Source organism: Knoellia locipacati (assembly GCF_044791685.1).
GTDB classification, from domain to species: Bacteria; Actinomycetota; Actinomycetes; order Actinomycetales; family Dermatophilaceae; genus Knoellia; species Knoellia locipacati_A.
Genome location: NZ_CP087730.1, coordinates 1,083,501 through 1,138,115 on the forward strand (window position 1 = coordinate 1,083,501; position 54,615 = coordinate 1,138,115).

Sequence of the window (54,615 nt, forward strand, 5' to 3'; positions counted from 1 at the left end):
CCTGCGCGATTCCGGCGCTCCCGAAGCGGTCGAACGTGTCGACGAGCGCGGCGATCTCGACGCCGTAGCCGACGGGCACGGCATACGACGCGAAGGCCTCGCGCCGGATCGCCCACTCACCCGACAGCGGCTGGACGATGCCGGCCAAGCCTGGCCTGTGCAGGGCGAGCCAAGGTCGGGCGACGAGCTCGGTGACCCGTCCGCCGGTCTCCTCCTCGCGGCCCGTCGCGTCGATCATCGGCCGGTCGTAGACCGCCTTGACGAGCTGGACGTCGTCGTCGACGAGCAGGGGCGCGAGCAGACCGGTGACGAAGTGGGTGCCCCAGTCGACGAGGTCGGCGTCGACGAAGACGAGGAGGTCGCCGGTGGTGACGAGCTGGGACTTCCACAGCGCCTCACCCTTGCCGGCCACGGACCCGAGCTCGGCCCGTATCTCCTTCGCGGAGAACACCTGCGCCCCCGCGGCGCGGGCGACCCGGGCCGTGTCGTCGGTCGAGTCGGAGTCGATGACGACGACCTCGTCGACGAGCCCGCCACCGTCGGGCCGCACGAAGTCGGCCCGGATCCGCTCGACGACGGCTGCGACGGTCGCCTCCTCGTCCCGGGCCGGGATGACGACGGAGACCGTGCGGTCACCCTTGCGCTTGAGCAGCCGCTCCGCGGTCCACTCCGACGCCCGGTATGCCGGCCCACGCAGAGCGTGGGACCCGCGCCCTGCCATCCCACTCACGCCCCGAAGGTCGGGCGTCGCTTCTCGCGGAAGGCCGTGAGCCCCTCGACGAAGTCGGCGGTGCGCAGGAGGGTGTGCTGCCCGGACTCCTCGCGGTCGAGGGTGGCGTCGAGGTCGAGCGCGGCCGCGGTGATGGCAGCGGTCGTGAGCGCCGTCCCCTCGGGGGCCAGCGCCGCGAGGTGCGCCGCCAGCTCCTCCGCGCGAGCACCGAACCGCTCCTGGGCCACCGACTCGGAGACCAGCCCCCACTCGGCGGCTTCGGCGCCGCTGAGCTTCTCACCGGTGAGGGCGAGGCGCAGGGCCCGAGCCCGACCGATGTTCGCGACGACGAGCGTCGTCGCGCCGCCATCGGGCATGAGGCCGAGGGCACCGAAGGCGAGGACGAGCTTCGCGTCGTCGGCGACGAGGACGTAGTCGGCGGCGAGCGCCATCGACAGCCCGGCACCGGCCGCGACTCCGGGGACGAGGGCGAGGACCGGCGTCCCCGACTCGATGACCGCGCGGCTCACGGCACCTACGCCGTGCAGTGTCCCGTCGAGGTCGCCCTCGTCGAGGTGGACGGACAGGTCGGCCCCGGCGCTGAAGGCGCGGCCCTCGCCGGACAGGACGATGACGCGGACGGCCGGGTCGGCGTCGTGCGAGCGCACCCCCTCGGCGGCCGCCTCCAACATCGCCACGTCGACGGCGTTGAGCCGGTCAGGGGCGGCCAGGGTGACGTGACCGACGGCGCCCACGTTCCGGATGACCACCGACGCGCCCGAGCTCCTCGCGCTCTTCGCGGCGTCGCTCACGCCGAGGCCTTCGTCGCGTCCGGTCGGTACGACGTCGCGAGCATGGCGCCGGCTGCCAGGACCCCTCCGACGAGGGCCACGGCACCCCAGCCGATCCCGGCGAGGTCGAGCCCGAACGCGTGGTCGAGGGACCAGCGACCCGGACCCAAAACCGCGAGCCCCACGGCGACGATCGCGACGAGCACGACGTACTCCCAGCCACCCTTGAAGATGAAGTACCCCTTGCCGCGGTGGTCGGTGAGGGCGGCAACGGTCATGAGACCGACGAACGCCATCGCGCCCAGCGCGTTGAGCAGGCCGAGGGTGACGATGACCCCGGCGCCGATCTCGGTGGCTGCGGCGACCCGGGCGTGCAGCCAGCCGGGCCGCAGCCCGAGCGACTCGAACCAGCCGGCGGTCCCGTCCAGCCCGCCGCGCACCTTGTTGAGGCCGTGGAGGATGAGCATCGGCCCGAGGGCGAGGCGGATGACGAGGGCGGCGACGTCGAGCTCGGTCGAGCTGATCGCGGTGGTGTCCATCAGGCGGGGTCCTCGGTGTGGGGCGTGGTGGGCGTGGTGGGCGTGGCGGGGACGAGCTCCCGAAGGCCGGGCACGACCTGCTCGGTGAAGGAGCGCAGGAACCGCTCCTGGTCGCCGCCGGGCCCGTGGAAGACGAGGTGGTCGAAGCCGAGGTCGGTGTACTCGCGCACGGCGTCGACGACGTCCTCGGGACGTGACGTGACGATCCAGCGCTTGGCGACCTGCTCGATGGGCAGCTCGTCGGCGGCCCTCTCCATCTCGGCGGGGCTGTGGATCGAGTGCTTCTGCTCGGCGGTGAGCGACAGCGGCGCCCAGAATCGGGTGTTCTCGAGGGCGCGGTCGGCGTCCGGGTCCCAGGACAGCTTGATCTCGATCATGCGGTCCACCGAGCCCGGCTCCTTGCCGGCCTTGGCCATGCCCTCGGCGACGGCCGGCAGCAGCTGGTCGGCGTAGAGCTCGCGACCCTTGCCCGAGGTGCAGATGAAGCCGTCACCGGACCGGCCGGCATACCGGGCGACGAGCGGGCCACCGGCGGCGACGTAGACGGGCACCGGCTGGTCCGGGCGGTCGAAGATGCGCGCGTCCTCGGTGCGGTAGTAGTCGCCCTCGAACGTCACGGACTCCTCCGTCCACAGCGCGCGCATGAGCCGCACCGACTCGCGCAGGCGCGCGAACCGCTCCTTGAACTCCGGCCAGCCGCTCTCGGGCACGGACCCCACGGCCACCTCGTTGAGCGCCTCGCCGGTCCCGACGCCGAGCATGATCCGCCCCGGCGCGAGGCAGCCCAACGTCGCGAACGTCTGCGCCACGACCGCGGGGTTGTAGCGGTAGGTCGGGGTCATCACCGACGTGCCGAGCAGGACCCGCTCGGTGCGTGCCGCGACCCACGAGAGCCACGCGATGGAGTTCGGCGCGTGCCCGCCCTCGAGCCGCCAGGGCTGGAAGTGGTCCGAGATCGTCACCGAGTCCAGTCCGAGCTCCTCGGCGAGGACGGCGTATGCCGCGAGCTCGGCGGGGGCGAACTGCTCGGCCGAAGCCTTGTAGCCGATGCGCATGCGGCCATCCTCTCCCATGCCGGTGCCATAGTTGAGACGTGCCCTCTCACCTGCACAGATGCCGTATGCCGGCCCGTTCCCTCGTCGGATCGGTGGCCGTGACGCTCCTGCTCACCGGATGCGGAGCGCGCGGATCCGTCGAGGAGGACCGGGTGGGCGACACCGCGACGGAGTTCCTCGCTGGAGTCGCCTTCGCGCCCGAGGCCGGCTGTGACCTGCTGGCTCCCGCCACCCTCGAGGAGCTGGAGTCCGACGGAGAAGAGTGCGCCGAGGTCCTGTCAGAGGCGGCTGACGTCAGAGGGACGGCGCGCCCCTCCCGCCCCGGCGAGGTCCGGATCGACGTCTTCGGACGCGACGCGATGGTGCGGTGGGTGGACCAGACCCTCTTCCTCGCCCGCTTCGACGACGGGTGGCGCGTCACCGCCGCCGGCTGCCAGCCCCGGGGCAAGGACCTGCCCTACGACTGCGCGGTCGAGGGGCGGTGAGTGGGATGCGGTGGTCCTTCCTCGGCTGGCTGCTCTTCATCGTCTTCGGTCTCGCCTGGTGCCTCACCATCGGGGTGATGGCGCGATGAGGCGCCTGCGCGACCACGGTCTGGCCCTCGTCTTCGGGGCACTCCTGTTGTTCGCACTCGTCGGGCAGGCCATCTCCGGGCTGGCCGGGGTCAACGGGGACGCCCGCGACCACGGGCTCCCCACCATCGGCATGGGCGAGTACCTCACCTCGTCCAGCTTCGCGGTCGACGTCGCCGAGAACTGGCAGTCCGAGTACCTCCAGTTCCTCCTCTTCATCCTGCTCACGGTGTGGTTCGTCCAGAAGGGCTCACCGGAGTCCAAGCCGCTGGACAGCGCCGGGAGGGAGAGCGACGAGGACCAGAAGGTCGGTCGCTGGGCTCGTCCGGACTCACCACGGTGGGCGGTCGCCGGAGGCTGGCGCCGGCGGCTCTACTCGCACTCACTGGGGGTGACCATGGCGGCGATCTTCGTGGGCTCGTGGAGCGCCCAGTTCATCGCGGGACGGGCGGCACACAACGCCGAGCTCATCCGCGACCTCGAGGAGCCGCAGGGGTGGGGTGACTACCTCGTCGCTCCCGACTTCTGGAGTCGCACCCTGCAGAACTGGCAGTCGGAGTTCCTCGCCGTGGCGAGCATGGTGGTCTTCTCGATCTACCTGCGCGAGCGCGGTTCACCGGAGTCCAAGCCCGTGGGTGAGCCGCACGGCACGACGGGGGTCGAGGGCTGACCGACGCGGCGAGAGCACCGACCCATTGACCCGGCCGACCGACCGGCGGACGCTGGGAGCAGGAGGTGGCGGCCATGGCGATGTCGCACTCGATGTTGGCGCGGGGCAACGCCATGGGCGTGTGGATGCACCGGTTCTTCAAGGGCCGGCTCGACGGCGGCGGCAAGGTCGGTGGCGTCCTCATGATCACCTCCCCCGGCCGCCGGACCGGGCTCCCGCGATCGACGATGGTGCGCTACCTCGAGGACGGCGACGACTACCTCGTGTGGGGCACGGGCAGCGGTCGGCCATCGGAGCCGGACTGGTTCCGCAACCTGCGCCGAACGAGGGAGTCGACGATCGAGATCGGCACCCGCTCACGGCAGGTGCGACCGGAGGTCCTCGAGGGCTCGGACCGCGACACCGTGTGGCTGACCACGGTCCTCGCCCAGATCCCGGGTGTCGAGAAGTATGAACGCAAGTCAGGGCGGACCATCCCGGTCGCTCGGCTGCACCCCCTCTGACCGGCCGCACGCGGAGCGGCTGCGACAGCCCTACGCGGAGCGGCGGCGGCAGCACGACGTGGAGCGGCGGCGACAGCCCTACGCGGAGCGGCGGCGGCAGCACGACGTGGAGCGGCGGCGGCAGCCCGACGCGCAGTGGACGGGGCCGCCACCCCTGCGCGGCGCGACTAGCCTGTAGGCGTGCGTGAGACCCACGCCGAGCACCCTGCTGCACCATCTCGCAGCCCTCACTGACAAAGGAGTCACCACCGTGACCGCGTCGTCCGTCACCGCCCCGGCCCCCGCGCCCACGTCCGAGCACACCCCCGTGCCGGCACCCGCCGCCCACGACCCGCTCGACACGTCCGGCCACGAGCAGGTCGTCCTCTGCTCCGACCCGCAGTCCGGTCTGCGCGCGATCATCTCGATCCACGACACCTCGCTCGGTCCGGCGCTCGGCGGGACGCGGTTCTACCCCTACGCGACCCACGACGAGGCCCTCGCCGACGTGCTCCGCCTCTCGCGCGGCATGTCCTACAAGAACGCCGTCGCGGGCATCCCGCACGGCGGCGGCAAGGCCGTGATCATCGGCGACCCCACCACGGACAAGACCCCCGAGCTGCTCCGCGCCTTCGGCCGGTTCGTCGAGAGCCTCGGCGGTCGCTACGTCACCGCCTGCGACGTCGGCACCTACGTGCAGGACATGGACGTCGTCGCCGAGACGACGCGCTTCGCGACCGGCCGCTCGCCCGAGAAGGGCGGCGCCGGCGACTCGTCGGTCCTCACCGCGTTCGGCGTCTTCCAGGGCATGCGCGCCGCTGCGCAGCACCTCTGGGGCGAGCCCACGCTCCGCGGCCGCCGCGTCGGCATCGCCGGCGTCGGCAAGGTCGGGCGCATCCTCGCCGGCCACCTCGTCGAGGACGGCGCCCAGGTCGTCGTCACCGACGTCAACACCGCCGCCGTCGAGGCGCTCACGGACACCCACCCCGGCATCGAGACGCTGAGCGACGTCGCCGCCCTCGTCCGCAGCGACCTCGACGTCTACGCCCCCTGCGCGCTCGGTGGTGCGCTCGACGACGACACCGTCGACGTGCTCAAGGCTCGTGTCGTCTGTGGCGGCGCCAACAACCAGCTCGTCACCGAGGGTGAGGGCGGCACCGCCGACCGGCTCGTCGCGCGCGGCATCACCTACTGCCCCGACTTCCTCGTCAACGCCGGCGGCGTCATCCAGGTGAGCGACGAGCTCCGTGGCTTCGACTTCGACCGCGCCAAGCGCGGCGCGACCGCGATCTTCGAGCACACCCTCGAGGTCCTCGAGACCGCCGACGAGCGCGGCGAGAGCCCCGCAGCAGCGGCGGACCACATCGCCGAGAAGCGGATGGCCGCCGGGTCCTCGACGATCTGGCTCCCCCAGCGCTGAGCCTGCCGTCCGCAGCCCGAAACGCTCGTATGCCGGGTGCCCACCGTCATCAGGTGAGCACCCGGCATACGCCGGTCTGAGGTCGTTGAGCCGGGCCCGGACGGCACCTCGGAAGGGACACGGTCTCAACAACTCGACCCGTGCGCGGAAACACCTCGGCCTGATGTAGCGTTGACCCCACGACATACACACGATTCCCGGGACCACAGCTCGACTTGGGATGACCCCTTCGGGGCCGTCCCTTCGGGTATGTCGCCCGGCAGACGCACAAGGGGGTCTCGCCATGGGGCGCGGCCGGGCAAAAGCCAAGCAGACCAAGGTGGCACGGGAGCTGAAGTACTACAGCCCCGACACCGATTTGAGCTCGCTTGAGCGAGAACTCCACGGGCACTCGCCCTCGTCTCTGCCGACTCGGGTCGCCGAGTCCGACGGTGATGAGGACGACGACTACGACAAGTGGGCCAGCGGGCGTCGTTGACGCCCGACTGATCGCTCGTCCCTTTCCTCGCACGTCCTTGTGCGGCATGCGTGTTCTGCTGCCCACGATCTGACATGCTCACGAGCATGACTGACGTGCGCACAGCCGACGCCGCCAAGCGGCTCGGCGTCGAGACCACCGGCATCGAGATCATCGACGAGTCGGCCCGTACAGCGACCCCTCGTGACCTCTTCTGGCCCTGGTTCGCCGCCAACGTGTCGGTGTTCGGCATCTCCTACGCCGCCTTCGTCCTCGGCTTCGGCATCTCCTTCTGGCAGGCCGTCCTCGTGACGATCGTCGGCGTGGTCGTGTCGTTCGCGCTGTGCGGGATCATCGCCCTCGCCGGCAAGCGTGGGTCGGCGCCGACGATGGTGCTCTCGCGCGCCGCGTTCGGCGTCAAGGGCCAGAAGGTGCCGGGCGTCATCTCGTGGCTGGTCTCGATCGGCTGGGAGACCTTCCTCGCGATCCTCGCCGTCCTGGCGACCGCGACGATCTTCGAGCGGCTGGGCTGGGGCGGCGGCACCGCGACCAAGGTCATCGCCGCCGTCGTCGTCGCCGCGATGATCGTCGTCGCGGCGGTCGCGGGCTACCACATCATCATGCGGATGCAGTCGGTGCTCACGTGGATCACCGGGGCCATCACGATCCTCTACGTCGCCATGACCGTCCAGCACGTCGACTGGTCCGCCGTCTCCGGCCTGGAGTCCGGTGGCATCGGTCAGGTGATCGGCGCCCTCGTCCTCGTCATGACCGGCTTCGGCCTCGGCTGGATCAACATCGCCGCCGACTGGTCCCGCTACCAGCACCGGGACGCCAGCGGCGCCGCCATCGTCGGCTGGAACACCTTCGGCGGAGCCCTCGCCCCGGCCCTCCTCGTCTGCTACGGCCTCGCCCTCGCCGGCTCTGACGAGGAGGTCCTCGCGGGCATCGGCGCCGACCCCATCGGCACCCTCGCCACGCTGCTCCCGACGTGGGTGCTGGTGCCCTTCCTGCTCGCCGCGATCCTCTCGCTCGTGTCCGGTGCCGTGCTCGGCATCTACTCGTCCGGCCTCACGCTGCTGTCTCTGGGCGTGCGCATCCCCCGCCCCATGGCCGCGCTCATCGACGGCATCATCCTCACGCTCGGCACCTTTTACGTCGTCTTCGTCGCCGAGAGCTTCATCAACCCGTTCCAGTCCTTCCTCATCACGCTCGGGGTGCCGCTCGCCTCGTGGGCGGGGATCATGATCGCCGACATCGCGCTGCGCAAGCGCGACTACGACGACGACGCCCTCTTCGACTCCGCTGGCCGCTACGGCGCGTTCGACTGGGTGTCGATCGGCACCATGGTCGCGGCCTCGGTCCTGGGCTGGGGCCTGGTCGTCAACAACTTCGCCGACGACGCCACGTGGAACAACTGGCAGGGCTTCCTCCTCGACCCGCTCGGCCTCGGCACCTTCGTCGAGGACCCTGCAGGCTCGTACTGGGAAGGCACGTTCGCCTACGCCAACCTCGGCGTGCTGCTCGCCCTCGTGCTCTCCTTCGTGGTCACCTACGTCGCCCGCCGTGGGAAGGTCGCCCGCCAGGAGCAGGTCGCGTGAGCACGGCCTCCCCCGGCGGCGGCCGGTCCCTCCCGGTCGAGCAGGTGGAGCCGCTCGAGGACGAGTGGCTCGTCGTCATCGACCCGCAGGCGGTCTTCGCCGACCCCGGCACCAGCCCGTGGGGCTCACCCATGTGGGCTCAGACGATGCCCCGCATCGCCCGTCTCGCGACGGCATACGCAGGTCGGGTCGTCGTGACCCGCTTCGTCGCGGACCCGGGCCTCGGCGGGTCGTGGGCCGACTACTACGACGACTGGCAGTTCGCGCTCGTCCCGGACGGCGACCCCCTGTATGCCGTGGTGCCGGAGCTCGCCCACCTCACCGACCATGTCGTCACCGAACCGACGTTCGGGAAGTGGACGGCCGGCCTGCGTGCGGTCATCGGGGACCAGCCGAGGTTCGCCCTCGCCGGTGTCGCCACCGACTGCTGCGTCATCTCGACCGCGCTGCCGGCCGCCGACGCCGGAGCGAGCGTACGGGTCGTCGCCGAGGCCTGCGCCGGGTCGAGCATCGCGATGCACGAGCAGGCGCTCGGGGCGATGAGCATGTTCGCGCCCCAGGTCACGATCCTCTGACCTGGGCTCTCATCGCGCCTGTGCACTGCTGCGCTGGAGCACAGCAGTGCACATCCCGAGGCACCGACGCTGTGCACTGCTGCGCCGGGGCACAGCAGTGCACAGCGTCGCGAGGGGGCGTACGCGGCGCGCCCCTCAGAGGACGCCGGTCGCGGCGAGCACCGCAGCGCCACCCAGGACGCCCACCGCTCCGGAGGTGAGACCCGCGGCCCGCGCACCCAGCGCCTCCCCGCGGGCGAGCACCCACGTTGCACCCAACCCGACGCACCAGCCGACGAGCAGGCCGGGGACCGCCGTCACGAACAGGCCCGCGACGTCGAGCGATCCGACGTCCTGCGACGAGAGGACGTCGATCGCCGCCCCCACGAGCCAGACAGCCACGAGGACCAGGGCGAGGTAGGCGACCAGCAGCAGCGTGGCGACGGCCAGGACACCGACGGCCCAGCGTCGCGCGGTCCGCACCCGGTCGGCCCCGGTGGGTTGCGGGAGGCCCGCCTGCTCCGGCGGGAGCGACAGGCTCGGGTGGTCGGCACCGGTCATGGTCCGAGGATGGCGGTCCGCAGCCCCCGTGTCATGCGATCGGGTACTCAGGCTTCCGGCCGACGCGCGAGGCGCGGGGTGTCAGCCGGACTCGTCACCGGAAGATGCGTCCTCGGCCCACGTGGCCTCGCCCGTGGGTGCCGCGGGGGTCTCGAGCGCTGCCTCGGCCTCGATGATCTCCGCCTCGCTCGAGTGCGGCCCTTCGCTCTCGCCCTCGGTGGGGAGTTCCTGCTCGACGTCACTCACGGCTGTCTCCGATCACTGGACCGAGACCAGTGTGGCCCCGCGGACGTCAGGCCGGGTGTGAACCGACGACCTGGACCGAACCACCGTCGACGCCCTTGGCGCCCCGGACGACCTCGACACCGTCCTCGACGACGGCGTCCTCGAGCCCGGTGACCTCACCCATCGGCCAGGCAGCCACGCCCAGATCGGCCAGCGTCCGCACGGCGAGGTCGACCTGGTCCGCCGGCAGCATCGCCACGAAGCCCACGCCCATGTTGAGCGTGCGCTCGATGTCAGCCTGCGGCACCTGCCCCAGGCGCTGCACGGTCGAGAACACCGCCGGAGGCGTCCACGTGGACCGGTCGACCCGGGCGAAGACGTCACTCGGGAGAACCCGCGCGAGGTTGGCCGCCAAGCCGCCACCGGTGACGTGGGAGAGCGCGTGGACGTCGAGGCCGTCGGTGCCGATGAGCTCGAGCAGGTCCTTGGAGTAGACGCGGGTCGGCTCGAGCAGCTCCTCGCCGAGGGTGCGGCCGAACTCGTCGACGTGGCGGTCGAGCTGCCAGCCGGCGTGCGCGACGACCTTGCGGACGAGCGAGTAGCCGTTGGAGTGCAGTCCCGAGCTGGCGATGCCGAGCACCACGTCGCCGGTCCGGACCCGCTGCGGACCCAGCACTGCGGCATACTCGACGACTCCCGTGGCGGCGCCCGCGACGTCGTACTCGTCCGGCTCGAGCAGGCCCGGGTGCTCGGCGGTCTCGCCACCGACGAGGGCCACGCCCGCCTGCTCGCAGGCCCGCGCGATGCCGCCGACGATGGCGGCGATGCGCTCGGGGACGACCTTGCCGGTCGCGATGTAGTCGGTCATGAAGAGGGGCTCGGCGCCGCACACGACGATGTCGTCGACGACCATGCCGACCAGGTCGAAGCCGATGGTGTCGTGCTTGTCGAGCGCCTGGGCGATGGCGACCTTGGTGCCGACACCGTCGGTGCTCGTCGCGAGGACGGGACGGTCCATCCGGGCCAGGGCGCTGGCGTCGAACATCCCCGCGAAGCCACCGAGCCCACCGAGGACCTCGGGGCGGGTCGCGCGACGGACGTCGGCCTTCATCAGCTCGACGGCCTTGTCACCCGCCTCGACGTCGACTCCGGCCGCGGCATAGGTGATCTGTTCGCCCTGGTCACTCACGTCGGCCAGCCTAGGGTCAGGGACGACGGACGGCCTCGGCCGCCCCGCCCGATGCGGTGACCGAGACGCGGTCCACGTCGAGGGTGCCCGTCTGCGTCGCGTCGGTGACGCCCTCGTCGACGGGGAACTCGAGCTCGAGCAGCCCCTTGCCCAGACGGTCCGACGTCGGCAGCTCGATCGGGTAGCTGCCGGTGAAGCACGCCGAGCAGAGCTGCTCGGGCTCCTGCTCGGTCGCGGCGATCATGCCCTCCTCGGAGATGTAGCCGAGGGAGTCGGCGCCGATGGAGTTGCAGACCTCCTCGACCCCGATGCCGGTGGCGATGAGCTCGGCGCGGGTGGCGAAGTCGATGCCGTAGAAGCAGGGCCAGCGGACCGGCGGCGACGAGATGCGCACGTGCACCTCGGCCGCTCCTGCCTCGCGCAGCATCCGCACGAGCGCGCGCTGGGTGTTGCCCCGCACGATCGAGTCGTCGACGACGATGAGGCGCTTGCCCTTGATGACCTCGCGCAGCGGGTTGAGCTTGAGCCGGATGCCGAGCTGGCGGATGGTCTGGGACGGCGCGATGAAGGTGCGACCGACATAGGCGTTCTTGACCAGGCCCTGGCCGTAGGGGATGCCCGACTCCTGGGCGTAGCCGATCGCGGCGGGCGTGCCGGACTCCGGCGTCGGCATGACGAGGTCGGCCTCTACGGGGTGCTCGCGCGCCAGCGTGCGGCCCATCTCGACCCGGGCCTCGTGCACGACGCGGCCGTTGATCGTCGTGTCGGGACGGGCGAGGTAGACGTACTCGAAGACGCAGCCCTTGCGGTCGGTCTCGGCGAAGCGCTGCGAGCGCAGGCCGTCCTCGTCGATGGCGATGATCTCGCCGGGCTCGACCTCACGGATGAACGAGGCGCCGACGATGTCGAGCGCCGCCGTCTCGGACGCGACGACCCAGCCCCGCTCGAGGCGACCCAGGACGAGGGGACGGATCCCCTGGGGGTCGCGGGCGGCATACAGGGTGTGCTCGTTCATGAAGACGAAGCAGAAGGCGCCGCGCAGCTTCGGGAGCACCTCGAGCGCCGCGGCCTCGACGGTGCGGTCCGGGTCGGCGGTGAGCAGCGCGGTGACGAGGGCGGTGTCGGTCGTGTTGCCGCGCCCGATCTCACCGCGGTGGCGGCTGTCGCCGGTCGCCTCGTCGACGAGGTCACGCAGCTCGGCCGAGTTGATGAGGTTGCCGTTGTGGGCCAGGGCGAGGGTGCCGCCGTCGTGACCGCCGAGGGTGGGCTGGGCGTTCTCCCAGGTCGAGGCGCCGGTGGTCGAGTAGCGGCAGTGGCCGATCGCGAGGTGCCCGGTGAGCGAGCCCAGGGAGCGCTCGTCGAAGACCTGCGACACCAGCCCCATGTCCTTGTAGACGAGGAGGCGCCGGCCGTCGCTCGCGGCGATGCCCGCGGACTCCTGCCCGCGGTGCTGCAGCGCGTAGAGCCCGTAGTAGGTCAGCTTGGCGACGTCCTCGCCGGGAGCCCAGACCCCGAAGACGCCACAGGCGTCCTGCGGACCCTTCTCACCGGGCAGGAGGTCGTGGGTCAGTCGTCCGTCTCCGCGTGCCACACTCCCAGTGTCCCACGAACGCGCGGGACCCCGACGCCGGTGCCGTCCCCCGACCCATCCACGCCGGGCTCGGCTCCGAATGGCTTGCCATGGACGCTCCTGACCCGTCGCCGCAACCGCGCTGGCCGTATGCCGTGAGCGGGGTTCTCGCCGCGGCCGCCGGAGCCGCTGCCGGTCACCTCGCGGCCGCTCTGGTCTCCCCGGAGGCCTCACCCGTGCTCGCCGTGGGCTCGCAGGTCATCGACGCCACCCCCACCCCGGTCAAGGAGTGGGCGGTGCGGACGATGGGCACGGCGGACAAGCCGGTCCTCATCGGCAGCGTCGCCGTCGTCACCCTCCTGCTCGCTGCCGTCGCCGGGCTGGTGTCACGCACCCGCCCGCTCGCCGGACGGCTCGTCATCGTCGGTCTCGCCGCGCTGGCCGCGGCGGCCGCCGTCCTGCGACCCACCGCCGGACAGCTCGACATCGTGCCGGGGCTCGTCACCGGTCTGGTGGGGGTCGGCGTCCTGGCCCTGCTGCTCTCCCGGATCCCGCGCGCTGGGGGCGCGGGGCCCGAGAGCCCCACCGACCACAACGCCCGCGAGACCGGCGAGCCCGTCGCGGCCGGTCGGCGCAGCTTCCTGCTGGGCGCCGGCGGCACGGCCGTCGGCGCCGCCGCCGTGGGCGCCTTCGGCCAGAAGCTCACAGCCGACGCCATCGCCCCCTCGACGATGACCCTTCCCGCGCCGGCGCAGTCACTCGCGCCGCTGCCCGCCGGCATCGAGGGACGGGTCAAGGGGGTCGTGCCGTGGCGCACCCCCAACAAGGACTTCTACCGGATCGACACCGCGCTGGTCATCCCGCGCGTCGACGCGGACTCCTGGGAGCTCACCATCGACGGAGACGTCGACGAGCCGTTCACCATCGACTTCGCCGAGCTCTCCTCGATGCCGCTCATCGAGAAGGACATCACGATGTGCTGCGTCAGCAACGAGGTCGGTGGCGGCTACATCGGTGGCGCCCGCTGGCTGGGCGTGCCCGTCCGAGAGCTGCTCGCGCGCGCCGGCGTCCGGTCGAGCGCGGACCAGATCCTCAGCACCTCCGTCGACGGCATGACCATCTCGACGCCGGTCCAGGCACTCACCGACGACCGCGACGCCCTCGTCGCCATCGGCATGAACGGTGAGCCGCTCCCCCGACGCCACGGCTACCCGGTGCGGCTCGTCACCCCCGGGCTCTACGGCTTCGTCGGATCCACCAAGTGGCTCGAGCGCCTCACGGCCACGACGTACGCCGCCAAGAAGGCGTACTGGACCGAGCGCGACTGGGCCGTCGACGGCCGCGTTCTCACCCAGTCGCGGATCGACACCCCGCGTGGCCTCGCCAACCTCAAGCCCGGACGGGTCGTCATCGGTGGCGTCGCCTGGGCCCAGGGCCGGGGCATCGCCAAGGTCGAGCTCCGCATCGACGAGAACCCGTGGCAGGAGGCCACCCTCGGCCCCGACGCCAACATCGACTACTGGCGCCAGTGGTTCTTCCCCTGGGACGCCACCCCCGGTCGCCACGAGCTGACCGTCCGCGCCACCGACCTCACCGGTGCCGTCCAGACCGAGCGTCGCGCCGAGCCCTTCCCGCGTGGAGCCACCGGGTGGCACTCCATCCCGGTCCTCGTCGACTGACCCACGCTCCCTTGCGTCCGCCACTTCGGTGGCCAGGTCGCCACCTTGGCGGACGCAACGCAGGGGTGAGCGGACGGCATACGGAAAGAAGTCCAAAAAGCTTGGGGCAGAACCAATCCGACTCGTGAGCGGCATCGAACCACGGGTGTCATCCACCCCCTCACAGGAGACGATCATGAAGCTCACGCACCGCCCCGCAGTCCTTGCCCTCGCTCTCGCCCTGCCCCTCGGTCTGGCCGCGTGCGGCAGCTCCGACGCCGACACCGACGCGGGTGGCACCACCTCGTCCTCCACCGAGTCGATGTCCCCGTCGGCCAGCGCCTCGCCCTCCGAGAGCATGATGGGCGACAAGCCGTTCGGCGCGGCCTGCAGCCAGGTGCCTGCCTCGGGCGCCGGCTCGTTCGACGGCATGTCGACCGCCCCGGTGGCCACGGCCGCCAGCGCCAACCCGCTGCTCTCGACCCTCGTCTCCGCCGTCAAGGAGGCCGGACTCGTCGACACCCTCAACGGCGCCCCGGAGCTCACCGTGTTCGCGCCGGTCAACGACGCCTTCGCCGCGGTCCCCAAGGCGACGATGGACGCCGCGATGGCCGACCCCAAGGGCCTGCTCACCAAGGTGCTCACCAACCACGTCGTCGAGGGCAAGATCGCTCCCGACGAGATCGCCGGTGACCACAAGACCCTCGGCGGTGGCACCATCACCGTCGCCGGCAGCGGTGAGGAGTTCACCGTCGGCGAGGCCAACGTGATCTGCGGCAACGTCCAGACCGCCAACGCCACCGTCTACATCATCGACGGCGTCCTGCTCCCGGCTTCCTGACCGGCGCACCACCCGAAGAAGGCATAGGCAATCATGGTCGTCATGGCAGTGGTCGGCAACGAGGACGAGTCCTCGCCGACCGCTGCCGTGGGGCCGGACCTCGTCGGCCTGCTGACCCGGTCGGCGCGCGGTGACGAAGCCGCCTTCGCAGAGCTCTACGACGCCACCGCTTCCCGGCTCCACGGCCTGGTCGTCCGGGTCGTGCGCGACCGGGCGCAGAGCGAGGAGGTCACCCAGGAGGCCTTCCTCGACATCTGGCGGCACTGCACCCGCTTCGACCCCTCCAAGGGGTCACCCCTCTCGTGGATGCTCACCATCGCCCATCGCAAGGCCGTCGACCGGGTCCGCTCGGCGGAGGCCGCGAAGGCGCGTGAGGTGACCTACGAGACCACCACCACCGGGCGCGAGCACGACTCGACGCTCGAGCAGGTCGAGGTCCGTCTCGACCAGCAACGCGTCCGCCGGGCGCTGTCCACCCTCACCGACACCCAGCGTGGCGCGGTGGAGCTGGCCTACCTCGGAGGACACACGCACAGCGAGGTCGCGGCACTCCTCGACATCCCGCTCGGAACGGCCAAGACCCGGATCCGAGACGGACTCATCCGACTGCGAGACATTTTGGAGGTGACGGCATGAACCCAGACACTCACGCCCTGGCCGGCGCGTATGCCGTCAATGCCGTGACCGACGAGGAGCGTCGCTCCTTCGAGGTACACCTCGACGAGTGCGCCGACTGCCGGGCCGAGGTCGCGGAGCTGCGGGCGGCTGCTGCCACCCTCGCCGCCGACGTCGAGCTCGCGCCGCCGCCGGCGCTGCGGGCCTCTGTCCTCTCCGCCGTGTCGCAGACCCGTCAGCTGTCCCCGCTCGACGTCGCCCCCACGTCCGGATCCGCGGTCGCGGAAGCCCCGGGCAGCGCGGTCGCGTCCATCTCCTCGCTCCCGTCGGACGGGGGCACCCAGGTCTCCTCGGCGCCCGCTGCTCGGCACCGGTCGTCCACGTCCGGGACCGACGAGCTCGCGGCCCGCCGCAGCCGCCGGCTTCGTCCGTGGCTCGCCGCGGCGGTCGCGGCTGCCGTCCTCACCGTCGGTGGCCTCGTGTGGCAGCCGTGGGAGGACGCCCCCGCCCAGCTCACGGCCACCGAGCAGGTGCTCCGGGCCGACGACGCGCAGCGCCTCGAGCTCCCCATGGGCGCGTCCGAGATCACCCTCGTCCGGAGCCCGTCGGTCGGCCGTGCCGTCTTCCTCGCCGACGCCATGCCCACCCCGCCGTCCGGCAAGGCCTACCAGCTCTGGTTCGACATGCCGGGCCGAGGGATGGTGAGCGCCGGGCTCATCCCGACCTCCGGCCAGTCCGTCACCGTGCCGCTCGAGGGGGACGCCAGGACCGCGACCGGTGCGGGCATCACGCTCGAGCCGGAGTCCGGCTCGCAGCACCCCACGTCCGACCCCGTCGCCCTCTTCACCTTCACCTGAGCCGACGCGCCCGTCGCGGTGGACAATGAGCGCCATGCGCTACGCACTCACCGGTGCCACCGGCTTCGTCGGTGGCGAGATCGCCCGCCAGCTCGTCGAAGCGGGGCACGCCGTCGTCGCGCTCGTCCGCAGCCCTCGTCGGGCCTCCGACCTGGCCGAGCTCGGTGTCGAGCTCGTCGAGGGTGACCTCGACTCCGACGCCGCCCTCGACCGTCTCCTCGAGGGCGCCGACGGACTGTTCCACGTCGCCGGCTGGTACAAGCTCGGCGAGCGCGACCGGTCCGTCGGCGAGCGCGTCAACGTCGAGGGCACGCGCAACGTCCTCGAGGCCGCGCTGCGTGCGGGGACGCCCAAGGTCGTCTACACGAGCACCCTCGCGGTGAACTCCGACACCGGCGGCGCGGTCCGCGACGAGACCCACCGGCACACGGGGGCCCACATCACCGAGTACGACCGCACCAAGGCACGAGCCCACGACATCGCCCACGAGCTCTGCGCGCGCGGCCTCCCCCTCGTCACGGTCATGCCGGGTGCCGTCTACGGGCCCGGCGACACCTCCCAGGTCGGCGACCTCGTCGCGCAGGTCGTGGCGGGGCGGAGACCGCAGGTCCCCCTGGGCGGCGGGACCCTCATGTGGGCCCACGTCGGCGACGTGGCGCACGGTCACGTCCTCGCCATGGAGCGCGGCACCCCGGGCGAGGACTACATGCTCGCCGGCGAGCCCGCGACCCTGGCGGGCGTGCTCCAGCAGGTGGCTGCTCTCGCCGGGACCAAGCGGCCCCGGCTCGTGCCACGAGTCCTCATCCGCGTCACCGAGAAGGCCTTGACCCCGGTGGCCAGGCTCCTTCCGGTACCCGCGAGCTACCACCCCGAGTCGCTGCGTGCGTCGCTCGCGAGCTATGTGGGGACGCGGGCCAAGGCCGAGCGCGACCTCGGGTGGGAGTGCCGGCCCCTGTCGGATGGACTCGCCGAGACCGTGGCCGCCGTTCGCGCCGGCTAGGGACAGCTGGGCCCGGACCCGCCCCCGAGGTCAGGAGCGGCGACGTCCGCTCAGCGCGAGGGCCAGCCCGAGCACGGCGACGACGGGGCCGATGACCGCCCACAGGGTCACGCCCGACATCACGCTGCCACCGACGAGACCGAGTCCCTGCAGGGTCCAGAGGAGCCCGACGCCGACGAGCAGGCCGCCGAGGACCAGGCGGAGGCGACGGGTCATCGCCGCCCCGTGGCGTTCATGTCTGCCGTCACCGGTTGCGGCGCTCGGAGAGCGTCTCGATGAGCACCGAGACGCCCGCGGCGAGCAGCCCGACGACGATCGCCCCGAGCAGCCCGAGGTAGCCGACGGCAGTGGACGTGGAGTACTCACCCGCGGTGGTGCGGGCCGACGACTCGAGGCCGCGGTAGACCCCGAGGAAGGCGCCGATCCCGAAGCCCACGATCGCCCCGATGATGAGGACGCGGAGGTGGTTGGGGCGGCGGATGTCGCTGTTCACGCCTCCACGCTACTTCCCGTGGGCGACAGCCACGACACCGGAGGCGACGGCTTCGAGTGTGGCCAGCGAACCGGCATACGGGGCCTCGCTGCGGGGCCAGTGGGTGATCGTGTCGGTGAAGCCGAGCTCGGCGGCCCGCCCGGTCATCTCCTCGTAGACGCCGACCGACTCGAGGGAGAACTGCGGCGCCGCGTCGAGCAGGAGGTAGCGGTCGAGCCGGTCGGTCCCGTCGAGCGCGGCGAAGCGCTCGGCCAGCCCCGCCACACCGGTCCACCACGCGTCGAGGGTCTCGGCGCCGCCGGGGCCGGTCGTCACCCAGCCCTGGCCGTGGGCCGCCGCCAGGCGCAGGGAGCGGGGCCCGTTGGCGGCGACGACGAAGGGCACCCGGTCGCGGACGGGACCGGGCAGCGTGCGGGCGTCGCGGACGGCATACCAGTCGCCCTCGTGGTCGACGTGGTCCTCACGCAGGAGCCGGTCGAGCAGCGGGACGTACTCGTGGAAGCGGTCGACCCGCTCCTTGACCGTGTGCGACTCCCCCAGCACGGCCGAGTCGAGGTCGCCGCCGGTCCCGAGCCCACACAGGAAGCGACCGCCGGACAGGTCGTCGAGGGCGAGGACGTCACGGGCGAAGACGTAGGGGTGGCGGAAGTTCGGGGACGTGACGAAGGTGCCGAGACCGATCGTCGACGTCACGACGGCCGCCGCCGCCAGCGTCGGCACCGCCGGGAACCACGTGCTGTCCGGCAGCCCGCCCCACACGAGGTGGTCGTAGACCCACGCGTGCGCGAAGCCCATCTCCTCGACGGCTCGCCACCGCGGCCCGGCCTCGCGCCAGGGCAGGTCGGGCAGGATCGAGATCCCGTGTCGCACGTCAGGTCACCTTCCGGAGGTCGTCGAAGAGGGGCAGGTATGCCGTGAGGTCGGCTCGCGTGCCGCTCACCCGGAGGCGACCGTCACCCGCCGCCGTCGCCGGGTCGAGGGTGCCGACGGCGAGAGCGAGCCAGGTGTCGGCGTCGGTCTCGATGACGTTGGGCGGCGTCCCCCGTCGGTGCTGGAGCCCCTCGACGCACTGCACGACGCCGAACGGCGGCACCCGCACCTCGACACTGCGCCCGGGCGCCCGGATGCCGAGCTCCTCGAGGGTGAATCGCACCGCCGTGGCCGTCGTGGGCCGGTCCACGGCGCCCCCGCCGGCTCGGGCATCGGCCCACGTCAGGAGGGCTGCGCGACCCTCGGCGACGGGCACTCGGCGACGGGGCGGCATACCGACGATCCTAGGTCGCCCCTCCGACGGGCGCCCCCCACCGAAGGTCTTCACGCGGATTTCACAAATAGTTATGCAGACCCGGTGACTCCGCGGCAAATGTGGGGCAGCATGAGCGAGTTGCCGGGGCCCCTGCCCGGCGTGAACGGCTCCCCGGAGGACCCATGAAGCACGGCAAGACCCTCGCCACGGCCACGGTCGGCCTCATCCTGGCCGGTTCGGCAGCGATGACCGGCACGACGGCGTCGGCGGCGACCAACATGAAGGGCGGACCGCTCCCCGCGGGGACGACGCCGATCAACATCCTCAACCTCAACGACTTCCACGGTCGCATCGACACCGACGGCAAGGGGACGCTGGGCAAGAACTTCGCCTGCACGATCCTCACCCAGCGTGAAGCCCTCGGCGCCGCGAACACCCTCACCCTCGGCGCCGGCGACCTCATCGGCGCCTCGCCCTTCACGTCCTCGATCCAGAACGACGAGCCGACGCTCGACTTCCTCGACGCGATCGGCATGAACGCCTCCGCGGTCGGCAACCACGAGTTCGACCAGGGCTACGAGGACCTCACCCAGCGCGTCGAGCCGCGCGCCGACTTCGAGTACGTCGGCGCCAACGTCTTCCTCAAGGGCACCCAGACCCCGGCGCTCAAGCAGTACGAGTCGTACGACGTCGCCGGTGTGCGCGTCGCCGTCGTCGGTGGCGTCACGCAGGACACCCCCAACCTCGTCGAGGGTGCGGGGGTCGCGAACCTCGACTTCATCGACCCGGTCGTGGGCGTCAACCGCGTCGCGGACCAGCTGACCGACGGCAACGCCGCCAACGGTGAGGCCGACGTCATCATCGCCGAGTACCACGAGGGCGGGCCCTACTCCTCGACGTCGGGCACGCTCGAGGACCAGCTCAAGGTCCCCGTCTTCGCGCACCTCGTCAACGACACGTCGCCCAAGGTCGCCGCGATCATGCAGGGCCACACCCACCAGGCCTACGTCTACGACGTGCAGGTCCCCGGCGAGGCCGCCGGCTCGACCCGCCCGGTGCTCCAGACCGGTCAGTACGCCGCCACCGTCGGCAAGGTCCAGCTCGGCTGGGACGCGACCGCCAAGAAGGTCACGGCCTACAACGCCGCCCTCGTCCCGGCCACCGCCCCCACCGCCGGCTGCCTCGCGAACCCGACGTTCCAGGCTGCCTCGAAGATCATCGACGACGCCATCGCGTACGCCGCACCCATCGCCAACCAGAAGGTCGGCGAGGTCACGGCCGACATCACCCGCGCCGGCACGGCGGGCTCGGACCGTGGTCGCGAGTCGGCCCTGTCCAACCTCATCGCCCAGCAGTACGTCGAGTCGGTCAACGCCCCCGGGCGTGAGCTCGGCGCCGACATCGGTGTCATGAATCCGGGCGGCGTGCGCGCCGACCTGCTCTACGGCACCGACGGCACCGTGACGTTCGCCCAGGCGGCCACCGTGCTCTCGTTCGGCAACGCCCTCAAGGTCGCCGACTACACCGGCGCGCAGTTCAAGCAGATCCTCGAGGAGCAGTGGCAGCCCGGCTCCTCGCGGCCGTTCCTCGCCCTCGGCCTGTCGGAGGGTGTCACCTACACCTACGACCCGGCGCGGGCCCTGGGTGACCGGATCACCGGCGTCTTCCTCGACGGTGCGCCCATCGACCCGGCGAAGGTCTACACGATCACGTCCTCGTCCTTCCTCATCACCAACGTCGGCGCGGCCCCGGACAACTTCGGGACCTTCCTCAAGGGCACGAACTACCGCGAGGCAGGTCTGGTCGACCAGAACGCCTTCGTCGACTGGCTCAAGGCCAACAGCCCGGTCTCGCCTCCTGAGGTCCAGCACGGTGTCGGAGTCCTCGGCGCCCCGCAGGCGGTCAACTACGGCAAGACCACGTCGTTCCGCGTCGAGGGCCTCGACCTGGCCTCGGCCAACCCTGTCAGGAACACCTCGGTGACGGTCACCCTCGACGGACGGACCGTGGGCACCTTCCCGGTCGTCCAGGGTCGCATCACCACCCCGATCCCGACGCGCGACGGTGCCGCGACCGTGTCGTTCAAGCTCACCGGTCAGATCCTGCCGGACGACTCGCCGCGCACGGCATACCTCAAGGTCGTCGCCCAGCCAACGGGCACGACCGCCTACATCCCGGTGCAGGTCAAGGGCTGACCGCCCACCTCGCCGGACCCGAGCACCCCCTGCGCCACGACGGCGCGGGGGGTGCTTGGCTGTGCGGGTGAGTGAGGCCGAGTTCGTCGAGGACGGCGACGTCACGTGGATCACCGTGGGCGGTCACGCGCAGTCGGCGGTCTCGCTCACGGACCCCTCACTGCTCGTCTTCGAGTACGTCCAGCAGCTGGCCCTCTGCATCGACGCGGTCTTCGCCCGGCCGACTCCCGTGCGGGTCACCCATGTCGGCGGTGCCGGCCTGACGCTCGCGCGCTGGGTCCACCACACCCGGCCGGGTTCGCCGCAGATCGTGCTCGAGCCCGACGTGCCGCTGACCGAGGCGGTGCGCCGTGAGCTCCCGCTGCCGCGCGGGCACCGCATCCGGGTCCGGCCGCAGAGTGGCGAGGAGGGCGTCGCCGGGCTCGCCTCCGCCAGTGCGGACCTCGTCATCCTCGACGCGTATGCCGGCGGGCAGGTCCCCGCGTCCCTCACCACGGTCGAGTGGCTGGGTGAGGTGGCGCGCGTCCTCGCGCCGGGCGGACTCCTCCTCGCGAACCTCGGCGACCGACCCGGGCTCCGGTATGCCGCACGCGTCGCCTCGGGTGCCCGGGCCGCGCTGGGACCGGGTGCGCAGACGGCATACGTGGGGTTGCACCACGTCCTCAAGGCGAAGGGGTTCGGCAACGTCGTCCTCGCCGCGTCCCGCGAGGCGCTGCCGATCGACGCGATGCGGCGGGCGGCGGCCCGACAGCCGCTGCCCACGGGTGTGGTGGCGCCGGGAGAGGTGCTGTCACGTGCGGCGGGCGCCTACCCGTTCAGCGCCGCCCGCGACGACACGGCCCAGTCCCCCGCCCCACCCGACTGACCGCCGGCTGTCGGGACCACCTCGCGCTGTCGGGGGTGAAGGTGTCGGCGACGACGCAGCCTGCCCCCGACAAACGGGGGTGCCGTGCATGTCGTCGACACGTAACCTCGCGCCATGGATGAGGACGTCGAGGACACGCAGTGGACCGAAGCCGCCCGTGAGCGCTACGCCGCGAGCGCCGAACAGCTCATCGCGCAGATCCGGCGACACGTCGAGCTCACCACGGGGCGCGAGGGCCGTCAGCGCGAGCTCGGTCCGTACTTCGAGTCCACGGACGAGGTCCACGAGGCCGCTGTGGCCTTCACCGACGCCGAGTTCGACTGGTGCGGATCGACGTCGATCAGAGTGCACACCCACAAAGACGACGAGGACGACGACAACTGGAACGACGAGGAGGACGAGGAGGGCGACGTCCTGTCGGTCCTGGGTCGGTGGGACTTCCGGATCACCGACCCCGAGGCATTCCTCGCGGCCGGCCGTCGGGCCTACGCCAAGACCTGGCCGGGCGACACCGCCGAGGACGCCGAGATCGCCGTGCAGACACCCCACAACGTGGTGAGCGAGCTGCTCCACGGTCGTGGGCTGGGCCGCGTCGAGAAGGCACCCGGGGTCGAGGTCCGCCAGTACTGGACGACCACTTTCGTGCACGACGGCACCGAGGTCGACGAGGACGACCCATTCGGCATCGCCGTGGGGTGACGCGCTGGCAGGCCCCGCAGGCTGTCGGGACCACCTCGCGCGGTCGGGGCCGAAGGTGTCGGCGACGACGCAGCCTGCCCCCGACAACCCTCGGCGGGGTCAGGCCGCGTCGGCCTCGCGGGCGACCCGGGCCTCACGGGCCGCTTCGACCTTGGCCCGGCGGCGACGCCTGAGCCTCATCTGGGGGTCGTCACCCTCGCCGAGCTGGGCCGGCCCGAAGACCTCGAACATCGCCATCTGGATGCGGTAGCCGAGCCGGTAGCCCAGCGACAGCCCCTCGTTCTCCGGCTTGCTCATCGACGCCTTCCTTCGAGCACAAATGGTTTGTGCACTCACGATATCACCGAAGCATCGTAGGATCGGACCCGTGACGACGTCGAAGACCAGCCCCGCCGCGGCGGGTACCGACCTGCTCGCCCTCGACCGCCAGGTCTGCTACGCCCTGGCGGTCGCGTCACGCAACGTCATCGCGCTCTACAGGCCGCTGCTCGAGCCGATGGGGCTGACGCACCCGCAGTACCTCGTGATGCTCGCGCTCTGGGAGGAGACGCCACTAACCGTGAGCGAGCTGGGGCGTCGGGTGAGCCTCGAGCCGGGCACGCTGTCACCGCTGCTCAAGCGCCTCGAGTCCAGCGGCCTCGTCACCCGGGCACGTGACCCGCGCGACGAGCGAGCCCTCGCGGTCTCGCTCACCCCCAGCGGCGCACGACTCCGTCGCCGGGCCGAGAAGGTGCCCCCGGCGATCCTCGAGCGCCTCGGCATGGAGCTCAGCGAGCTCGAGGACCTGCGTGACGGCCTCACCCGCCTCATCACCGCCGCCCGCTCGGCCCCCTGACCGCCTGACGATCAGCCGACGAAGGTGCGAGCGTTGCGGAACATCCGCATCCACGGCGAGACGTCGTCGACGCGGCCGCTCGTCCACGACATCTGCGCGTTGCGCTGGACCCGCTCGGGGTGCGGCATCATCGCCGTGAACCGGCCGTCCGGCGTGGTCACCGCGGTGAGCCCGTCCGGTGAGCCGTTGGGGTTGAACGGGTATGCCGGTGAGAGACCGCCGTCGTTGGCGACGAACCGCGCCACCCGGTGCACGGACGCCGCGTCGCCACGCGCGGTGAAGTTCGCGAAGCCCTCGCCGTGTGCGACCGCGATCGGGAGGTGCGACCCCGCCATGCCGGACGTGAAGATCGACGGGGACTCGAGCACCTCGACGAGCGAGAGACGGGCCTCGTACTGCTCGGACCGGTTGCGGGTGAAGCGAGGCCACGCCTCGGCGCCCGGGATGAGGTCGGCGAGGGCGGCGAACATCTGGCATCCGTTGCAGATGCCGAGGCCGAAGGTGTCGCCGCGGTGGAAGAAGTCGTGGAACTGCTCCGTGAGCGCGTCGTTGAACAGCACCGAGCGCGCCCAGCCCTCGCCGGCGCCGAGCGTGTCGCCGTAGGAGAAGCCGCCACAGGCGACGAGGCCGACGACGTCGGACAGCGACGCCCGGCCGCTCTGGAGGTCGGTCATGTGGACGTCGAGGGTCTCGAACCCGGCGCGGTGGAACGCGTAGGCCGTCTCGACGTGGCTGTTGACGCCCTGCTCTCGCAGGATCGCCACCCGCGGGCGAGCCCCGACGTTGAGGTAGGGGGCGGCCACGTCGTCGGCCGGGTCGAACGTGGGCGACACCCGCAGGCCCGGGTCGTCGTCGGCGCCGAACGCCGCGTGCTCCTCGTCGGCGCACTCGGGGTTGTCGCGCAGGGCGGAGATCCGCCACGATACCTCGTCCCACGCCTGCGCCAGGTCCGTCAGTGGCTCGTCCAGCGGCACCTCGCCGTCGACGGACACGGTGACCCGGCGCTCCGGGTGGGTGCCGCCGATGACCGTCGCGAGCTCACCGACTCCCGCCCGGATGAGCACCTCGCGCACCTCACCGACAGAGTCGGAGCGCACGCCGAGCACCGCACCGAGCTCCTCGGTGAACAGCGCCGCCACCGAGTCGACGGCGATCTCGAGACCGAAGCCACTCGCGAACGCCATCTCGCACACGGTCGCCCACAGACCACCGTCAGAACGGTCGTGGTAGGCGAGCAGCAGCCCACGAGAACGCAGCTCGCGCACGGCATCGGCGAGGGCCACGAGGCGCGACGGGTCGTCGAGGTCGGGGACCTCACCACCGAACACGCCGGACACCTGCGCCAGCATCGACCCGCCGAGACGGTTCGCGCCCGCGCCGAGGTCGATGAGCACCAGCGCCGACTCGGGCTCGAGCTGCGGCGTCAGCGTGCCGCGCACGTCCGGCAGCGCGGCGAACGCCGACACGACGAGCGACACGGGCGACGTGACCTGCCTGGCCTCGCCAGAAGCCGCGTCGGTCCAGCGGGTCCGCATCGACATCGAGTCCTTGCCGACCGGCACCGAGATCCCGAGCGCCGGGCACAGCGCCATCGCCACAGCCTGCACGGTGTCGTAGAGCGCGGCGTCCTCGCCGGTCTCTCCGGCCGCGGCCATCCAGTTGCACGACAGCTTGACCGACGATAGCGCGGTGATCGGCGCGGCCAGAAGGTTCGTGATCGCCTCCCCGACTGCCATGCGACCGGAGGCGGGAGCGTTGACGGCAGCGAGCGGCATACGCTCCCCCGACGCCATGGCCTCCCCCGCGAAGCCCGCGTGGTCCGCCAGGGTGACCGCGACGTCGGCGACCGGCACCTGCCACGGACCGACCATCTGGTCGCGGTGCGTGAAGCCCCCGACCGTGCGGTCGCCGATGGTGACGAGGAACCGCTTGCTCGCGACCGAGGGGTGACGCAGGACCGCGTATGCCGTGTCCCGCACCGCGATCGAGCTCGTGTCGAGCGTGTCCCCGGTCCACGACACCCGGGTGACGTCGCGCGTCATGCGGGGTGGCTTGCCGAGCAGCACCTCCATCGGCATGTCGATCGGGACGTCCGCGTCGGACTCGCCGGCCACGAGCAGCTGCGCGTCGTCCGCCGCCACCCCGATGACCGACAGCGGACAGCGCTCGCGCTCGGCGAACGACTCGAGCAGCTCCAGCGACTCGGGGGCGATGGCGAGGACGTAGCGCTCCTGGCTCTCGTTGACCCAGATCTCCTTGGGCGCGAGACCGGACTCCTCGAGGGGGACCGCCGACAGGTCGAAGCGGGCGCCGAGACCGGCGTCGTCGACGAGCTCGGGGAAGGCGTTGGACAGGCCACCCGCTCCGACGTCGTGGATCGCCAGCACGGGGTTGTCGGCGCCGAGGGACCAGCAGTGGTTGATGACCTCCTGGGCGCGCCGCTCCATCTCGGGGTTGCCGCGCTGCACGGAGTCGAAGTCGAGCTCGGCGGCGTTGGCGCCGGACGCCATCGACGACGCCGCCCCTCCGCCCATGCCGATGCGCATGCCCGGTCCGCCGATCTGGAGCAGCAGCGTGCCCGCGGGGAAGCGGACCTTCTCGGTCTGGTCGGCGCTGATCGAGCCGAGGCCGCCGGCGCTCATGATCGGCTTGTGGTAGCCGCGGCGCACGCCGTCGACGGTCTGCTCGTAGACGCGGAAGAAGCCGCCGATGCCGGGCCGGCCGAACTCGTTGTTGAACGCCGCGGCACCGATCGGGCCCTCGACCATGATGTCGAGCGGGGTCGCGATGTGGTCGGGCGCGCCGTAGGGGTCGGCCTCCCAGGGCTCGTCCGTGCCGGGCAGGTGGAGGTTCGACACGACGAACCCGGTGAGCCCCGCCTTCGGAGCGGAGCCACGCCCGGTCGCGCCCTCGTCGCGGATCTCGCCGCCGGCACCCGTCGCCGCGCCCGCGAACGGCGAGATCGCCGTCGGGTGGTTGTGGGTCTCGACCTTCATGAGGACGTGGACGTCCTCCTCGCGCGCGACGTAGGTCGCGGGTCCGTCGCCACGCTCGGGCAGCCAGCGCTCGATCCGCCCACCCTCCATCACGGAGGCGTTGTCCTTGTAGGCGACGACCGTGCCCGCACCGGCGACGGCCTCGGTGTGCCGGATCATCCCGAAGAGGCTGCGGGTCTGCGGCTCCCCGTCGACGACGAAGTCGGCGTTGAAGATCTTGTGGCGGCAGTGCTCCGAGTTGGCCTGCGCGAACATCATGAGCTCGACGTCGGTGGGGTTGCGCTGCAGCCCGGTGAACGACTCCGCGAGGTAGTCGATCTCGTCGTCGGACAGGGCCAGCCCGTATGCCGTGTTCGCACCTTCCAGCGCCTCGCGCCCGCCACCGAGCACGTCGACGTGCTCCATCGGCTCGGCCTCGCGCTCCTCGAAGAGGGCCGCTGCGGCATCCCGGTTCGGCAGGGCGGTCTCGGTCATCCGGTCGTGCAGCAGGGCCGCGAGAGCCGCCCACCGCTCGCCGTGCGGGTCGGAGGAGTCGGATCCGCCGGACGGGTCGCCGAGGTCGACGCCCTCGACGGTGTACTCGGTGACGCGTTCGACGCGGCGGATGTCGATGCCGCAGTTGTGCGCGATGTCGGTGGCCTTGCTCGCCCACGGCGAGATGGTGCCCAGGCGGGGCCCGACCACGACGAGGGTCCGCGGGCCCTCGGAAGGCGACTGGCCGGCATACGGCTCGCCGTAGGTGAGGAGGCGCTCGATGGTGACCCGCTGCGTCTCGTCGAGGGGCTCCTCGCTCGCGACCCAGTGGACGAAGCGTGCGGTGAGCCCGGTGACCGACGGCTCCACCGCCTGGAGGCGGGCCAGGAGGGCACGTGCCCGGAACGGTGACAGCGCAGAGCCGCCGTCGACGGTGGTCAGGGCGAGTTCGTGCGACGAAACCATCACTCAGGGATCTCCGTGGGAGGTGCGGCTGGGCCGGGTCACAGGCTACTGGGCACCCGGACCGGGCCGTGACCTCGGCTCAACGGGTGAAGACCCCGCGCCAGCACGGGTGGTCGGTGAGCGTGTCGATGCGCTCGATGGCGACCTCGCGCAGGCCGTGCTCGGTGAAGGCGGCCACCTCCTCGGCCGTGAGCAGCCAGGGCGGGCCCGAGCCGTCGTCGTCCGGCGGCAGGACGCCGTGGATCGCGACGAGCGTGCCACCCGGCGCGACGAGCGCGGCGACCGCGGCCGTGGTCTGCCCGCGCATCGGCGGGGGGAGTGCCTGGACGGTGTAGACGTCGACGACGAGGTCGAAGCCCTGCTGCCACTCCTGCGGCAGCTCGAAGAGGTCGGCCACGTGGTAGTCGACGGTCGAGCCCGGGTGTCGCGCCCGGGCCGTGCGGATGGCGGTGGGCGACAGGTCGAAGGCCGTCGTGTCGAAGCCCCGCTCAGCGAGGTGCTCGGCGTCGGCACCCAGGCCACAGCCCACGACGACGGCCTTGCGCCCCTCGCCCGTGACCTCACCCCTGCGGGTCCAGTCGGCCAGCAGCGGCTGGGGCTCCGAGCGGTCCCACGCCATCTCGACCTCACCGGACTCACCGGCGGCGTAGAGCTGCTCGAACCAGCCGGTGGGGTCGCCCCGCCCGACGCTCGCCTGCGCGAGCCGGTCCGCCTCTGCCTGCCATCCCCGCGGCTCGGTGCTCATGGTGGGCACGCTACGCCGAGCAGGTCAGGGTCCGCGTCGGGTGAGCCCGGACGAACCCTGACCGCACCGGCGTCGTGGTGCTCGAGCTCCTAGCCCTCGTGCTCGATGTTCCCGCGGCAGGCCTCGCCGGGGCTGGGCACGAAGTCCTTCAGGCCCAGGCTGACGAAGAGCCCGTAGCTCTGGGTGTAGTTGCGCTGTGACGACAGGTCGTCGTCGTCGCGGCCCGGAGGGTTGCCCTCGACGCTGTCCGGCACGTCGCGTCCCGAGTACGAGCAGGCGGACTTGCCGTTCTCGCCACCCGGGATCGGGTCGCCCTTGCCGTTGTACTCGCCGGCGGACGCCGAGGCAGCCCCACCGATCACGAGTGCCAGGGCGACGATGCAGGTCGATGCGGTTCTCTTCATGAAGGTCTCGCCTCTCCGTGTCATGTGACGAGACGCCTGGCGAGACGCCTCGCGGGACGCAAAGCGTCAGCCATTCGCGGACGCTACTCGCGGCCCGTCACTGCTGACATGGCCCGTTGAGGCGGGCGAGAGGGGGCACCGACGGGCCATGCCCGGAGCACGATGGCGCAGCGTCAGAACGTGCGACCGGTGAGGCGCTCGTAGGCCTCGACGTACTTGGCCCGGGTCCGCTCGACGACCTCGGCGGGCAGCGGCGGCGGCGCCCCGCCGAACGCCTTGTCCCAGCCGCTCGCCGGAGAGAGCAGCCACTCGCGGACGAACTCCTTGTCGAAGCTGGGCTGGGTGTGCCCCGGCTCCCACTGGTCGGCCGGCCAGAAGCGGGACGAGTCCGGGGTGAGCACCTCGTCGGCGAGCACGATGCGCCCGTCGGCGTCGAGACCGAACTCGACCTTGGTGTCGGCGATGAGGATGCCTCTCTCACCCGCGATCTCGTTGCCACGGGCCAGGATCCGGGTGGTGAGGTCGCGCAGGCGGGCGGCCAGCTCCGGTCCGACCTCGGCCTCCACGGCCTCGTAGGACATCGGCTCGTCGTGCTCGCCCATCGGCGCCTTGGTCGAGGGGGTGAAGAGCGGCTCCTCGAAGCGGTCGCCGTCGCGCAGCCCTTCCGGGAGCGCGAGCCCGCTCACGGTGCCGTCCGCGACGTACTCACGCAGGCCACCACCGGTGAGGTAGGCCCGCGCCACGCACTCCACCGGCACCATGTCGAGGCGCTGGACCAGAACGGCGCGACCGGCGACGACCTCGGGGACGTCGGTCGAGACGACGTGGTTGGGCACGAGGTCGGCGAGCTGGTCGAACCACCACAGCGACAGCTGCGTGAGGACGGCACCCTTGTCGGGGATCGGCGGGTCGAGGATGAAGTCGAACGCCGAGATCCGGTCCGACGCCACGAGCAGCAGCTGGTCGTCGCGGCTCTGCGGTGTGTAGAGGTCGCGCACCTTGCCCGAGTAGAGGTGGGTGAAGCCGGGGATCTCGAGCGGTGACTGCGTCTCGGGCGTCGTCATGCCGCCGATTCTCGCAGTCGCTCCATGCTCGCGCGCCAGTCCCCTCGCGGAGGTGTTCCAGCCGTCTCGCGGCGCTCAGACCGGGCGGTCCGGACGCGGGTCGGCGTCGGGGCGCGGGTCGGCGTCGGGGCGCGGGTAGGCGTCCAGGACGCGCAGCGCCCGCAGGGTCACCCATCGGTTCGGCTCCCCCGCCCTCGGGTAGGCGAGGTGGGTCTGTCCCGGGTATCCGCGTGCGGCCGCCCACCGCCCGTCGGGGTGCCGCCGGCCGAGGACCACGTCGAGCGCGGCGTCCATCCGCGGGTCGCGAGCCACCCCGGCTTCCCGCAGGGCGTCCAGGGCGCGCAGGACGTCGAAGTACCACCGGGTCGGGTGGTGCAGCCGGGTGAGCTCCGGCCGGATGGGGGTCCGGGTGCCCCGCACCCGGAACAGCTCTCGAGCGAGCAGGCACTCCACCGCCCGGTCGCGGGCCTCCCGCAGCTCGCCGGACCGGTGCCCGACGCCCGAGGCCAGGCAGGTGGTGAACCCCTCGACGACCGAGAGCGTGGTGTGGACCGAGGACGTCCGCGCCCCGGAGCGGTTGCTCCGGCAGTTGAACCCGCCGTCCGCCATCTGCTCCCCCAGCACGAAGTCGACGACGCTCACCAGGTCGGCCTCGGGTGCCCCGAACCAGCCGGCGTAGTCGAGGAACATGCCGTTGACGCACACGTCGCTGACCTTCACGGACCCGATGGGGTTGACCCCGCCGTCGCGTGACTTCTCCTCGAGGACCAGGTCGACGGTGGCCCGGGCCGCGGGGTGGGTGCCGGGCAGCTCGAGCCGGCGCAGCTCCAGGAGCGTGTAGTGGCTGGAGGTCCACTTCGGCTGGTAGAAGCCACGCCCCCAGTGCCCGCTCGGCTGGCGCGCGGCGAGCAGCACTGCGGCGTCGCCGTCGGTCGCGATCGCACCCCGCAGCTCCTCGGCCTCGGCATCGGCGTGGAGCAGGTCGCGCAGCGTCTGGTGCCGGACCGCCGAGTCGCCGGCCAGGAGCCACGCCACCACCTCGTCCCGCGACGAGCCCGGAGGCCGTGCCACCTCAGGCCCTGGCTGCCGGCGGCCAGCGGCGCGCACCCGGGCCGTCGGCGGCGTGGACATCGTCGGGGTTGTAGATCGGGCACGAGGTGACCGACAGGCAGCCGCAGCCGATGCAATCGGTGAGCCCGTCACGCACCCGCGTCATCGCCTCGATCCGTTCGGTCAGCGCGTCGTGCCAGGCCGCGGACATGCGTTCCCAGTCGCGCCTCGTCGGCGGGTGGTCGGCGGGCAGGGTCGCGAGCGCCTCCCCGATCTCGGTGAGGCTCAGGCCGAACCGCTGGCCTGCGCGCACCACGGCGATCCGGCGGAGCGTATGCCGTCCATAACGTCGGTGGTTCCCGGCGTTCCGCTCGCTCTGGATCAGCCCGCGGTCCTCGTAGAAGCGGACCGTGGGGACCGAGACGCCGCTGCGTGCGGCGACCTCCCCGATCGGCAGCAGGTCGTTCTTGTCCACGCACCCAGCCTACGGTCGATCTCAAGTGGGCTTGAGATCTTGGGAGGACACCCCTGCCGGCCCAGCAGGTGGTGGCAGGTGTCGCAACCCCCTCGGGGACTGGCACAGTACGGGTCATGCTCACGTCCCGCGACCTCTCGCTCATCGCGATCTTCTCCGGTGTCATCGCCGCCCTCGGACTCGTGCCGGCCGTCTCCCCGTTCGGCGGAGCGGTGCCGATCACGGCCCAGTCGATGGGCATCATGCTCGCCGGAGCCGTCCTCGGCGCCAAGCGCGGCGCCCTCTCGGTGCTGCTCTTCCTCGCCCTCGTGGCCGTCGGGCTGCCGCTGCTGGCCGGTGGCCGTGGTGGGCTCGGCGTCTTCGCCGGCCCGAGCGTCGGCTACCTCATCGGCTTCCCCGTCGCCGCCTGGCTCGTCGGCCGCCTCACCGAGAGGATCGGCCGCCCCTACAAGGTCACGCTCGGCGCGATGGCCAACATCCTCGGCGGAGTCCTTGCCCTCAACGTCCTCGGCATCATCGGCATGTCGCTCGTGCTCGGCATCTCGCTGGTCAAGGCGACCGTCCTCGCCGCCGCCTTCCTCCCGGGCGACCTCGTCAAGGCGGTCCTCACGGCGCTGGTCGCGAGCGGGGTCCACGCGGCCTACCCGGGGCTCATCCCCGCGCGCGGCGAGCGCACGGCGGCCCCCGACCGCGTTTCCGCCTGACCGCCACCCCTCCCCACCCGTGCCCGACATCCGCGTCGCCTCCGTCAGCCACTCGTTCGGTGACGGGGCGACGCGGCGGGCGGTCCTGCGCGACGTCGACCTCGCCCTGACCGAGCACCGCATCGGTGTCGTCGGCGCGAACGGCTCGGGCAAGTCGACCTTCGTCCGGCTGCTCAACGGGCTCGTCCACCCGGACTCGGGCACGGTCACCGTCGACGGCCGCGACACGGTCCGGGACGGGCGCGAGGTGCGGCGGCACGTCGGCTTCTGCTTCACCGACCCCGACGCCCAGATCGTCATGCCGACCGTCGCCGAGGACATCGCGTTCGGCCTGCGTCGTCGCGGCCTCACCAAGGACGAGGTGCGGGCTCGCACCCAGGCCGCGCTCACGGCATACGGGCTCGAGGGCCACGCCGACCACCCGGCCCACCTGCTCTCGGGCGGCCAGAAGCAGCTGCTCGCGCTCGCCAGCGTCCTCGTGACCCAGCCCGACCTGCTCGTCCTCGACGAGCCCACGACCCTGCTCGACCTGCGCAACGCCGAGATGGTCCGGCGCCTCGTCGACGGGCTCGCCCAGCAGGTCGTCCTCGTCACCCACCACCTCGACCTGCTCGACGGGTTCGACCGCGTGCTCGTCTTCGACGACGGCCGGGTCGTGCACGACGGCTCCCCGGAGACGGCGGTCGCGGCCTACCGCGCGCTCGCCGCACGCTGATGCCCGCCGCCGTCCCGCTCTTCCTGCCCGGCTCCTCGCCGGTCCACCGTCTCGGCGCCGGCGTCAAGCTGCTCCTCCTGCTCGCCACCGGCGTCGCGCTGGCGGTCTGGCGCACCCCGTGGCAGGTCGGGCTCGCCGTCGCGCTCGTCCTTCTCGGGTATGCCGTCGCGCACCTGCCGCTGCGGGTGCTGCTGCGTCAGGTGGTCGCCCTCTCGTGGGTCGCGGTGCCGCTGCTGGCCGTCCAGTGGGTCTTCGCCTCGTGGCAGGTCGCCGTGGGGGTCGTGGGGTCGTTCGTCTCCCTCGTCCTCCTCGCGGGACTCGTCACCCTCACGACGCGGACGACGGCGATGGTCGACGTCGTCGTGCGGGCCTGCGGGTGGCTGCGGCGGCTCGGCGTCGACCCGGAGCGGGTGGGGCTCATGATCGCGCTGGGCATCCGGTCGGTGCACGTCGTCCTCGGCCTCGCGCAGGAGGTCCGGGAGGCGCAGCACGCCCGAGGGCTGCGGGCGAGCCCGCGGGCCTTCGCCGTGCCGCTCATCGTCCGATCGCTGCGGCACGCGGACCGGCTCGGCGAGGCGCTGAGCGCCCGCGGCGTCGACGACTGAGCCACGCCCGGCCGGACGTCTCGCAGGTCAGACGACGCAGAACTCGTTGCCCTCGGGATCCTGCATGACGACGTGGTCCAGCCGTCCGTCCTCGTCGGTGTCGTCACGCACCGAGCGGGCACCGTGGGCGACGAGATCGGCCTCGACCGCCCGGATCCGCGTCCGGCGGACCGCCTGGTCGACGTGCCGACCACCGCTGACCTTGAGGTCGAGGTGGATCCGGTTCTTGACCGTCTTGGCCTCCGGGACCCTGAGGAAGCTGATCGAGGGCCCCTCACCGGTGGGAGGGCGGATGGTGGCGCCGTCGCCCCACTCCTCCTCGGGGACCCCCTGGTCGGTGAGGAAGCTCGACCAGTCGGCCCAACCCTTCGGCGGCGGGGCCTCGACGTAGCCGAGGGCGTGGCACCAGAAGCGCGCCAGCACCTGCGCTTCGGCGCAGTCGACGGTGATGCCCAGGTCGGGGTTGTCGCGCATGCTGCCCAACCTAGGGTTTCGGTCCGTCAGCCGACGGCGATCTCGTCGCGTGACGCCCTGAGCGCGATGTCGCTGCGGTGGTGCCCGCCATCGAGCCCGACGAGGTCGACCGCGGCGTAGACCCGTTCGCGGGCCTGTCCCAGGTCGGCGCCCGTCGCGACGACCGACAGGACGCGTCCACCCGCGGAGACCAGCGTGCCGTCGCCGTCGAGTGCCGTCCCGGCGTGGAGCACGTATGCCGTCGGCACCCCCTCGACGTCGTCCAGCCCGCTGATCGGGTCACCGGTGCGCGGTGTGCCCGGGTAGTTGTGCGAGGCGACGACGACGGTGACCGCGTGCTCCTCGGACCAGCGCAGCGCGTCGTACTCCTCGAGCCGACCGGTCGCGGCGGCCTTGAGCAGCCCTCCGAGCGGCGTGAGGAGCCGGGCGAGCACCACCTGCGTCTCGGGGTCCCCGAACCGGGCGTTGAACTCGATGACCCTCGGGCCGCGGCCCGTCATCGCGAGCCCGATGAAGAGGACGCCGACGAAGGGCGTGCCGCGGCGACGCATCTCGTCGATGGTCGGCTGGGCCACCCGCCGGACCAGGTCGCCGGTGAGACCCTCGGGCGCCCAGGACAGCGGGCTGTAGGCACCCATCCCGCCGGTGTTGGGGCCAGCGTCGTCGTCGCCGACGCGCTTGAAGTCCTGCGCCGGCGTCAGCGGCACGACGGTGGTCCCGTCGCTGAGCACGAAGAGCGAGACCTCGGGGCCCTCGAGGAACTCCTCGACGACCACCTCGCCGCCCTCCTTGGCGAGGCAGGCCTCGGCGTGGGCGAGTGCGGCGGCACGGTCCTCGGTGACGACGACGCCCTTGCCCGCGGCGAGCCCGTCGTCCTTGATGACGTAGGGAGCGCCGAAGGCGTCGATCGACTCGGCGACCTCGTCGAGGGTGGTGCACAGGTGCGCCATCCCGGTCGGGACCTCGGCAGCGGACATGACCTCCTTGGCGAAGGCCTTGCTCCCCTCGAGCCGCGCCGCCTCTGCCGACGGCCCGAAGACGTCGAAACCGCTGTCCCGCAACACATCTGCCACTCCGGCGACGAGCGGCGCCTCCGGCCCGATGACGACCAGGTCCACGGCGTGGCGGCGGGCCACCTCGAGGACGGCCTCGGCGTCGGTGACGTCGGTGAGCGGCTCGCACAGCGCAAGCCGGTCGATGCCCGGGTTGCCGGGCGCAGCGACGACCGCGTCGACGGACTGGTCGGCGACGAGGCTGCGGACGATGGCGTGCTCGCGGGCACCTGAGCCGATGACGAGGACCTTCATGGGCGCCAAGCCTAGGGCGGAGGAGGTGCTCGGGCGTCGGCAGTCCAGCGCACGGCATACGCCGTCGTGACCGGGATGCGGGGCGAGAAAGAGGTGTGGGCGCGACGCGCCCGGGGAGCAGGGGGGTACCCCCGGGTGCGCCGCGCCCGTTCGTGCGGCACTCACGGTTGGGGGGAACCGGAGGCTCTGCGCGAACGTCGACGTGGTCGACGTGACCCACCATGACACGTGCTTCACCCTTCATTCAAACCAAACGGCGGCGGATTCCTGACAATGTCGTGATCCCGCCATAGTCTGGGGAGCGTGAGCGTCCCCAACGTCCGGCTCGCGATCGACGAGCTGACGACCCGCGTCTACCTGCTCCTGTTGCGCCATCCCTCCCCGAGGCGCAGCGCACTGGCGGGCGAAGGGCTCACCGAGGACGAGCTCACGGTGGCCCTCGACAACCTTCAGGGGCGCGGCATGATCAACGCCTCGCGGCGCGACGTCATCGAGGTCTACCCGCCCGACACGACCCTTCCGGCCTGGGCCGCCGACCTCGAGCGGCAGGCACGCACCACGCGCTCGGCGATCGAGGGCCTGACCCACATGTACAACGAGGCGCGCGCCGAGGGCGGCGGCTCCCAGGTGAGCCGGGACGTCGCCATCCTCGACACGGCCGAGGACGTCGAGGCGGCCTACTTCCGGGCGACCCGCCGGGCCGAGAACCGGTGCGTGCGGCTCTTCGCGCGCAGCGAGCGCATGGACGAGATGGTCATCAATCACCCCGACTCGATCGCCCTCGCGCACAGCAGCGTCACGAGCCCGACGCTGGAGCGCCAAGCGGTCTTCGAGCAGTCGATCCTCGAGGTGGAGGGGGCCTTCGCCGCCCTCGAGACGATGCGGGCGGACGGCATCGACGTGCGCCTCACGCCGCACCTCGCGTTCTCCGTCCTGGCCGTGGACCGCTCCATCGCCGTCATCGACATCAGCCACCTCGACTCCGGGGGCGGCTCGCTCTACGTCCAACAGCGCCAGCTCGCCAGCGCCCTCATGGACATGTGTCTGGGTCTCTTCGCCCTGAGCACCCCGCTGCCGCGCACGCCGCGTGGCACGGCCATCGCCCGCCTCACCGAGCGTGACGGCCAGATCATGGCGCTGCTCGCCGCCGGTGCCAGCGACCTCACGATGGCCCGTCAGCTCAGCATCTCGCAGCGCACCGTCGAGCGACGCGTCAGGACGATCATGGTGGAGCTCGGTGCGACGACGAGGTTCCAGGCCGGCGCGATCGCCGGACGCCGCGGCCTCATCTGACGTCGGCTTCTCACGACGTTCCGGAGACCGGCGGTGAGGGGGTCCGGGCACGCGTAGACTCGTTCCTTCCGTGCGCGCTGCGCACCACACCCACGTCGCTCTGCAGGGAGGGCTTCGACCGTGACGACCACGCGCCCCGGTGCCACTGACACCTCGGCGGACGTCGCCCGCGAGATCGCGTTCGAGCAGGCCCACGTCGACCGCGTCTACGCCGAGCTCACGAAGGCCGGGGCCCGCGCCGCCGACGTCGAGGCCGACGGCCTCGCCCGCGGTCGGACCAGCCGCACGGGGGACGTGCGCGACGAGGAGCTCACCGGGCTCTTCGAGCGCGATGCCCTCGTGTATGCCGCCGCGAGGCGCCGCTCCGCGATCGAGAAGCAGTACGAGGGCCTCGTCTTCGGCCGCTTGGACCTCGGCGACATGGACACGCCGTCCGCCGAGCGCGACATCCGGCACATCGGGCGGCTCGGGGTCCGCGACGACGAGTACGAACCGCTCGTCATCGACTGGCGCGCACCCGCGGCGTCGGCGTTCTACCGCGCCACGCCCGTCGACCCGATGGGCGTGCTGCGCCGCCGCGTGCTCCGCTGCAAGGGCGCCACCGTCATCGGCGTCGAGGACGACCTCATGGTCCCCGAGGCGCCCGACGACATCGTCGTCGTCGGCGACGGCGCGCTCATCGCTGCCCTGACCCGCAGCCGTGGCCGGCAGATGCGCGACATCGTCGCCACCATCCAGCGCCACCAGGACGAGGCGATCCGGGCGCCCTCACGTGGCGTCACCGAGATCACCGGTGGCCCCGGCACCGGCAAGACGGTCGTCGCGCTGCACCGCGCGGCATACCTCCTCTACTCGGAGCGGCGACGCTTCGAGTCCGGCGGCATCCTCGTCGTCGGTCCGTCGGCGGCCTACACGGCATACATCGAGCGGGTCCTGCCCTCGCTGGGCGAGGACAGCGTCTCGCTCCGTGCCCTCGGCGACCTCGTCGACGGGGTCACGGCCGCGCGTCTCGACCAGCCCGAGGTCGCCGCGGTCAAGGGTTCGCTGAGGATCCGGCGCCTGCTGTCGCGGGCCGCGTCCAGGCCGCCGGCGGGCGCTCCCTCCCAGCTGCGGGCGTTCATCAACGGGCACGCCGTGCGCCTCGACGAGGCTGTCCTGCACCGCATCCGACGCCAGGTCCTGCGTTCCAGCCAGCACAACCTCGCGGCCAAGCAGGCTCGCGAGGAGCTGGCCCAGGAGGCGTGGCGTTCGGTCCGCCAGGGCGACCGTGACGAGTTCTTCGACGCGTTCGACACCTCCCGCGACGTCGACGAGTTCATGGACGCGTGGTGGCGCCAGCTCGACCCGCGCGAGGTCCTGCTCACGCTCGCCGACACCGACCACACCTACCGCCTCGCCCGCGGAGTGCTCGACCACGAGGAGGGCGCGGCCCTGGCCCACTCGCTGCGTGAGGCGCTCGAGCTGGGCACCTGGTCGGTCGCCGACGTCGCCCTCATCGACGACCTCTCGGCCCGCCTGGGTCTCGTGCAGGTGCCCGAGGCGGAGGAGCGCGGGTTCTACGACATCGAGGAGTACGACGACCTCTCCTCCTACGGCGTCCTCGACGTCCGGGCCGGGGTCGACCGTCGGGTGATCCCCACCTCGAGCCAGAGCGTCGTCACGCCGGCAGACGCCCGTGGACGCCTGCTCCACGGACGGATCGATCGCCCCTCCGGCTCGGCCCACGTGCTCGTCGACGAGGCGCAGGACCTCTCACCCATGCAGTGGCGCACGCTCGCGCGCCGTGGCCGCAACGCGTCGTGGACCGTCGTCGGCGACGCCGCCCAGGCGTCGTGGGGTGACCTCGAGGAGGCCCGGACGGCCCGGCTCGAGGCCTACGGGTCGCACGCGGTGCGTGGCTTCCACATGGACACCAACTACCGCAACGCCCGCGAGATCTTCGACTACGCCCGCGACGTCATCCTGCCGCTCGTACCCGACGCCGACATCCCGGCAGCGGTGCGCGGGACCGGGGTCGAGCCGGTCGACTCCGTGGTCGAGCCACCGCCCGTGACGTCGGTCGAGCAGGCCGTCGACGGGCTGCTCAGCGAGGTCGAGGGCTCGATCGCGGTCATCACGCCGCGCCGCTGGGCCGATCGCCTCGCCCACCTCGACGGTGTCGGCGAGGGCCGGGTCCAGGTCATCGACCCCCTGTCGACCAAGGGCCTCGAGTGGGACGCCACGGTCGTCGTCGACCCGGACGCGATCATCGACGAGTCGCCGGGCGGGGTGCGCGTGCTCTACGTCGTGCTCACCCGCGCGGCGCACCGCATGACGGTCCTCCGGCCGAGCTGAGACCCGACTTTCTTGCCCTGAGACCACCCGATCGCGGGTGATTCCGGCCCGCGGCGGTGGTCCTGGGGCAAGAAGTCGGTGTGCCGGTCAGTCCAGGAGGGTGTGGCGCTCGATGATCTCGTGCCGGCCGGGGCCGACGCCGATCGCCGAGACGCGGGCGCCGATGAGCTCCTCGACGCGCAGGACGTAGGCCTGGGCGTTGCCGGGCAGCTCCTCGAAGGTGCGGCAGCCGGAGATGTCCTCCCACCAGCCGGGCAGCTCCTCATAGATCGGCTTCGCGTGGTGGAAGTCGCTCTGCCCCACCGGCATCTCGTCGTGGCGCACACCGTCGACGTCGTAGGCGACGCAGATCGGGACCGTGTCGAGGCCGGTGAGGACATCGAGCTTGGTGATGACGAAGTCGGTCACGCCGTTGATGCGGGTGGCGTAGCGGCCGATGACGACGTCGAGCCAGCCACAGCGGCGCGGGCGCCCCGTGGTCGTGCCGTACTCGGCGCCGGTCTTGCGCAGGAACTCGCCGTTGTCGTCGTCGAGCTCGGTCGGGAACGGGCCCTCACCGACGCGGGTCGTGTAGGCCTTGAGGATCGCGATGACGCGCGAGACACGGGTCGGCGGGATGCCCGACCCTGTGCACGCCCCACCGGCGGTCGCCGACGAGGAGGTGACGAACGGGTAGGTGCCGTGGTCGACGTCGAGGAGCGTCGCCTGACCAGCCTCGAGCAGGACGTTCTTGCCGTCGTTGAGCGCCTGCTCGAGCACGAGCGCGGTGTCGGCGACCATGGGACGCAACCGGTCGGCATACGACAGGAGCTCCTCGACGACACGGTCGGCCTCGGCGGCACGGGTGTTGTAGATCTTGACGAGGACCTGGTTCTTGAGCGCGAGGGCCGCGTCGACCTTCTGGCGCAGGATGCCCTCGTCGAAGATGTCCTGGATGCGGATGCCGACGCGGTTCATCTTGTCGGCGTAGGTCGGGCCGATGCCGCGGCCGGTGGTGCCGATCTTGCGGGCGCCGAGGAAGCGCTCGGTGACCTTGTCGAGGGTGCGGTTGTAGGGCGCGATGACGTGGGCGTTGGCGCTGACGAGCAGCTTGCTCGTGTCGACGCCGCGGGCGGTGAGCCCGTCGAGCTCCTCGAAGAGCACCTCGAGGTCGACGACGACGCCGTTGCCGATGATCGGCGTGACGCTCGGCGTGAGGATGCCGGAGGGCAGCAGGTGCAGGGCGTACTTCTCGCGCTGGCCGTCCTCACCCTCGATGACGACGGTGTGGCCTGCGTTGTTGCCACCGTTGAACTTGACGACGTAGTCGACGTCCTCGCCCATGAGGTCGGTGGCCTTGCCCTTGCCTTCGTCGCCCCACTGGGCTCCGACGAGCACGATTGCCGGCATGCGATTGTCCTTCCCTGCGCGGGCGGTCGCCGCGCGTGCGTGACATGCGAGGAGCCCGGCGCGTGGCGTTCGCGACGGGCCCCTGATGCCTCCAGCCTATCGGGTATGCCGTCCGCCCACCGATGCTGCCGGGCTCGCCGCGCTCGTCGCGGCCAGTGCGACGCCGAGCTGGAAGCGGGTGTCGACGCCGTGGATCGACATGAGCGCGGCGACCCGGCGACGCACCGTCCGCAGCCCGACGCCGAGGAAGCGGGCGATGGCCTCGTCCTTGAGCCCCATGCCGAGCAGCTCGACGAGACGCTCGTCCCCGGGCACGCTCGCGGCATACGGCACGGCGTGCGCGTGCTCCCACGCGAGGTCGAAGTAGGCCGCGAGCGTCGAGATGAGCAGCGGGTCGCGGATGAGGACGTAGCCGGAGGACACGTCGCCCCATTGGCGAAGGGCGACGGCGCCGACGTCGCCGAACACGGCGTACTCCGAGGCGATCTCCGGAAGGAGCCGCTGCTCCTCCCCGACGGTCGACCACGAGCGGAGCCACTGCAGTCCTTGGGGGGTGTCGAGCGAGTGGGCGGGGTAGATGGTCCGCTGGACGTTGCCCTCGGCGATCCACTGCTGGTTGTCACGCATCGTCGTGTCGTCGAGGGCGGGTCCGGCGTCGACGACCATGACGAGGTTGCGCAGGATCCCGCTGGACTCGTGGATGAGGCGCTGGACCACCGTGGGGGCCATCTCGTCGCTGATCGGCTCGACCCCGGGGGTCGAGGTCGACGAGGTCGACTCGGTGAGCCGGCCGAGCAGGTTCCGGATCTGGCGGAGGTCGCGCAGCCGCTCCTCGATGCGCGAGTCCTCGCGGTCGAAGTACTCCTCGAGGAGCCGAGGAGGCGAGGTGACGTTTCCTGAGGTCAGCGGCATGGGCCCACCCTTTCCGCACGAACGGTTGGCAGGTTGCTGCCATTGGCACCTAAGTGTCGCAGAAATGCGCCTCGGCGTTGCATGATGGGCCCGCACGGCCGACGTGGCAGGGGACACGCGGACGTGAACGCGCTTCGGCGCGGTGCTCCCTGGCAGGGGCCGGAGAGGGGCTCGGACCGCAAGGTCCGAGCCCCTCTCTCATGCTGCCGTGACGTGGCGGCAGGTGCGGCGCCGGTCAGAGACCGAGCTCGCGCGCCCCCGTCGTCGACGAGTCCCGCAGGAAGTCCGCGCACCGGCGCTCCTCGTCGGTTTCACCGATGAGCCCGGCTGCCCGCGAGAGCACGGCGAGCGCGCGCAGGAAGCCACGGTTGGGCTCGTGCTCCCACGGCACCGGGCCCTGTCCGCGCCAGCCGTTCTTGCGCAGCGAGTCGAGAGCGCGGTGGTAGCCGGTGCGCGCGTAGGCGTAGCCCTCGACGGTGCGCCCGTCGGCGAGCGCCTCCTCGGCGAGGGTCGCCCACGCGAGCGAGGACGTCGGGTTGGCCGCGGCGACCTGGTCGGCGGCGACGCCCTCGCCGAGGAGTCGGGCCGCCGGGTCGACCGGCAGTCGGGTCTCGGGGATGCCCAGGAGGTTGTCGGTCATCGCGTCCTCAGGCCTGGTGGGTGCCGGCGGAGCGCAGGTTCTCGCAGGCCTCGATGACGCGGCGGGCCATCGCCGCCTCGGCCTCCTTGCCCCAGGCGCGGGGGTCGTACTGCTTCTTGTTGCCGACCTCGCCGTCGATCTTGAGGACGCCGTCGAAGTTGCGCAGCATCCACTCGGCCACGGGTCGGGTGAAGGCGTACTGGGTGTCGGTGTCGACGTTCATCTTGACGACGCCGTAGTCGACGGCCGCGGCGATCTCCTCGGCGGTCGAGCCGGAGCCACCGTGGAAGACGAGGTCGAACGGACGCCCGTCGGCACCGAGGCCCAGCTCGCTGGCGGCGGCCTCCTGCGCGGACTTGAGGATCTCGGGGCGCAGCTTGACGTTGCCCGGCTTGTAGACGCCGTGGACGTTGCCGAAGGTGAGGGCCGTGAGGTAGCGCCCCTTCTCACCGGCACCGAGCGCCGTGACGGTGGCGATCGCGTCCTCGGGCGTCGTGTAGAGCTGCTCGTTGATCTCGTTGGCGACACCGTCCTCCTCGCCACCGACGACGCCGACCTCGATCTCGAGGATGACGTTGGCCGCCTTGCAGGCCGCGAGGAGCTCCTCGGCGATCTGGAGGTTCTCGTCGAGCGGCACGGCCGAGCCGTCCCACATGTGGCTCTGGAAGATGGGGAGGCCGCCGGCCTTGACCCGCTCGGTGCTGGCGGCGAGCAGCGGTCGGACGAAGCCGTCGAGCTTGTCCTTGGGGCAGTGGTCGGTGTGGAGCGCGATGTTGACGGGGTAGTTCTTCGCGACCTCCTCGGCGTAGGCGGCGAGGGCCTTGGCGCCGGTGACCATGTCCTTGATCGTCGAACCCGACGCGTACTCGCCGCCGCCGGTGGAGACCTGGATGATGCCGTCGCTGCCCGCCTCGGCGAAGCCGCGGATCGCGGCCGTCACCGTCTGGCTGGACGTGATGTTGATGGCCGGGTAGGCGAACGAGCCGCTCTTGGCCCGGTCGAGCATGTCGGCGTAGACCTCAGGTGTTGCGATGGGCATGGGGATCTCCTTCGAAGGACGAACCGGGTCGCTTCCGATCCTTCCACGCTGACCCCTGCTGGCAACACCGTGCCCAGCGATCGGCCCAGCACCCGTCAGGCAGGTCCGAGAGCGTCCCGACGACTCTCGAGGTGGCGTCGCTCGATCTCGTTGTCGCACAGTGCGATCGACTCGGAGAGGCTGGCCCGGGCGGCCTCGACGTCGCCGGCTCGTGCCAGCAGCTCACCGCGGACCGCTGGGAGCCGGTGCCCGGCCATCTCGACCCCGTCGAGCAGGGCCAGCCCTTGGCGTGGCCCGTCCGCCTCGGCGACGGCGACCGCGCGGGCCACCCGGACCGCTGGTGAGGGGGTGAGCCGCTCGAGGCCGGCGTACAGGTCGGCGATGCGGTCCCAGCGCGTGTCCTCCGGTCGCGGCGCGGTGGCGTGCTCGGCCGCGATGAGGGCCTGGAGGCGGTAGCTCGCGGCGAGCGGTGACGACGGGGCAGGTCCTCGCTCGCTCTCACCCAGCAGCCTGAGCGCCTCAGCGATCTCGTCGTGGTGCCACCGGTCGCGGTCCTGGTCGGCGAGGAGCACGAGCGCACCGTCCGGCCCGACGCGGGCGTCGCGCCTGGAGTGCTGCAGGGCCATGAGCACGATGAGGAGGTCGAGGGTGTCGCTCCCGTGCAGGCTGCGAGCGACCCGCGCGAGCCGCAGCGCCTCACCGGCGAGCTCGGCCCGGAGGAGGTCGGGCCCGCTCCCGGGCGCGTAGCCGGCCGTGAACGCGAGGTATGCCGTGTGCGCGACGACGTCGAGCCGCTCCCCGATGGCGTCGGTCCCCGGAATGGCGAACGGGATGCCCGCCGCGACGACCTTCTTCTTGGCACGGGTGATCCGTGCCGCCATCGTCGCCTCCGGGACGAGGAAGAGCCGGGCGATGTCCGGGGTCGAGATGCCCATGACGAGCCGGAGCGAGAGGGCGCTCGCACCCTCGGGAGGGAGGGCCGGGTGGGCGCACATGAGCACGAGCCGCAGCAGGTCGTCGTCCACGACGCTGCCGTCGTCGACCATGACGCCCTCACGGGGCCGCCGCTCCGCCTCGACGGTGAGCAGGGGCTCCTTGCGGGCGGCCATGGCCTCGGCCCTCAGCCGGTCGAGGATGCGGCGCCGCGCGGCGGTCACGAGCCAGCCCGTCGGGTTGTCCGGAGTGTTGGCAGCGGTCCAGGTGGCCTGCGCCGTGGCGACGGCCTCGCCGAGCGCGTCCTCGACGAGGTCGAGGCGACGGAACTGCGCGAGGAGCAGGGCGACCAGCCGGCCCCACTCCTCGCGCACGACGCGCTCGAGAGGCGTCATCCGACCCGCTCACCCGAGGAGTCGAGCTCGACCACGGAACGGACCTCGACGGCATACGCCGGTGGGAGGAGCGAGGCGGCCGCGATGGCGACGTCGAGGTCGGGGAGCTCCACGTCGTAGTAGCCCCCGATCATCTCGACGGACTCCGTGAACGGGCCGTCGCTGACCACGCGCCGGCCGTCGGCGTGCCGGACCGTGGTCGCGGTGTCAGCGTCGGCGAGCGGCGCCCCCGAGATCCGCCGCCCGTGCTCGTCGACGAAGCGGTCGAAGGCCGCGTGGCCATCGACGTAGGCCGCCCGCTCCTCGGGGGTGGCCGACTCCCAGCCACCGGGCTCGTAGGCGAGGAGGAGGAGGTAGCGCCTCATGTCACGCGGTCCTCGGCGGTAACGACGCGGCGCACCTCGACGCCACCCATCCCCGTACGGCCGTGGTCGGGGCCGGCGACGAGTCCGACGAGCTGGAGAAGGTCGTCGAGGTCGTCGGTCTCGACCTCGTAGTAGCCGGTGAGCTGCTCGGCCGTCTCGGCGAAGGGACCGTCGCTGACGAGGACGTTGCCGTCGGCGTCCGCCCGCACGACCTTGGCCTCGCGCGAATGGGTGAGCTCGGCCCCGCCGACCACCGTGTGCCCGTTGGCCCTCAGCTGCCTGCCGAACTCGTCGTGCCGGGCATAGACGGCGTCGCGGTGCTCCTGCGGCGCCTGCTCCCAGGCAGACTCGTCCCCCGGCAGGAGGACGACGTAGCGCGGGCTCATGAGGCGCGGTCCTCGTCGGTGACGACCGGACGCACCTCGATGTTGTCGCCGAGCTCGGCGAGCATGCGGCAGCACTCCATCAGGTCGTCGAGGTCGTCGGTCTGCACCTGGTAGAACCCGCCCACCTGCTCGGCGGTCTCGACGAAGGGGCCGTCGGTGACGGGCCCACCCCCGGCGCGGATGGACTTCGCGGTCGAGCTCCCCTGCAGCTCGGCGCCACCGGTGACGACGTGGCCGCGCTTCGTGAGCTCCTCGTCGAAGCGGCCGTAGACGGCATACCCGGCTGCTCGCTGCTCCTCGGTCATGGTGGTCCACCAGCGGTCGGCATCGCCGACGATGAGGACGACGTACTCCTTCATGTCCCTGTCCTTCCTGCCTCAGACGAGCGTGCGGAACTCGATGTGCTCGCCGCGCGCGGCGAACTCGGTGCAGATGCGGCGGAGGTCCGCTTCGTCCTCGGTGTCGACGAGGTAGAAGCCGACGACCTGCTCGACGGACTCGGTGAAGGGGCCCTGCGTCACGAGCGCCCCTCCCGTGCCGTCGGGCCGCATCGAGGTCGCCTCGGCCGAGGGCTGGAGCGGACTGGTCGTGACGAGCGTGTGCCCGCCCGCCTCGAGGTCGCGGTGGAACTGCTCGTGCGACCGCATGCCCTTCTCGTGCTCCTCGGGTGGCAGCCGATCCCACTCCGCCTCGGGTGCGGGCAACAGCAACAGGTGGCGACTCATCGTGCTCCTCGTGGTCGTGACGGTGAGGTCGCGGGTGCGACCTCACCCACCTGACGAGCGAACCACAGCCGAATCGACAAGCGGCCGCAACTCGTTGCTCGTATGCCGTTGCGCCCGCTTCCTTGGTAGCCCTCGGTCCGCGTGGACCTCATAGGACGTCGACCTCCCGCGTGGTCAGAAGGGGATGGTGTCGGAAGTGGGGGGTGGCGGTCGGTGCGGGAGGTCGAGGACGACGAGGGTGTGGCGTCCGGTGTCGCGGTGGCGGGTGCGGCCGGTGTGGTGGTCGGTGCGGGGTGGTGGTCCGGAGAGGAGCTGGCCGCGGGCGTTCCAGACGGTGGGGCGGGTGCGCCGGGGTGGGACGGCGTGCTGCTCGAGGAGGTCGTGGAGCTCGTCCTCGAACGTGGTGGGCAGCTCGAGGTCGTGGGCCGCCGACGGCGCCGACTCGGCGGCGCGGCTGGTGCCGGGGGTCGTTGGTGGGAGCTCGTCGTTGTCAGGGCAGGCCGGGGTGGCGAGGTGGAGGTGGTCGACGGGCCAGGTGGTGTGGGCGCGCCCGGTGGGGTCGTGCCAGGTGACGCGGGCGTCGGGGTGCAGTCGCAGGGTCCAGCCGGGGCGTTGCTTGATGCGGTGGTGGCGCCGGCAGAGGGCGATGAGGTTGGTGGGTGCTGTGGGTCCGGTCGGCCAGGGTCGGACGTGGTCGAGGTCGCACTGGCGGGCGGGGGTGGCGCAGCCGGGGAAGCGGCAGGACCCGTCGCGGAGGCGGACGAGGCGGGCCATCTCTGCGGGGACGCGGTACGTCGGCGTCGGGTCCTCGGCGCGAGGTCGGGGCCGGGAGCGGCGGGTCCGTCCGGACGCGAGGGCTTCGGGGACGTCCCCGGCGAGGATCGCCCCGGTGTCGGGGTCGCAGGTCAGCTCCCGCTCTGCGTTCGTGGAGCTGGTGTCGGCGCCGTCGAGCCACGCGCGGGGCACGAACGTCGTCCCGGGCGCCCCGAGCCCACCAACCTCGACCAGCCCACTCTCACGATGCTCATTCCGGCAGGCCCGCTCAGGTCCGGCTGTGCCCGCGGAGGTGGCGGGTGACTCTGCATGAGCCGACTGCGGGGAGGCGGCGTGGCCGGCGGCCGTGTGGTCATCCTCGCCCGTCGCGTCAGCGGCGGGAGCAGCGTCCTTCTGGGCATCAGTGGTGGTGTCGGCGGCGCGGGTGGTGTGGACGACGACGCGCACGTCGCAGTGCTCGAGGATGAGCTCCATCATCGCGTCCGCGCGAGCCTTCTCCAGGGTGTCGGCGTGCCCCTCGCGGACGAGCTCGCGGGCGCGTTCGGTGACCGCGGCCCACGCGACCCGGGACTGCTCGACCCGGAAGTCGCCGCGCCAGTGGTCGGTGCCGTGCACCCCCAGGCGGCGGGTCAGACCGCGCCGCTCCCGCTCGTCCTCGGCCTCCTTCGCGACCGCCTCGGGGTCGACCTGCGCGGCGGTGCGCGCGACGAATCGCCGCAACGGCCCCGGGGTCAGGCCCGCCCAGTGCTCCGCGACCCGCGCGACGACCTCGGCTGCGGACTCGTCGTTGAGGAACTCGGTCTCCTCGGTGACGATGGAGGCGCGGTGCTCATCCAGGTCACCCGAGGCCATCGCGTCGACCACCGCCGGGGTCCGGGTCAGCTGCCGGATCGCGGTGAGGATCCGGTTGGCCGCGACGTGCACCGAGCACCCCAGCCTCGGCGCCGCGAGCTCCGGGGCGTCCAGCCGCTGGTGCCCCAACCCGTGGTGCACCTCCACCGTTGTGCCGTCCTCCTGCAGGTGCGGCTCACACGCCGACAGGTGCGCCAGCGCCACCGCCTGCCGCGCTGAGGCGGCGTCCTTCTCCCGCTGTGCCTCCTCGATGATGTCCAGCAGCTCCTCGTTCTCAACTCGCCGGCGCTGGCCCGCAGCGCGGCATACCGGCCCTCGAGGGCTGCGGTTGCAGAGGCGGCTTCCATGCCCCAATCATAGTCGAACATGCGTTCGAGTTCGACTTTTGCACAGAACCAATATCGCTGTGACACAGGACATCTGTCTCCAGGCGTCACTTCGACGTCAGAGCCTGAGTGCCTCAGGAAGCGCCGCCGCGTGGACGACCGTGAGGTCGGAGACGGCGCGGGTCAGCACGACGTAGAGGCGCCGCAGACCGGTGCGCTCGTCGGGCTCGGCAGCAGCGATCTCGGCGGGCTCGAGGACGAGCACGTGGTCGAACTCCAGACCCTTGGCCACCGTGGCGGGCACGACGTCGACCTGGTGGTCCACGTCGCCATGGGTCGCCCCGAGCGTGCCGTGCTCGATCCCAGCCGCGTCGAGCGTTGAAGAGACCTCGGCCACCCGCGCATCCGGCACGATGACGCCGATGCTGCCCTCCAGCACTCGCAGCCGATCCACCTGTGCCGCAACCTCGCTCACGAGCTCTTCTCGATCCACCGCGACGAGGTCCAGCCGTCCGGGGTTGTCACGGACGGACTGCGGCGCCGCCAGCCCCGGCGCGGCCTCGGGGAGCAGCCGGGCCGCGAACTCGATGACGCTGGCTGGCACCCGGAACCCTCGACGCAGTTCGGAGACGACGCCGCCCGGCTTGCCGAGGTGGGCCAGGCTCTCCTCCCACGACGCCGTCGACCACGGGGTCGTCCCCTGTGCGATGTCGCCCAAGACGGTCGCCGCACCCGTCGAGCATCGGCGACCGACCGCCCGCAGCTGCATCGGCGAGAGGTCCTGGGCCTCGTCCAGCACCACGTGACCGAGGCTCGGCGTCCGGTTGAGGAGGTCCCCGAGCTCGTCGAGCAACCACGTGTCCGCAATCGACCAGCTAGTCGATCCCGGTGTGCGAGAGGGCTTCTCCCACAGGAGTAGCCGCTGCTCCTCCGGCGTCAACACGTCTCCCGCCGCGGCCGCGAGTGCCTCACCGTCGGACAGCAGCCGGTGGAGCAGCGCACGCGCGTCGACCTTGGGCCAGATCGACGCGGCATACGCCTTGACGGGCGCACTGCGCGCGACGGCGTCCTGGACCCGGTCGTCGGGGTACTCCCCCAGCGCCTCCATCCGCACGAGGACGGCGTGGGCGAGCCGCTGTGGGAGCAGCTGCCGGGCAGCGTCGTAGCGGATCTCGCGTCCCGCGAGCCCGTCGACGAGCGGAGCGATGTCGTATGCCGGGATGCGCCACCTGCGTGACCCGCGCGGCACGACCATCGCCTCGCTCGGCGGGACGAGGTGCGACCACACGGCCCGGTGGAGCACCTGCGCCATGCGGGCGTCGCCCTTGAGCCGGGACACCTCGGCCGACTCGGTGGCGCGGATCGGCACCGAGGCGGTGAGGGCCTCGATGCTCGTGTGCCGGACGTCGACCTCGCCGAGGGTGGGGAGCACTGCCCCGATGTGTTCGAGGAAGGCCTCGTTGGGCCCGATGACGAGGACGCCGCTTCTGCTCAGCCGCTCCCGGAAGGCATACAGCAGCCACGCCGCACGATGCAGTCCGACCGCGGTCTTGCCGGTGCCGGGTGCTCCCTGGATGCACACGGTCGTCGTCGCGTCGACGCGCACGAGCGCGTCCTGCTCGGGCTGGATCGTCGCGACGATGTCGCGCATCGGCCCGACGCGGGGACGCTCGATCTCGGTCGCGAGGATCTGCGACTTCGCGTCCGGTTCGGTGGCGTCGAGCAGGTGCTCGTCCTCCATCGCGGTGATCCGACCGTGGTCGTAGCCGAAGCGCCGGCGCAGCCGCACCCCGAGCGGGTCCGCGTGCGAGGCGCGGTAGAACGTCGTCGACACCGGCGCCCGCCAGTCGATGACGAGCGGGTCACCCATGTCGTCGGTGACGTGGCGGCGACCGATGTACCAGCGCTCGTCGGTGTCGAGGTCGACCCGCCCGAAGAACAGCGCGGTGGTGGGGTCGTCCTCGAGCGAGCGGGCCCGGCGCCACAGCGTCTCGGCCAGCGCCTCCGAGGAGACCGCGTTGCCGCCCTGGACGTCGAGGGCGAGGGTGCGCTCGCGCATCCGGGCCAGCTCGGCGCGGGCGTTCGCGAGGTGGGCGCGCTCCTCCGTGAGCTCCTCATGAGTGGGCATGACGATGTCGCCTCTCCTGAGCTCAGGGGTGAAATGGGGGAGGGACAGCCTAGGTCACGGGTGAGCGAGCGTCACCCGGATGTCGGTCCACCACGACAGGCGACCTTCGCCGGCGCGCTCCTCGAGCATCGGCTGGACCTGGTCGAGGATGAGGTCGAACGAGCCGTTCGCCTCGTGCAGCTCGAGCAGGGAGCGTTGCCCCTGCGACCACGTCCAGTCCCACCACTGCTCCGGGTCGGCGAAGTCGAGGCGGGCGCGCATCTCGGTCGTCGTGACGTCCTGCCAGCCGTGCTGCACGAGCAGGTCCTCCATCGCCTCGACCGACGCGAAGACCCCCTGCCTGGCGATGTTGCCGAGGGGTCGTGACGCCTCGGGGAGCCCGCCCACGAGCTGCCCGTACTCACGGTCCCAGCTCTCGTCCGCCTCACCGAACCACGTGAAGCCGAGTCGGCCGGCAGGCGAGAGCGCGTGGCGATAGCGGTCGAGCGCGGCCCCGAGGTCGGGGAGGAAGAACAGCACGAGGCTCGCCTGGATGACGTCCCACGGACCCGGCGGGGGTCGGCGGCGTCACCGACGTCGGCCGTCAGCCACGGCAGGTCGGCGGCCTCCGCACGCAGCCCCCGCACCATGGCCGGTGCGAGGTCCGTCGCGACGACCTCACCGGACGGCCCGACGAGCGCCGCCGCACGCAGGGCACTCGCGCCCCGACCGCAGCCGAGGTCGAGCACCCGCTCCCCCGCCTGCGGTGCGGACCGCGCCACGAGCGCCTCGGCGACGGGTCCGAAGAAGTCGACTCCCACCTGGTCGTAGGTCGTGGCGGCACGGTCGAACACGCCCGCGATGGCGGCGCTGCGCGCCTCGGGCGACAGATCGCTCATGGGGCCAAGTCTGGCCCCGGCTCCTCCGCGCCTGTGACGGTTTGGCCGAACGTGTGCCGCCGGACCCAGGCGTGCATGGCGATGGCGGCAGCGGCGCCGGCGTTGATCGACCGGGTCGACCCGAACTGCTCGATGTGCAGCGTCGCCTCGCACTCGGCACGCATCGCCTCGGACAGCCCCGGCCCCTCCTGCCCGAACACGAGCATCGCGTTCCTCGGCAGGTCGTAGGTCTCGAGGGCGCGGCTGCCGGGCAGGTTGTCGATCCCGAAGAGCCGTATGCCGTGCGCTCCGGCCCACGTCGCCAGGTCACCGGGCGTGGGGTGGTGGTGCTCGTGCTGGTAGCGGTCGGTGACCATCGCTCCCCGGCGGTTCCACCGGCGCCGGCCGACGATGTGGAACGCCGCCGCCCCCATGGCGTTCGCGGTGCGCACGACCGAGCCGATGTTGAAGTCGTGCTCCCAGTTCTCGATCGCGACGTGGAAGTCGTGCCGCCGGGTGTCGAGGTCGGCCACGATCGCCTCGTGCCGCCAGTAGCGGTAGGCGTCGACGACGTTGCGCCGGTCCCCGTCGCGCAGCAGGTCCGGGTCGAGCCGGTCGTCCTCGGGCCTCGGGCCCTCCCACGGGCCCACACCGACGGGGTCTCGATCGTCCCCGACGGGGTCTCGCTCGTCGTCCATCAGGACAGCATCCCCGACTCGTAGGCGCGGACGACGAGCTCGGTGCGGTGCCGCGCGCCGGACTTGGCCAGAAGTGACCGGACGTGGGACTTCACCGTCTCCAGCGAGATGAAGAGCGACTCGGCGATCTCGGAGTTGGTGCTGCCACGAGCCATCTCCGCCATCACCTCCCGCTCGCGTGCCGTGAGGCGGCCAACCCATCGAGGCGCCCTCGTCGACGCGTGCGGGACCGCGACGCTCCGGATCGCCTCCGGGAAGACCAGCGCCTCCGTCCGCGCCACCGTCCGCACCGTCATGAGGAGCTGCTCAGGCGTTGCCCGCTTGAGCACGAATGCACGAGCGCCGGCCAGCAACGCGTCCCGGACGTAGGAGTCGTTCTCGAAGGTGGTCAGCACGACCACGGCCGGACCTCCCTCACGCGACGCCAGAGCCGCGGTCGCGGCGATGCCGTCGATGTGCGGCATACGGACGTCCATGAGGACGACGTCCGGAGAGGACCGCGCCACGAGGGACGGGACGTCGGCACCGTCGGCCCCCTCGCCGACGACCTCGATGTCGCCTTCCAGGCCGATGATCGCCACCAGACCGGACCGGACGAGGTCGTCGTCGTCGACGACGGCGACCCGGATCACCTGGTCGGCAGCGTCGCCCGCAGCAGCCACGTCCCCTCCTCCTCGATCCCCGCGCTGAGGCTCCCGCCGTCGAGGAGGACCCGCTCACGCAACCCTTGCAGACCAGACCGCTCGGACGCCACCGACTCGTCCGAGTCGCCAGCCACGGCATTGCGGACCTCGAGGACCGCTGTGCCAGAGCGGGATTCGAGATTGACGTCGACGAGTCCGGTCCCGTGACGGCTGGTATTGGTGAGGGCCTCCCTGGCCACTCGACAGATGGTGTCCGCGACCGTCGTGGGCAGGACCAGGCTCGACGGCGCCCGGAAATGCAGCTCTGCCGGGTGCTGCTCGAGAATCCTCCGGAGCTGGACGACGACGTCCGACGTGGCCGCCGGCGTCGCGCCACCCTCCTGCTGAGACCGCCGGCCTCGGAGGGCGCCGACGGCCGCGTCGACGTCGGCCTGAGCCCGTCTCCCGAGGTCCTCGACCGCCGCCATCGCGCGTTCCGCCGCCCCGGGGTCGGTCCGGAGGAGCCTGCGTGCCGCCGACGCCTGGAGCGTCATCGCGGTGAGGCGGTGCCCCAGCGAGTCGTGCAGGTCGCGGGCGAGGGCGTTCGCCCGGGCCAGCGCACGCTCACGCTCGGCGGCCACGGCGACCCGCTCGACGATCGTCGGGCCGATGACCCGCGGCGCGAGGCGCTCCAGGAGCGCGCCGGCTGCCCACACGAGCCCACCGACAGCAGCCAGGGCAAGCACCCCCGGCACGACGAGCCAGGCGGCGTCCCACCCGGACCCCGTCCGGAACGCGGCTCCACCGAGCGGCCGCGCGAGCTCGTCCGCGCCGGTGAAGGGATGGGCGATGAGTCCCACCCCGACAGGCAGCAGGTACAGCAGGCCCACGCCGACGACCAGGCCCACGACCAGCAGGACGAGCAACCACACCGCCCCGCGGCGTCGGGAACCCCAGTCGTGCGGCGCGGCCACTGCGGGCAGGTCGAGTCCCAGCAGCGTGCGTGCCGCGGACACCTCGACCGGACGTACCTCCGGCAGGTGCGCGACCCAGAGGACGATGGCACCGAAGACGACCGCGATCACGGCGAGCAGCCCACGGTTGAGGGGCGTCTGACCCGGAGCGAACATCGACACCACGACGGCCCCGGCGGCGACGGCGACAGGGAGCGCCACCGCCACGGCAAGGAAGACGTGGGCGACCCTCCCCCAACCGACACCGCGCTGCATGAACCCACACTGGCATGCACCCGGCCTCCGCGAATCCCTCACCCGAGGGAGACGAACCCCTCGGGAGTGTGATGCGGCGACGTGCCGTGCCGCCCAGAGTCGTTGTCATGACCACGACCCTCGACCACCCCACGCCCACCCGACCCTCCCGGCCCGGCCCCCTCCGGATCGCCCTCGCCACGGTTGCCGTACTCGCCACATTGCCCTACGTCGTCCTCAAGCTTCTGTGGCTGAGCGGCTCGGGCGTGGGCCTCGCCGATCCCGACGCGTTCTCCGACCCGGTCATGGTCACGGCCAACGCCGTGACGCTCCTCATGGAGCTCACCGCCGCGGGACTCGCCGTCCTCCTCGTCCTCGAGGTCGGCCGACGGATCCCGGCGGCCGTCGTGCACGTCCCCATGTTCGTGGGAACCGGGCTGCTCGGCGGCATCCTCGTCGTTCTCCCGGTCGAGGCCGTCCGGCGCTCCCTGTCCTCACCGAGCGCCGGTCCGAGCACCGGTCCGAGCACCGCGCAGGGCAACGCCACCGACAGCCCGATCGCGGACTGGGTCTTCGCCATGGTCTACGGCGGCTTCGGCGTGCTCGGGCTCTCGCTCCTCGCGATCTTCGCCCTGCACGCCTGGGACCGTTGGATCCGCCCCGGGGGGTGGACGACGCGGGTGTCCGCCTGGGTACCGACCTCCGCACGACAGCGGCGTCTCACCGTCGTCCACGGGGTGGGGATGGTCGTCATCTGCACGGCGGGGCTCCTCGTCGCCGCACGCGCCGACCTGGTCGGGTCCCACGACGTCGTGGCGGTGCTCATGGCTCTGGTCTCCAGCGCCGGCCTCATCGCCCTGGCGTTGCGCTCCCCCGGGTCTGTGCGCGGTTCGACCGCCCTGGTCATGGCGTATGCCGGGGCGGCCGTGGTGGCCGCCTGGGGCCTGTACTTCTTCGTCGTCCTGGTCCTCCCGAACCCGCTGCGCGGCGACGAGCCCGTCCCCGCGGGACTCTTGGCGCTCGAGCTCCTCAGGGGCGTCAGTGGAGTGATGACCGCCTTCGCGGCCGCCCGCCTGGGCCGCGTGGGCCACCGATGAGCACCGGGACGCTGGGCAACCCGACCACCCAGAGGCGCTGGCCGGCATACGTGATGGCGGTCCTGTCACTGGGGTACGCCCTCGGAAAGGCGGTGTATGCCGCCCAGGGCCGGATGGGTTTCCCCACCGGTCCGGTGGTGTCGCCCGAGGAGCACGAGCGCTATGCGCGGGAGGTCATGGACGTGTCCCTCTCGCAGTGGCTGGGCTGCGCGACCGGCGTGCTCGGCGCGGCCATCTCGATGGCGACGATCACCCGAGCGGGTCGGCTGTTGCCGCGGACGCTGGTGCTCGTCGCGCTGGCGGGCATGGTGCTCGGCGTCGGCGCGGGCGCCGCCGTGGTCGTGGTCGACGGGTTCGTCGGCATCGGGGTGGGCTGGCGTTGGTTCCACGGCGTGGTCGGCCTCGCCACCCTCGGCGCACTCGTCCTCACGACCCACTCCTACGTCCCCTCGACCGACAGTCGC

59 protein-coding genes and 1 pseudogene (2 of these 60 running past the window's edge) are annotated in these 54,615 nt (G+C 71.9%); 23 read left to right on the forward strand and 37 right to left on the reverse strand.

All coding sequences use genetic code 11. The features are described 5' to 3' along the window. The 4 genes in view from LL946_RS05055 to fgd are tightly spaced (at most 5 nt apart) and all read right to left on the reverse strand, a layout consistent with a single transcriptional unit that may run on beyond the window. Positions 1–721, reverse strand: partial view of a glucosyl-3-phosphoglycerate synthase gene (locus tag LL946_RS05055; RefSeq protein ID WP_404386795.1) — the 5' portion only. The gene continues 251 nt to the left of window position 1, outside the view; only the first 721 of its 972 coding nucleotides appear in the window; it begins with the start codon at positions 719–721; the stop codon falls past the left edge of the window. 5 nt (positions 722–726) lie between these two features. Continuing rightward, positions 727–1,521, reverse strand: coding sequence for an enoyl-CoA hydratase/isomerase family protein (locus tag LL946_RS05060; protein ID WP_404385419.1), 795 nt, complete (start codon positions 1,519–1,521; stop codon positions 727–729). Beyond that, entirely contained in the window at positions 1,518–2,039 is a 522-nt protein-coding gene (locus LL946_RS05065; RefSeq protein ID WP_404385421.1) for a DoxX family protein, read from the reverse strand. Before LL946_RS05065 ends, LL946_RS05060 begins: the two co-directional genes overlap by 4 nt. After that, positions 2,039–3,094, reverse strand: a complete 1,056-nt coding sequence (gene fgd, locus LL946_RS05070; protein ID WP_404385423.1) for a glucose-6-phosphate dehydrogenase (coenzyme-F420) — start codon at positions 3,092–3,094, stop codon at positions 2,039–2,041. Before fgd ends, LL946_RS05065 begins: the two co-directional genes overlap by 1 nt. Before the next feature lie 38 nt (positions 3,095–3,132). Between fgd and LL946_RS05075 the strand changes: the two genes are divergently transcribed. The 7 genes from LL946_RS05075 (at position 3,133) to LL946_RS05105 (ending at position 8,871) form a co-directional block, all read left to right on the forward strand. Continuing rightward, a complete protein-coding gene (locus LL946_RS05075; protein WP_404385425.1) occupies positions 3,133–3,579 on the forward strand; it encodes a hypothetical protein in 447 nt (148 codons plus the stop codon). Between the two features lie 85 nt (positions 3,580–3,664). Continuing rightward, on the forward strand, positions 3,665–4,336 hold the full coding sequence (locus LL946_RS05080; protein ID WP_404385427.1) for a DUF6766 family protein: 672 nt from the start codon (positions 3,665–3,667) through the stop codon (positions 4,334–4,336). A 74-nt stretch (positions 4,337–4,410) separates the two neighbouring features. Beyond that, positions 4,411–4,839, forward strand: coding sequence for a nitroreductase family deazaflavin-dependent oxidoreductase (locus LL946_RS05085; protein WP_404385429.1), 429 nt, complete (start codon positions 4,411–4,413; stop codon positions 4,837–4,839). A 250-nt stretch (positions 4,840–5,089) separates the two neighbouring features. Continuing rightward, positions 5,090–6,238 (forward strand): Glu/Leu/Phe/Val dehydrogenase, encoded by a 1,149-nt coding sequence (locus LL946_RS05090; RefSeq protein WP_404385430.1) that lies wholly within the window; start codon positions 5,090–5,092, stop codon positions 6,236–6,238. A 283-nt stretch (positions 6,239–6,521) separates the two neighbouring features. Then, the gene (locus tag LL946_RS05095; RefSeq protein WP_404385432.1) at positions 6,522–6,716 is read left to right on the forward strand and encodes a DUF3073 domain-containing protein; all 195 of its coding nucleotides are present in this window, start codon (positions 6,522–6,524) and stop codon (positions 6,714–6,716) included. 86 nt (positions 6,717–6,802) lie between these two features. Further along, positions 6,803–8,296 (forward strand): purine-cytosine permease family protein, encoded by a 1,494-nt coding sequence (locus LL946_RS05100; RefSeq protein WP_404385434.1) that lies wholly within the window; start codon positions 6,803–6,805, stop codon positions 8,294–8,296. Beyond that, positions 8,293–8,871: a cysteine hydrolase family protein gene (locus LL946_RS05105; protein ID WP_404385436.1), complete on the forward strand. Its 579-nt coding sequence runs from the start codon at positions 8,293–8,295 to the stop codon at positions 8,869–8,871. Before LL946_RS05100 ends, LL946_RS05105 begins: the two co-directional genes overlap by 4 nt. 135 nt (positions 8,872–9,006) lie before the next feature. On the opposite strand, the gene LL946_RS05110 is transcribed toward LL946_RS05105, so the two are convergent. The 4 genes from LL946_RS05110 to purF form a co-directional block, all read right to left on the reverse strand. Continuing rightward, a complete protein-coding gene (locus LL946_RS05110; RefSeq protein WP_404385438.1) occupies positions 9,007–9,411 on the reverse strand; it encodes a hypothetical protein in 405 nt (134 codons plus the stop codon). An 81-nt stretch (positions 9,412–9,492) separates the two neighbouring features. After that, on the reverse strand, positions 9,493–9,657 hold the full coding sequence (locus LL946_RS05115; RefSeq protein WP_404385440.1) for a hypothetical protein: 165 nt from the start codon (positions 9,655–9,657) through the stop codon (positions 9,493–9,495). A 46-nt stretch (positions 9,658–9,703) separates the two neighbouring features. Further along, positions 9,704–10,825, reverse strand: a complete 1,122-nt coding sequence (gene purM / locus LL946_RS05120) for a phosphoribosylformylglycinamidine cyclo-ligase (protein ID WP_404385442.1) — start codon at positions 10,823–10,825, stop codon at positions 9,704–9,706. Positions 10,826–10,841: 16 nt separating this feature from the next. After that, positions 10,842–12,416, reverse strand: coding sequence for an amidophosphoribosyltransferase (gene purF / locus LL946_RS05125; RefSeq protein ID WP_404385444.1), 1,575 nt, complete (start codon positions 12,414–12,416; stop codon positions 10,842–10,844). Positions 12,417–12,505: 89 nt separating this feature from the next. On the opposite strand from purF, the gene LL946_RS05130 reads away from it, so the two are divergent. From LL946_RS05130 to LL946_RS05150, 5 genes are all read left to right on the forward strand, one after another. Beyond that, positions 12,506–14,074 (forward strand): molybdopterin-dependent oxidoreductase, encoded by a 1,569-nt coding sequence (locus tag LL946_RS05130; RefSeq protein WP_404385446.1) that lies wholly within the window; start codon positions 12,506–12,508, stop codon positions 14,072–14,074. Positions 14,075–14,249: 175 nt separating this feature from the next. After that, positions 14,250–14,894, forward strand: a complete 645-nt coding sequence (locus tag LL946_RS05135; protein WP_404385448.1) for a fasciclin domain-containing protein — start codon at positions 14,250–14,252, stop codon at positions 14,892–14,894. Between the two features lie 33 nt (positions 14,895–14,927). Further along, positions 14,928–15,530: an ECF RNA polymerase sigma factor SigK gene (gene sigK / locus LL946_RS05140; protein WP_404385450.1), complete on the forward strand. Its 603-nt coding sequence runs from the start codon at positions 14,928–14,930 to the stop codon at positions 15,528–15,530. Beyond that, on the forward strand, positions 15,527–16,366 hold the full coding sequence (locus LL946_RS05145; RefSeq protein ID WP_404385452.1) for an anti-sigma factor domain-containing protein: 840 nt from the start codon (positions 15,527–15,529) through the stop codon (positions 16,364–16,366). Before sigK ends, LL946_RS05145 begins: the two co-directional genes overlap by 4 nt. Positions 16,367–16,400: 34 nt before the next feature. Continuing rightward, the gene (locus LL946_RS05150) at positions 16,401–17,366 is read left to right on the forward strand and encodes an NAD-dependent epimerase/dehydratase family protein (protein ID WP_404385454.1); all 966 of its coding nucleotides are present in this window, start codon (positions 16,401–16,403) and stop codon (positions 17,364–17,366) included. 30 nt (positions 17,367–17,396) lie between these two features. Here LL946_RS05150 and LL946_RS05155 read toward each other — a convergent pair whose 3' ends face one another. Genes LL946_RS05155 through LL946_RS05170 form a run of 4 tightly spaced genes read right to left on the reverse strand, consistent with a single transcriptional unit; the run spans position 17,397 to position 19,123 of the window. Beyond that, positions 17,397–17,582: a hypothetical protein gene (locus LL946_RS05155; RefSeq protein ID WP_404385456.1), complete on the reverse strand. Its 186-nt coding sequence runs from the start codon at positions 17,580–17,582 to the stop codon at positions 17,397–17,399. 28 nt (positions 17,583–17,610) lie between these two features. After that, positions 17,611–17,859 (reverse strand): hypothetical protein, encoded by a 249-nt coding sequence (locus tag LL946_RS05160; RefSeq protein ID WP_404385458.1) that lies wholly within the window; start codon positions 17,857–17,859, stop codon positions 17,611–17,613. A 9-nt stretch (positions 17,860–17,868) separates the two neighbouring features. Continuing rightward, positions 17,869–18,729, reverse strand: a complete 861-nt coding sequence (locus tag LL946_RS05165; protein ID WP_404385460.1) for an LLM class flavin-dependent oxidoreductase — start codon at positions 18,727–18,729, stop codon at positions 17,869–17,871. 1 nt (position 18,730) lies between these two features. Beyond that, positions 18,731–19,123 carry a sterol carrier family protein gene (locus tag LL946_RS05170; RefSeq protein WP_404385462.1) on the reverse strand — a complete coding sequence of 131 codons (393 nt, stop codon included), beginning with the start codon at positions 19,121–19,123 and terminating at the stop codon, positions 18,731–18,733. Between the two features lie 164 nt (positions 19,124–19,287). Between LL946_RS05170 and LL946_RS05175 the strand changes: the two genes are divergently transcribed. From LL946_RS05175 to LL946_RS05185, 3 genes are all read left to right on the forward strand, one after another. Next, on the forward strand, positions 19,288–21,300 hold the full coding sequence (locus tag LL946_RS05175; protein WP_404385464.1) for a bifunctional metallophosphatase/5'-nucleotidase: 2,013 nt from the start codon (positions 19,288–19,290) through the stop codon (positions 21,298–21,300). Positions 21,301–21,367: 67 nt separating this feature from the next. Further along, entirely contained in the window at positions 21,368–22,165 is a 798-nt protein-coding gene (locus LL946_RS05180; protein ID WP_404385466.1) for a spermidine synthase, read from the forward strand. A gap of 114 nt (positions 22,166–22,279) precedes the next feature. Then, positions 22,280–22,864 carry a hypothetical protein gene (locus tag LL946_RS05185; RefSeq protein ID WP_404385468.1) on the forward strand — a complete coding sequence of 195 codons (585 nt, stop codon included), beginning with the start codon at positions 22,280–22,282 and terminating at the stop codon, positions 22,862–22,864. Between the two features lie 99 nt (positions 22,865–22,963). On the opposite strand, the gene LL946_RS05190 is transcribed toward LL946_RS05185, so the two are convergent. Beyond that, complete coding sequence (locus LL946_RS05190) at positions 22,964–23,161, reverse strand: hypothetical protein (protein WP_404385470.1); 198 nt, start codon at positions 23,159–23,161, stop codon at positions 22,964–22,966. A 70-nt stretch (positions 23,162–23,231) separates the two neighbouring features. On the opposite strand from LL946_RS05190, the gene LL946_RS05195 reads away from it, so the two are divergent. Next, positions 23,232–23,699 (forward strand): MarR family winged helix-turn-helix transcriptional regulator, encoded by a 468-nt coding sequence (locus LL946_RS05195; RefSeq protein WP_404385472.1) that lies wholly within the window; start codon positions 23,232–23,234, stop codon positions 23,697–23,699. A gap of 11 nt (positions 23,700–23,710) precedes the next feature. On the opposite strand, the gene purL is transcribed toward LL946_RS05195, so the two are convergent. From purL to soxR, 6 genes are all read right to left on the reverse strand, one after another. Continuing rightward, complete coding sequence (gene purL / locus LL946_RS05200) at positions 23,711–27,634, reverse strand: phosphoribosylformylglycinamidine synthase (RefSeq protein ID WP_404385474.1); 3,924 nt, start codon at positions 27,632–27,634, stop codon at positions 23,711–23,713. Positions 27,635–27,713: 79 nt separating this feature from the next. After that, on the reverse strand, positions 27,714–28,379 hold the full coding sequence (locus tag LL946_RS05205) for a class I SAM-dependent methyltransferase (RefSeq protein WP_404385476.1): 666 nt from the start codon (positions 28,377–28,379) through the stop codon (positions 27,714–27,716). Between the two features lie 89 nt (positions 28,380–28,468). Next, complete coding sequence (locus LL946_RS05210; RefSeq protein ID WP_404385478.1) at positions 28,469–28,783, reverse strand: hypothetical protein; 315 nt, start codon at positions 28,781–28,783, stop codon at positions 28,469–28,471. A gap of 173 nt (positions 28,784–28,956) precedes the next feature. Then, positions 28,957–29,847, reverse strand: a complete 891-nt coding sequence (locus tag LL946_RS05215) for a phosphoribosylaminoimidazolesuccinocarboxamide synthase (RefSeq protein ID WP_404385480.1) — start codon at positions 29,845–29,847, stop codon at positions 28,957–28,959. A gap of 75 nt (positions 29,848–29,922) precedes the next feature. Continuing rightward, on the reverse strand, positions 29,923–30,918 hold the full coding sequence (locus LL946_RS05220; RefSeq protein WP_404385482.1) for a hypothetical protein: 996 nt from the start codon (positions 30,916–30,918) through the stop codon (positions 29,923–29,925). 1 nt (position 30,919) lies between these two features. Continuing rightward, complete coding sequence (gene soxR, locus LL946_RS05225; RefSeq protein ID WP_404385484.1) at positions 30,920–31,372, reverse strand: redox-sensitive transcriptional activator SoxR; 453 nt, start codon at positions 31,370–31,372, stop codon at positions 30,920–30,922. Positions 31,373–31,488: 116 nt separating this feature from the next. Between soxR and LL946_RS05230 the strand changes: the two genes are divergently transcribed. The 3 genes from LL946_RS05230 to LL946_RS05240 are packed head-to-tail and all read left to right on the forward strand — an operon-like array spanning position 31,489 to position 33,396. Continuing rightward, positions 31,489–32,076, forward strand: a complete 588-nt coding sequence (locus LL946_RS05230; protein WP_404385486.1) for a biotin transporter BioY — start codon at positions 31,489–31,491, stop codon at positions 32,074–32,076. A 19-nt stretch (positions 32,077–32,095) separates the two neighbouring features. Next, positions 32,096–32,791 carry an energy-coupling factor ABC transporter ATP-binding protein gene (locus LL946_RS05235; protein ID WP_404385488.1) on the forward strand — a complete coding sequence of 232 codons (696 nt, stop codon included), beginning with the start codon at positions 32,096–32,098 and terminating at the stop codon, positions 32,789–32,791. Further along, positions 32,791–33,396, forward strand: a complete 606-nt coding sequence (locus LL946_RS05240; protein WP_404385490.1) for an energy-coupling factor transporter transmembrane component T family protein — start codon at positions 32,791–32,793, stop codon at positions 33,394–33,396. The genes LL946_RS05235 and LL946_RS05240 overlap by 1 nt, the downstream gene beginning before the upstream one ends. A gap of 27 nt (positions 33,397–33,423) precedes the next feature. On the opposite strand, the gene LL946_RS05245 is transcribed toward LL946_RS05240, so the two are convergent. Together LL946_RS05245 and purD are read right to left on the reverse strand one after the other, a co-directional pair. Further along, a complete protein-coding gene (locus LL946_RS05245; RefSeq protein ID WP_404385492.1) occupies positions 33,424–33,870 on the reverse strand; it encodes a VOC family protein in 447 nt (148 codons plus the stop codon). A gap of 26 nt (positions 33,871–33,896) precedes the next feature. Then, the gene (gene purD / locus LL946_RS05250; protein WP_404385494.1) at positions 33,897–35,177 is read right to left on the reverse strand and encodes a phosphoribosylamine--glycine ligase; all 1,281 of its coding nucleotides are present in this window, start codon (positions 35,175–35,177) and stop codon (positions 33,897–33,899) included. Positions 35,178–35,480: 303 nt separating this feature from the next. On the opposite strand from purD, the gene LL946_RS05255 reads away from it, so the two are divergent. Together LL946_RS05255 and LL946_RS05260 are read left to right on the forward strand one after the other, a co-directional pair. Further along, complete coding sequence (locus LL946_RS05255; RefSeq protein ID WP_404385496.1) at positions 35,481–36,470, forward strand: LuxR C-terminal-related transcriptional regulator; 990 nt, start codon at positions 35,481–35,483, stop codon at positions 36,468–36,470. 120 nt (positions 36,471–36,590) lie between these two features. Beyond that, positions 36,591–38,804 (forward strand): HelD family protein, encoded by a 2,214-nt coding sequence (locus tag LL946_RS05260; RefSeq protein WP_404385498.1) that lies wholly within the window; start codon positions 36,591–36,593, stop codon positions 38,802–38,804. An 87-nt stretch (positions 38,805–38,891) separates the two neighbouring features. On the opposite strand, the gene LL946_RS05265 is transcribed toward LL946_RS05260, so the two are convergent. From LL946_RS05265 to LL946_RS05340, 16 genes and pseudogenes are all read right to left on the reverse strand, one after another. Further along, positions 38,892–40,193, reverse strand: a complete 1,302-nt coding sequence (locus LL946_RS05265; protein ID WP_404385500.1) for an adenylosuccinate synthase — start codon at positions 40,191–40,193, stop codon at positions 38,892–38,894. 96 nt (positions 40,194–40,289) lie between these two features. After that, entirely contained in the window at positions 40,290–41,105 is an 816-nt protein-coding gene (locus LL946_RS05270) for a hypothetical protein (RefSeq protein ID WP_404385502.1), read from the reverse strand. Positions 41,106–41,340: 235 nt separating this feature from the next. Then, on the reverse strand, positions 41,341–41,745 hold the full coding sequence (locus LL946_RS05275; protein WP_404385503.1) for a DUF3151 domain-containing protein: 405 nt from the start codon (positions 41,743–41,745) through the stop codon (positions 41,341–41,343). Positions 41,746–41,752: 7 nt separating this feature from the next. After that, complete coding sequence (fbaA, locus tag LL946_RS05280) at positions 41,753–42,784, reverse strand: class II fructose-bisphosphate aldolase (RefSeq protein WP_404385505.1); 1,032 nt, start codon at positions 42,782–42,784, stop codon at positions 41,753–41,755. A gap of 95 nt (positions 42,785–42,879) precedes the next feature. Beyond that, a complete protein-coding gene (locus LL946_RS05285; RefSeq protein WP_404385507.1) occupies positions 42,880–44,112 on the reverse strand; it encodes an RNA polymerase sigma factor in 1,233 nt (410 codons plus the stop codon). After that, positions 44,109–44,477, reverse strand: coding sequence for a YciI family protein (locus LL946_RS05290; protein WP_404385509.1), 369 nt, complete (start codon positions 44,475–44,477; stop codon positions 44,109–44,111). The genes LL946_RS05285 and LL946_RS05290 overlap by 4 nt, the downstream gene beginning before the upstream one ends. Then, the gene (locus LL946_RS05295; RefSeq protein WP_404385511.1) at positions 44,474–44,863 is read right to left on the reverse strand and encodes a YciI family protein; all 390 of its coding nucleotides are present in this window, start codon (positions 44,861–44,863) and stop codon (positions 44,474–44,476) included. Before LL946_RS05295 ends, LL946_RS05290 begins: the two co-directional genes overlap by 4 nt. Continuing rightward, positions 44,860–45,222, reverse strand: a complete 363-nt coding sequence (locus LL946_RS05300) for a YciI family protein (protein ID WP_404385513.1) — start codon at positions 45,220–45,222, stop codon at positions 44,860–44,862. The genes LL946_RS05295 and LL946_RS05300 overlap by 4 nt, the downstream gene beginning before the upstream one ends. A gap of 18 nt (positions 45,223–45,240) precedes the next feature. Beyond that, the gene (locus tag LL946_RS05305; protein ID WP_404385515.1) at positions 45,241–45,588 is read right to left on the reverse strand and encodes a YciI family protein; all 348 of its coding nucleotides are present in this window, start codon (positions 45,586–45,588) and stop codon (positions 45,241–45,243) included. A 174-nt stretch (positions 45,589–45,762) separates the two neighbouring features. Next, on the reverse strand, positions 45,763–47,568 hold the full coding sequence (locus LL946_RS05310) for a DUF222 domain-containing protein (protein WP_404385517.1): 1,806 nt from the start codon (positions 47,566–47,568) through the stop codon (positions 45,763–45,765). Between the two features lie 90 nt (positions 47,569–47,658). Further along, positions 47,659–49,668: a HelD family protein gene (locus LL946_RS05315; protein ID WP_404385519.1), complete on the reverse strand. Its 2,010-nt coding sequence runs from the start codon at positions 49,666–49,668 to the stop codon at positions 47,659–47,661. 54 nt (positions 49,669–49,722) lie between these two features. Then, positions 49,723–50,187, reverse strand: coding sequence for a hypothetical protein (locus tag LL946_RS05320; protein ID WP_404385521.1), 465 nt, complete (start codon positions 50,185–50,187; stop codon positions 49,723–49,725). Between the two features lie 101 nt (positions 50,188–50,288). After that, positions 50,289–50,546 (reverse strand): annotated as a pseudogene (locus LL946_RS05325) (methyltransferase domain-containing protein); the annotation flags it as partial. Further along, positions 50,543–51,223: a TrmH family RNA methyltransferase gene (locus LL946_RS05330; protein WP_404385523.1), complete on the reverse strand. Its 681-nt coding sequence runs from the start codon at positions 51,221–51,223 to the stop codon at positions 50,543–50,545. The gene LL946_RS05330 and the pseudogene LL946_RS05325, both read right to left, overlap by 4 nt. Next, positions 51,223–51,885, reverse strand: coding sequence for a response regulator (locus LL946_RS05335; protein ID WP_404385525.1), 663 nt, complete (start codon positions 51,883–51,885; stop codon positions 51,223–51,225). The genes LL946_RS05330 and LL946_RS05335 overlap by 1 nt, the downstream gene beginning before the upstream one ends. Beyond that, positions 51,852–53,075 carry a sensor histidine kinase gene (locus tag LL946_RS05340; protein WP_404385527.1) on the reverse strand — a complete coding sequence of 408 codons (1,224 nt, stop codon included), beginning with the start codon at positions 53,073–53,075 and terminating at the stop codon, positions 51,852–51,854. The genes LL946_RS05335 and LL946_RS05340 overlap by 34 nt, the downstream gene beginning before the upstream one ends. A gap of 107 nt (positions 53,076–53,182) precedes the next feature. Here LL946_RS05340 and LL946_RS05345 point away from each other — a divergent pair, with 107 nt between their 5' ends. Beyond that, positions 53,183–54,151: a hypothetical protein gene (locus LL946_RS05345; RefSeq protein WP_404385529.1), complete on the forward strand. Its 969-nt coding sequence runs from the start codon at positions 53,183–53,185 to the stop codon at positions 54,149–54,151. Further along, positions 54,148–54,615, forward strand: the 5' portion of a protein-coding gene (locus LL946_RS05350) for a hypothetical protein (RefSeq protein ID WP_404385531.1). Its footprint extends 27 nt past the window's final position; only the first 468 of its 495 coding nucleotides appear in the window; it begins with the start codon at positions 54,148–54,150; its stop codon lies beyond the right edge, outside the window. Before LL946_RS05345 ends, LL946_RS05350 begins: the two co-directional genes overlap by 4 nt.

Excerpts from the sequence above, each read along its gene's own strand:
- LL946_RS05065 (WP_404385421.1), bottom strand. The coding sequence starts at position 2,039 with ATGGACACCACCGCGATCAGCTCGACCGAGCTCGACGTCGCCGCCCTC.
- fgd (WP_404385423.1), bottom strand. The coding sequence starts at position 3,094 with ATGCGCATCGGCTACAAGGCTTCGGCCGAGCAGTTCGCCCCCGCCGAG.
- LL946_RS05080 (WP_404385427.1), top strand. The coding sequence starts at position 3,665 with ATGAGGCGCCTGCGCGACCACGGTCTGGCCCTCGTCTTCGGGGCACTC.
- LL946_RS05085 (WP_404385429.1), top strand. The coding sequence starts at position 4,411 with ATGGCGATGTCGCACTCGATGTTGGCGCGGGGCAACGCCATGGGCGTG.
- LL946_RS05095 (WP_404385432.1), top strand. The coding sequence starts at position 6,522 with ATGGGGCGCGGCCGGGCAAAAGCCAAGCAGACCAAGGTGGCACGGGAG.
- LL946_RS05100 (WP_404385434.1), top strand. The coding sequence starts at position 6,803 with ATGACTGACGTGCGCACAGCCGACGCCGCCAAGCGGCTCGGCGTCGAG.
- LL946_RS05110 (WP_404385438.1), bottom strand. The coding sequence starts at position 9,411 with ATGACCGGTGCCGACCACCCGAGCCTGTCGCTCCCGCCGGAGCAGGCG.
- LL946_RS05130 (WP_404385446.1), top strand. The coding sequence starts at position 12,506 with ATGGACGCTCCTGACCCGTCGCCGCAACCGCGCTGGCCGTATGCCGTG.
- LL946_RS05135 (WP_404385448.1), top strand. The coding sequence starts at position 14,250 with ATGAAGCTCACGCACCGCCCCGCAGTCCTTGCCCTCGCTCTCGCCCTG.
- sigK (WP_404385450.1), top strand. The coding sequence starts at position 14,928 with ATGGTCGTCATGGCAGTGGTCGGCAACGAGGACGAGTCCTCGCCGACC.
- LL946_RS05145 (WP_404385452.1), top strand. The coding sequence starts at position 15,527 with ATGAACCCAGACACTCACGCCCTGGCCGGCGCGTATGCCGTCAATGCC.
- LL946_RS05150 (WP_404385454.1), top strand. The coding sequence starts at position 16,401 with ATGCGCTACGCACTCACCGGTGCCACCGGCTTCGTCGGTGGCGAGATC.
- LL946_RS05155 (WP_404385456.1), bottom strand. The coding sequence starts at position 17,582 with ATGACCCGTCGCCTCCGCCTGGTCCTCGGCGGCCTGCTCGTCGGCGTC.
- LL946_RS05170 (WP_404385462.1), bottom strand. The coding sequence starts at position 19,123 with ATGCCGCCCCGTCGCCGAGTGCCCGTCGCCGAGGGTCGCGCAGCCCTC.
- LL946_RS05175 (WP_404385464.1), top strand. The coding sequence starts at position 19,288 with ATGAAGCACGGCAAGACCCTCGCCACGGCCACGGTCGGCCTCATCCTG.
- LL946_RS05185 (WP_404385468.1), top strand. The coding sequence starts at position 22,280 with ATGGATGAGGACGTCGAGGACACGCAGTGGACCGAAGCCGCCCGTGAG.
- LL946_RS05190 (WP_404385470.1), bottom strand. The coding sequence starts at position 23,161 with ATGAGCAAGCCGGAGAACGAGGGGCTGTCGCTGGGCTACCGGCTCGGC.
- purL (WP_404385474.1), bottom strand. The coding sequence starts at position 27,634 with ATGGTTTCGTCGCACGAACTCGCCCTGACCACCGTCGACGGCGGCTCT.
- LL946_RS05205 (WP_404385476.1), bottom strand. The coding sequence starts at position 28,379 with ATGAGCACCGAGCCGCGGGGATGGCAGGCAGAGGCGGACCGGCTCGCG.
- LL946_RS05210 (WP_404385478.1), bottom strand. The coding sequence starts at position 28,783 with ATGAAGAGAACCGCATCGACCTGCATCGTCGCCCTGGCACTCGTGATC.
- LL946_RS05215 (WP_404385480.1), bottom strand. The coding sequence starts at position 29,847 with ATGACGACGCCCGAGACGCAGTCACCGCTCGAGATCCCCGGCTTCACC.
- LL946_RS05230 (WP_404385486.1), top strand. The coding sequence starts at position 31,489 with ATGCTCACGTCCCGCGACCTCTCGCTCATCGCGATCTTCTCCGGTGTC.
- LL946_RS05240 (WP_404385490.1), top strand. The coding sequence starts at position 32,791 with ATGCCCGCCGCCGTCCCGCTCTTCCTGCCCGGCTCCTCGCCGGTCCAC.
- LL946_RS05245 (WP_404385492.1), bottom strand. The coding sequence starts at position 33,870 with ATGCGCGACAACCCCGACCTGGGCATCACCGTCGACTGCGCCGAAGCG.
- purD (WP_404385494.1), bottom strand. The coding sequence starts at position 35,177 with ATGAAGGTCCTCGTCATCGGCTCAGGTGCCCGCGAGCACGCCATCGTC.
- LL946_RS05265 (WP_404385500.1), bottom strand. The coding sequence starts at position 40,193 with ATGCCGGCAATCGTGCTCGTCGGAGCCCAGTGGGGCGACGAAGGCAAG.
- LL946_RS05270 (WP_404385502.1), bottom strand. The coding sequence starts at position 41,105 with ATGCCGCTGACCTCAGGAAACGTCACCTCGCCTCCTCGGCTCCTCGAG.
- LL946_RS05275 (WP_404385503.1), bottom strand. The coding sequence starts at position 41,745 with ATGACCGACAACCTCCTGGGCATCCCCGAGACCCGACTGCCGGTCGAC.
- fbaA (WP_404385505.1), bottom strand. The coding sequence starts at position 42,784 with ATGCCCATCGCAACACCTGAGGTCTACGCCGACATGCTCGACCGGGCC.
- LL946_RS05285 (WP_404385507.1), bottom strand. The coding sequence starts at position 44,112 with ATGACGCCTCTCGAGCGCGTCGTGCGCGAGGAGTGGGGCCGGCTGGTC.
- LL946_RS05290 (WP_404385509.1), bottom strand. The coding sequence starts at position 44,477 with ATGAGGCGCTACCTCCTCCTCCTCGCCTACGAGCCCGGTGGCTGGGAG.
- LL946_RS05295 (WP_404385511.1), bottom strand. The coding sequence starts at position 44,863 with ATGAGCCCGCGCTACGTCGTCCTCCTGCCGGGGGACGAGTCTGCCTGG.
- LL946_RS05300 (WP_404385513.1), bottom strand. The coding sequence starts at position 45,222 with ATGAAGGAGTACGTCGTCCTCATCGTCGGCGATGCCGACCGCTGGTGG.
- LL946_RS05305 (WP_404385515.1), bottom strand. The coding sequence starts at position 45,588 with ATGAGTCGCCACCTGTTGCTGTTGCCCGCACCCGAGGCGGAGTGGGAT.
- LL946_RS05315 (WP_404385519.1), bottom strand. The coding sequence starts at position 49,668 with ATGCCCACTCATGAGGAGCTCACGGAGGAGCGCGCCCACCTCGCGAAC.
- LL946_RS05330 (WP_404385523.1), bottom strand. The coding sequence starts at position 51,223 with ATGGACGACGAGCGAGACCCCGTCGGGGACGATCGAGACCCCGTCGGT.
- LL946_RS05340 (WP_404385527.1), bottom strand. The coding sequence starts at position 53,075 with ATGCAGCGCGGTGTCGGTTGGGGGAGGGTCGCCCACGTCTTCCTTGCC.
- LL946_RS05345 (WP_404385529.1), top strand. The coding sequence starts at position 53,183 with ATGACCACGACCCTCGACCACCCCACGCCCACCCGACCCTCCCGGCCC.